Here is a 57,671-nt window from a genome sequence, read left to right as displayed (position 1 = left end):
GTCGTATGCCGCGAGGACGGACAGGACGACGCGGAACGGCTCATCGACGTCGGGGGCGCGGAGCACATCCTCCACCAGGGCTGCGCGCAGGCCGTCGGCCTGGCTGAACAGCACCTCGCGCTTGTCGGCGAAGTACCGGAAGAAAGTGCGCGTGGTGACACCGGCGCGCTTGGAGATCTCGACCGCGCTGGTGTTCTCATACCCCTGCTCGGCGAACAGCTGCAGGGCGATGCGCTGCAGCCGCTCCTTGCTCCCCGCTTCCCACCGTGGCATGCCGTCCAGTATATCCCGGTTGACGTCACACCGTGACAACATGGAGGGGTTGTCCGTCAGACCGCCCTGTCGGCCGCAATCGTCTCGACCGGCAGGATGCCCTCGTCGTAGCGGGCACGCAGCAGCTTCTTGTCGAATTTGCCGACACTGGTCTTCGGCACCTCCGCGATGAACGTCCAGCGCTCCGGCACCTGCCATCGCGCGACCGACTCCGAGACGAACCGGTGGAGGTCGGCCGCGGATGCTGACTGATCCGGCCGCAGGACGACCGACGCGAGCGGACGCTCGTCCCAGCGCGAATCGGGAACACCCACGACGGCGACCTCCGCCACGGCCGGGTGCGAGGCGATGAGATTCTCCAGGTTGATCGACGAGATCCACTCGCCACCTGACTTGATGACGTCTTTCGAGCGATCGAGGATCGTCAGGTAGCCATCGGGGGAGATGTGCCCGACGTCGCCGGTCCGCAGCCATCCGTCGTGGAAGGCGTCGGCGTTGTCGTCGGTGCCGGAGGGGGAGTAGTAGCCGGCGGTGATCCAGGGGCCGCGCACTTCCAGCTCGCCGGGCGAGTGCCCGTCGTTCGGCACCACCGCGCCGTCGTCACCGATGAGCCGCGCTTGGACCCCGGCGGAGAAGCGCCCCTGGGTGACCCGGTACGGCCAGGCGTCGTCGCCGCTCACACCCGCGGGCGGATTCGCGACAGTGCCCAGGGGAGAGGTCTCGGTCATGCCCCACGCATGCACGATGTCCACGCCGTGGCGCTCTTCGAAGGCCCGGATCATCGCGGGAGGCACCGCCGATCCGCCGATGATCACCTTGCGCAGGTGACTGATGTCCTGCGGAGCGCTTGCGAGCTGCGTGAGCACCCCGTTCCACACCGTCGGGACGGCGGCTGCGAACGTGGGCCGAAGGGTGGCCATGATCTCCAGGAGCGGCGCGGGCTGCAGGAAGCGATCCGGCATGACGAGAGAGGTGCCGGCCATCAGCGCCGCGTACGGCAGGCCCCACGCGTTCGCGTGGAACATCGGCACGATCGCGAGAATCGAGTCGTCTCCCTCGATGCGCATGCCCAGCGGACTCAGCACCTGCATCGCGTGCAGCCAGTTCGATCGGTGCGAATAGACGACGCCCTTCGGGTCACCCGTCGTGCCGGAGGTGTAACACATCGCCGCCGCCGAACGCTCGTCGAGCACAGGGAAGTCGTACGTGGTCGGCTGTGCCGCGAGAAACTCGTCCCAGGCATGCACGGACACTCCCGCGGGCACCTCGAGCGCCGAGGCGTCGCCGTTGGCGACGATCACGTGGCGGACCGTCGGCATCCGCGGCAGGTACTGCTGCACGAGCGGGAGAAGTGATCCGTCGACGATGAGCACCCGGTCTTCGGCGTGCGTCGCCACGTAGGTCACCTGGTCGATGGGGAGGCGGATGTTGAGGGCGTGGAGCACTGCGCCCATCGCCGGCACGCCGATGTAGGCGATCTGGTGCTCGGTGTTGTTCCACATGAAGGTCGCGACCCGGTCGCCCTCGACGACGCCGAGCGACGACAGCGCGTTCGCCAGACGGGCGGCCTGCGTACCCATCTCCGCGAAGGTGGTCGTGCGCGCTCCGTCGCCTTCCCAGGTGGTCACTGTCGCGTCTGCGTGAAAGCTCGACGCGTATCGCAGCAGTGTCGCCAGCGAGAGCGGCTCGTCTTGCATGGTGCTCAACATCGGTTCTTCCTCCCTATCGGATGCGTGCTGGTGAGCCGGATGCGGCGGGCTCGCTCAGGCCCCGGCGACGTGCTGCTGTAGGAACAGCGCGGCTCGGTCGAGGGCAGCATCCGCCTCGTCGAGCCGGCCTGCGAAGGCCTGGAAGACGTGCGGCACGTCGGCCGTGACGTCGAGCACGACGTCGACACCGGCCGCGACGGCTCGCGCGGCCATGCGCGCGGAGTCGTCGAGCAAGACTTCGTTGCCCCCGACCTGGAGCAGCATCGGGGGGACTCCCGTCAGGTCTGCGAAGAGGGCGGGGCTGAGCAGCGGGTCGCGCGCATCCGCGCTGCCGACGTACATCCGCATAGCAGGCGTGAGCGACTCCCGCGTGAAGATCGGATCGATGCCGCTCTTGGCATCCATGCTCTCGCCGCTGAAGGTGAGGTCGAGCGCGGGGGAGAAGGCGGTGACGGCGGCGGGGAGGGGCAATCCGGCATCGCGGGCCTTCAGAAGCGTGGTGAGGGCGAGGCTCCCGCCCGCCGAGTCGCCGGCGAGGACGATGTGCGCGGGATCCACGTTCTCGTCGAGCAGCGCACGGTAGGCGGTGAGGCCGTCCTCGATCGCGGCAGGGAAGGGGTTCTCCGGAGCCAGCTGGTACTCGACCGACAGGGCGCTTATGCCCGATCGAGCGACGAGGTTGCCCGTTACGGCGAGCGACGTCTCGGGCGCGCCGAGAGACCAGGCGCCGCCGTGGAAGTAGAGGATCGTCCCCGGGCGCCTCGGGCCGGCGGGCTCGACCAGAAGCGCCCGGAGCCCGCCCAGCGACGTCTCCGTGGTGACGATCGTGTCGGGAACGATGTTCATCCCCTGCCCGGCGGCGAACCCCGCTCGCATCTCCGAGATGTTCTGCGGGGTGGGGCGGGGCGCGCGCAGTGCGGCGTCGATCCGCGTTCGTTGTTCCGTACTCACTCTCGGCTCCTTCGTCGGATGAGGGATCTATGTCATGGCGTGACATGGACGCTAGCAGCTATGTCGCGGCGTGACAACAAGCGAGTGCTGGCTGTTGTCACGCCGTGACATGACTGCTAGCGTGACGTCACTTCGTGACAACAAGAACGCAGTCAAAGGAGATGGCACGCATGAGCGACATCACGGACCAGAGTTCGCCCCGGGTGATCGACCCCGCCGAGCTGCGCCGGAAATACCGCGAGGAGCGCGACAAGCGCATCCGACCCGACGGACGGATGCAGTACATCGACGTCAGCGGCACATATGAGGGCTTCGCCTCCGACCCGTATCTGGCACAGAGTCCGGGCGGACAGCCGCGCGAGCCGCGCACCGTCGACGTCGACACCGTGGTGCTGGGCGGCGGGTGGGCGGGTCTGCAGATGGCCGTGCGGCTCGATGAGGCCGGCGCGGACGACTTCCTCATCATCGACGAGGCGGGCGACTTCGGCGGCGTCTGGTACTGGAACCGGTATCCCGGCGTGCGCTGCGACATCGAGTCGTACATCTACATGCCGCTCCTGGAGGAGGTCGGCACCATCCCGTCGGAGAAGTACGCCGGGGGACCGGAGATGCTCGAGCACGCCCGTGCGCTCGGACGTCACTACGACCTGTACTCGCGCGCGCTGCTGGGCACGAAGGTGACGCGCGTGGAGTGGAACGAATCCCGCTCGCGCTGGGCCGTCCGCACGAACCGCGGGGACGTCATCGACGCCCGCTTCCTCGTGATCGGAACGGGCCCGCTGAATCGGCCGAAGCTCCCCGGCATCCCGGGCATCGAGACGTTCCAGGGCCAGGCCTTCCATTCGAGTCGCTGGGACTACGACATCACGGGAGGCGATTGGTCGGGCAACCTCGACAAGCTCGCCGGCAAGCGGGTCGCTCTCATCGGCACCGGTGCCACCAGCATCCAGATCCTGCCGCCCGTCGCCGAGAGCGCAGAGCATGTGTACGTCTTCCAGCGCACCCCGGGCGCGGTGTTCCCCCGCAACAACCGGCCGACCGATCCGGAGTGGTTCCGGGGCCTCGAGCCCGGATGGCAGCGCAAGCGCATGGACAACTTCGTCGAGGTCATGGCGGGCCTCCCCGTCGAGAACCTCGTCAATGATGTGGGGACCAACAATCGGCAGCGTTTCGCGAAGGCGATGAGCGGGCCCGGCGGACCGAACCCGGCCGCCATGCAGGCGATGGACTTCGAGGTCATGGAAGAGGCGCGCCAGTGGGTGCGTGACAACGTCGAAGACGCGGCGACGGCTGCGGCGCTCATGCCCTGGTACGACTACCTGTGCAAGCGCCCGCTCTACAGCGACGACTACTATCCGACGTTCAACCGCGGCAACGTGACGCTGATCGACACCGACGGCAAGGGGGTCGAGCGCATCACCGAACGGGGTGTCGTCGTCGCCGGGGCCGAGTTCGACGTCGACGTGATCATCTACAGCACCGGCTTCCAGGCGCAGGCGTACACCTACGACGCGGGTGGGTACGAGCTGCGGGGTCGCGACGGCGTGTCTCTCGCCGATCACTGGCGAAACGGGATGCACAGCCTGCACGGAATGATGACGACAGCGTTCCCCAACCTCTTCCTCATCGGCGGCGTCGAGCAGGCGGCGATCTCGATCAACCTCCCGCACGTGGCTTCCCGCCAGGCGGTGCACATCGCAGCGCTGGTCTCGCGCTTCGTGGGCGATGGCGTGGTGGTCGCCGAGGCGACACCGGATGCAGAGCAGCGGTGGGCCGACGAGCTGGCTCGTGTGCACGTGGACATGTCGCGGTACGAGGCGGAGTGCACGCCCAGCTACTGGAACAACGAGGGCAAGGCCGACGACATCCGTCCGACGACGCAGGGCGGCCAATACGGCCGGGGCCCGATCGGATACCTCGCCGTTCTCGAGCAGTGGCGCGCCGCGGAGGTGGATCGCGACCTGACGCTGCGGACAGCCGTTGAGGCGAGCCTCGCGCTGGCCGAGACGAGGGCACCGTGATCGTCGCGCTGTGGGTCCTGAACGCCGTCCTTGCGCTCTTCTTCCTTTACTCGGGCGCCACCAAGATCTTCCGTTCGAAGACCGCTCTGGCGGCCAGTGGGCTGCACTGGGTCGACGACTTCTCCGCCGTGTCGGTGCGGCTGATCGGCGTCGTGGAAGTGCTCGGGGCGGCAGGACTGATTCTGCCGATCCTGGTCAACGTTGTGCCCATCCTTGCCCCGGTCGCCGCGATCGGACTCACTATCGTGATGATCGGTGGCACGATCGTCCACGTCCGGCGGCATGAACGCCCGCTTCCCGCCGCGCCCGTGGCCGTCTTGACTACCGCGAGCGCGATCGTGGGCTTCCTCGCTCTAGCGTGATCTACGCGTAGATCGTGGACGCGCTAGCGGAAGACAGCCTCACGCGCCAGGCCCCGTCGATCGGCGTTTCGATCCGTACCGTGGAGGGATATTCCGCGAAACACGATCGGAAGGAGCACCACACCATGGGACTCGACGACAAGATCAAGAACGCCGCTGAAGACGTCTCCGGCAAGGCGAAAGAGGCGGTCGGCAAGCACACCGACAACGAGAACCTCGAAGCCGAGGGGCAGGCCGACCAGACGAAGGCCAACCTCAAGAAGGCCGGCGAGAACGTCAAGGACGCGTTCAAGTAAGAGTGAGAGCGACGCCCGGTGGTCCTGCGGCTGCCGGGCGTCGCCCGTTTCCGGGCTCAGGTCGGGGCAGCAATGACGTAGAGACCCCTGGAGGGACTCGAACACGTTTTGAGCATTTTGCATGGCGACATGAATCGACAACTTCCGCGGAATTACGCGGATTTTCGAGGGTCGAGCGACATCGAGCGACGTCCGAAAACAGCCAGTCGCAAATGGAATGCGGGCAAAATGCGGGCAAAAATCGGCCGCCGATGGGCGTGATTCCGGCCGACGCGGCGAACATCCTCGCGCAGGCCTCCTTTGATCACTATCCGGATGTGCTCATTTTGGGCACTCTGCTCAAAGCATCGATCATCATTTAGCAACATGTTGAAGCAGCGCCCCGCGGCGCGTTAACGGCACCGTGCGAACGGACGGCGTCTCCACCGCGTCTCTCAGCGGCCGATCGAAGGCCCTCCGGGCTGGGACGGCCCGTGGTGGGGCGCAGTGGGGTCGTAGGACTCGCCCGGGTTGTAGGGGTCGACCGCCGGCGCGCGCCGCGGCTCCTGAATGCGGACTTCGGGGGCCAGACCAGAGTCGCGTGCGCGACTCATGAGGCGGGTCGCGGTGCTCTGGCTGATCTGGAGAGTGTCGGCGACGAGCTTGAGCGGGGGATAGCTGATCGCTGTCGCGACGCGATAGACGGCTATCGCGGCGTGGAGGGACTCCATGGGTTCCCGGCCTTCTTGCGCGCGCACGAAACTGAGATACTCGCGCACCGATACTCGGTCGCGCTCGCCGCCATCCTCAGCGTCGACGTCGACTGTGACGACATCCAGAGCTGACCTCGTCATGATCCAGTGCGTCCGCACCTCGCGGAGCACCTGACTCGTGATGTCGACGCCCTTCGCTTGGCGTTCGAGGGCAGCGAAGGCGACGGCCGTGCGGCCGAGCGCGTCATCCCACTCCACGCGCACGGTGATCGTGCCGGGTACGTCCTGCTCGCCCGACACACGCGCGCGCCAGGACCTCGGCAGCGTCACCCCGCTGCCGAGATCAATGCGTTCATCGCTGAAGTCATACGCTTCGACGTCTGCCATTTAGTCCACTATTCCAGGTCCCCGCCAATTCGCGAAGAAGACTGTCGATCTTGGCTCACGTGTGTGCTACCTTCCGACGAAAGGAGACTGACACTGCTGGCTCACAGAAAGGTAGAACCATGACCCGGACACAGGATTCCCTGGCGCTGACGATGAAGGACGCCGCGAAGCTGGTCGGCGTCGACTACCGCACGATCAAGCTCGGCATCGAGAGCGGGACCATCCCCACGGTCCAACTAGGCCAGCGCCGGATGATCCCTCGCATCCCGTTGCTGCGCGCCTTCGGCGTCGACGCCTGAACGCCAGCGGTCGATCGTAGGAATCTGGACGCCAGTTCAAGATCGCTCGCCGGGCACCATTGCTCGCTGAGCCACGGTTGGACGTAGCCGCCCTGCCCGGTGCCTGGCCGAACCCGCAGCCTCGGCACATCTGGGTCGCCGTTTCGGCTGAGCGCGCCGAGGGGTTGACGACGACCTGGAAGGCCTCCCTCGGGAAGCGGGGATCCCACGTCCCAGCCCGACTATGCCGAAGTCGAACGAGGTTTCTATGTCCAGGATTTCTGGACACGCCTGGTAGGCTCGGCCCATGGCAAACGCCGAAGACGTCTTAAGTGCCACGCTCAGCGAGAACGAGTTCGCCTCACTTGAGGTCCTTTCGCGAAGCAGTGCGCCGCTGTCAGGTCGCAAGGTTGCGGCCGCACTGGGGGTGTCCCCGACCACGGCCAACGACGCACTCGCCACGCTCCGTAACGCCGGTTTCGCGGAGTCTCGCGCAGTGGGACGGGCGATCATGTGGACGCTTACGACTGAGAATCCCATGATTAGCGCATGGCTCGCCGAGATCGCGGCCCGTTTGAACCGGGAGAGCGCGGGCTCGAGCCCCTACTCGACAGGCGGTGGAGGGGTACGGCTTGAGCACGCATACGCGGCCAGCCTGATCGCCAGGTTCCTGGCAGGTGAACCGATCGGGGAGTTCAGCGACAGCATGGTGCCCGACACCGTCAGACTGCAGGCGAGCGATGTGAGCCCCGTCGATGACATCGTTCTCGAGGGCGTGGACGAAGGCGGCACCACCCATCGCACATCGATCTCGGTACGCAGGGCGCCGGCCCTGGCTGCGAGCGACACGTCGTCTGTGCCCTTGTTCCGCAGCTTCCTCCGCGTTGTAACCGATCATTGGGCGGAAGCTTCGGTCGGCATTTGGCGCCTGACGCTGGCCGTGTCGAGCAATGCGAACGCGATCACACAACTTCAGGAGCTGTGCAACCTCGCGGCATCCCTGCCGAGCGGAGCCGAGCTGGAGAGGCGACTTGCTCAGGCGGGACGCACAAATCAATATGTGCGCGACCGGTATGGAAACATCAAGAAGCTGGTCCGGCAGGCATCACTCGACCTGGAACCGAACAGGGAAATCGGTGACGTCGAGTTGACATGGCGGCTACTGTCGAGCCTTTCTGTTCGTCAGCTGCGCTTCGAGCGCACCGACCGCGCCGACCGCACACAGGCGGTGACAGCGTTGCAGCGCGCGATATCTGAGGGGACACCAGCGGCAGCAGACGCGCTGTTCTCACGACTTGAGGAGCTCGTTGGCGAGTGGGCGTCTCAGGGTGCAGTGTTGACTCAAGCAGTCGTCCGGCGCTCGCTCGGTGATACACGCCTGTCCCGCTCTGCCAGGTTCGCCGCAGCATGGCCTGTCTTCGACCGACTCGGAGTTCGGCTCCGTGAGTCGGTGCGACCGGAACTCCGCGTGGGCCCTGTAGCGCTCGAGTTCGAGAGGTCTACCGAGCGGGAGCGCCTCAAGGATGTTCTCAGATCGGCGGGCTCTTCTGCAGGCATCGTTGTCGTGACCGGCGACCCGGATCTCGGAAAGTCCGCGCTCGCGCTGCGCGCCGTGGAGCAACTTGCCATCGAGGGAGCCTCGGTGACCTGCCTGTCCCTAGGGGATCTTCCCCGCAGAGTCACGGAGTTTGAATCGGAGCTGGGCGGCGGGGTTGATGACATCCTTGCTGCTAGCGAAACTCGACCCACACGGCTCCTGCTGATTGATGGGGCCGAAGCTGTACTCCATGACAAAGCGCAGGTCTTTAGGTCGCTCGCGAATGCCGCCCTCAAAGCGGGTATCGGCGTCGTCGCTGTAACTCGCACCGACGGAGCGAAACAAGTTCGCCAGGAACTGATGAGGGCCTCCGAGCTTTCAGGGACCACGGGATCACTCGTCGACCACGGTGTCGCGCCCCTTTCGCAGGATGAGATCGCTGCCCTACCGATGCGTTTTTCGGCGCTCGCCCGTTTGAGTGGCGATGCGAAATCCCGGTGGCTCCTTGGCAGAATTGGGCTGGTCGATGCCGTCCTGCGCACGGGTCGCGATTTTGCAGCCGGCGAGCTGCTCTGCGAAGCCGACGTCTATGAGGCGGTGTGGAATAGCTTGGTTCGCCGGAATGAGGGCCAGCCGTCGGGCGCGGCGTCACCGGACGACCGCGAACACGCCGCCCTCGAAGTTGCTCGTAGAGTGCTTGGGCTGCGAACCGGCAATGCGACCGGCACCTCCCTCGGCGAACTCCGTTCGGACGGACTTCTTGTCGCTCCTCGCAGCCCGGCCGCATCGAACGGCGATCAGTTCGCTTCGGACCTATTCCGAGATTTTGCGTTGTGTCGCCAGTTCACGGTCGATGGATGGCAATCGCTCTTCGAGGTGGGCGCCCCCCGCTGGGCCATCCGATCGGCTCGATTGGCCGCGCAGGTTTCGCTAATGGGGACCGAGCGTGCGGCGGCCTGGGTGCGTCTGACCGAGACCTTCGATGCAATAGCCGCGACGTTCGGCGAGCGGTGGCGCGAAGTCCCGCTCGAAGCGCTCCTGACACGGGGCGACGCGGAGGCCGCCCTGCGTGAACTATGGCCGCAGCTCGCATCGGGAAACGGAAGAGCGCTAACCATGCTCATCGGCCTGGCTGAAACCCGGTACATCCGCAGCTCTGTCGGAGATCCGTTCGCGCTGGCACCGATCACCCAGGTCGTATTCTGCGAGGCACGCTCAACGCCACCTGGCATGGTTCGCGGACACCGGCGGGGAGGCGAGATTGTCCGCGACCTGGTTCTGGCGTGGCTCCGTGGCGCCGCAACCAAGATCCCCGACCCGAACGCACTGCGCCAGGCCGTCAGGGACACCATCCTTGCCAACGATCCGGCGTTGCACGACGAGTTCGCTGTCGAGGCCCTTGCACTACTGGGTCCAGATCTCAACGAGGCAAGCGAAGCCTGGCTCCGCCAAGTGGCGGCACAGAGACCATCACACCTCAGCCGAGCCGTCGAGTCGGCCGCCGTCGCCGTGAGCATGTCGCTCGCCAAGCCGCAACTGCTCCTGCAAATCGCAGAAGCCTACTACATCGAGCAACCGAATCCAGAGGCCGGGTGGTACGGGTACGACCCGATGGACGACGGAATCCGCGACTTCCAGCACGGGTCAGGCTTCGGCTTCGGGTCCCCCGGCGCTGCCTGGTACTACGGACCGTTCTTCAGACTGCTGAACACTATCCCAGCTGATGCGATGGCATTCATCAATCGAATGCTCGATCATGCGGCAAACGTTCGGGTCCGGAAGCCCGAGCGGTACGCCGATAATGAAGCGCGCAACGATAAGCCTCAAGGAGTCGACCTTGATCTACTTGGATTGGGTGAGCGGCATTATGTCGGAGACTCGCACGTCTGGTCTTGGTACCGAGGTTCCACTGTCGGTCCGTACGCATGCATGAGCGCGCTTTTGGCTCTCGAGCGCTTCAGCGACCATCTTCTTGAGGGATTGCATCTGCCAATACGAGCGATCGCTGAAGCTCTGCTGCGCACTGCAAACAACCTTTCTGTGCCCGGACTGGTGTACGGATTCCTCGTCCGACATACAGAACAGGCGGGCGGCCTGCTCGACTCGTTCTTGGAGCACCCCGACGTTTGGCAACTCGAAACCGGCCGCGTTGCGTCTGAGCACTTCTCTGTTCGGGATCCGGACGCCGATCTCCTCACGGGGAAGGACCGCCGGTCTCTTACGCCTCATCAGACGGTCGCGGAGATGGTCATCCAGGCGCGTTTGCGTAACGACGATGCGCGACTCACCAGGCTCTCAGACGTCGGAGCGAAACTCCTAGAGAGGGCTCGTACGCAGGCCGCGGGTGGAGATCCGGACGGCGAATGGATTGCAGTCGTCGAAGGGTGGGCTTCACAATTTCGCTTCGACAACTACAGCGCAACGGCGACTGAGGACGGCCTCCTGATCCAGTTCGAGCGGCCGCCCGAGATCGAAAGAGTGCTTGCTCCCGGGAATCGCGAACTTCAGTCGGTCCAGGCGATGTACCGCCTCCAACATCTGTACGCAATACACAACGACTCCCCACAGGAATGGCCCATCAACACCCTGGTGGAGGACTTGGCGGTTGCCCGCGAGCTGCAAGTGGGTGACGCCGTCCCGCCTGACCACTACGGCCACGAGAACGCTCTGGCGGCGGTCGCAGGGGCGGCCGTGCGGGCGCACGCCATGGGAGCGGCGGCGTTCGACGCAGACGACCTCGCATGGGCCATCGACGCAATCTTGTCCGCGGCGCTCAAGCCACCGGACGACGGGTTCGGAAACTACAGCGGGTCGATGTTCGTTATGGGCGCCGATCGTGCTGCCGCCGCCTCAGTTCCCCTACTCCTGCTGAAGCCATTCGATAGCCTCGTCGATCGCCGTTTGGTGCATGATGCGCTACAAGCCCTCGCCCGGAGCGGAACCGACGAAGTCCGAGCAATCCTGGTCACCGGGCTCGAGCCCGTATGGCACGTGACTTGCGAGATTAGCGCGGACACCGACTTGTGCTTCCGACACTGGCCTGCGTGGGACGCAGCCATGGCAGGCCTCTCTGCCGCTCGACTGGGGCAATGGAGTTCCGAGCACGGGCGTCGTCTCATCGACCCCCTGCAGCCTCCATATCACGCGACCCTCCCGACGGTTTCCGAAGACGAGATCCTCGTCGAGTATTTGCGGCCGCCACTGGAGGTGATGGTGGATGTGCGCCAGGTACCCTGCTTGGCACAACCGGTCGCTCGAATGTGGTCTCCGCTCTGGGACACCTATCGTCGAGGGCTGCTCCACTCTTGGTCCGGAGGCTACGACCGGCATGCACATCGCACCCACGAGCCGATCGCCGGCCGGATGATCGCGACCTGGTCCGAAGGGGACAGGGACATCCTTGCGGCCTACATTCGCACTTTCGCCCAGAACGCCAATGCTCTCCAGTTGCTCTTCGACGGATTTTCGAGAGCGTTCACCTACGACGCGAGCCTTCGCCCGCACCTTCCCACCTTCTGGCCATGGGCCCTCCGTATCGCGCTCGACGCACTAGGCGACGGGCGCCAACTACGCGCCGAAGATCGTTGGTTTGACTACATGGTTGCCGCCCTGCTCCCGACACCGACTGCCCGCCCCAGCGAGTCCGACATCGATAGTTTGTTCCAGCGCGCTCGGCGGACGTGGCTCCAGCCCGAAGCGCTCGATGCGCTCGCTGATCGCTGGATCGCACTTTCGCGCGGCGAGCCGAAAGCGGTCGACGCAGTGGTCAAGTTCGCCCGGAGCGCGTCATACGCGTGGCAATCAAGCGGCGCACTGAATTGGATAGAACAGCTCATCGACGATCGGTTCGACCGAGTCGCGAACCAGCTGTGGTACTTGGAAGAGTGGATCACGGAGCTACGGAAGACCGGGCTGCTGGCGGGTTCCACACGCGCTCAGTATCACCGCATCGTCGACGGGCTCGCGGCGGCCGGGGACCGCGCCGCGGTGCGCCTTCAGGAGTTGGACGAGTGACGGAGGGCTCAACTGGGGTGGTTGCGCAGCCGCTTCACGACTCAACCGCGCGGCTCTACGGTTCACGTTCTCTTCTGGGTCGCCGCGCCGGGCGGCGACGATCGCGATCGCGGTCGGCAGGTGCGTTCTCCCGGTTCCGGGATGGGCCAAGGAGGGCCGCGATCTGCCCTTCGACAGGAACCTGCCCGAGGCTAGATGTGCGACCCGCCACTGGTACTGGGTTGCGCCTCCGAGCCGAAGCCCTCGAGCGTCTTGCGTGCCGGGAAACCGCGGCTTTGATGACGAGGGCTGTTGTCGCGATATGCTCCGAAATTGCATGTAAGCAGGTATCGGAGGCGTAGATGGCAACTGCTGGTGAGCTGGAGACCGAGTACCTCGCGGCGCAACGAGCAGCCGTGCTTGAGATCGCAGATCAGGGTCTCGTGTCGCTGTCCCAACTGGTCCAATCGGGCGCGATTGACGTCTCTCCGAAGTTTCAGCGGCGAGATCGGTGGACCCCAGACAAGCAGTCCTCGTTGATTGAGTCTTTCCTCGTGAACATCCCTGTTCCCCCTGTTTACCTAGCCGAAGACGAAGGGAGGATCGGTCGATATGCGGTAATCGATGGGAAACAGCGATTGACCGCTATAGAGGCGTTTTTCTCTGACCGCCTGGTACTCCGGAACCTCTCGCGGCTTGAGTCGTTGAACGGGCTCCGCTACTCCACCATGCCGGAGGGAGTGCGCAACTCACTCGGGATGAAGAACCTGCGCGTCACAACGTTGTTACGGCAGTCTGACGAGGGCCTCAAGCACGAGGTCTTTCTCCGCCTCAATACCGGCGGGGAAGTTCTCAACGCTCAGGAGATCAGAAACGTTGCCTACCGGGGTCCCTTGAACGACTTGGTGTACGAACTTGCCGAGAACGCATTCCTCCGCGCGCAATTCAAAGTGGTGCCGCCCTCGAGCCCCGCATACAGGAAGATGACCGACGCAGAGTTTGTGCTGCGATTCTTCGCCCTCGCCAACCGATGGAAGAGGTTCAGCGGGGACATCCGGCTGACCCTAGATGCGTATATGGCGGACAATCGGAGCCCGAGCGATGCGGAGCTTCAGCGGCTGAAGAACACATTTGACAACTCGATCACTGTGTCAGAGGCGATTTGGGGACCTGCGGCCTACAAGTGGCCGGGACGGGACCAGGCGCTCGCGGGACTCTTTGATGCCCAGATGATCGCGATCGCCGAAATCGGCAGCGGACGACAGCGCGAGATGGTCGCCGCTGCTCACGGGATTCGGGCGAGAACTGACGGGTTGTTCGCCGAGGATGAGTTCGAGGAGGCTGTCCGTCAGGCCACCAACACGCCGACTCGACTTCGGTACCGAGTTGAACAGCTTCGCGATGCGATCGCACGGGAAATCGGCGAACGGGCGTGACCTCTCCGGCACGCGCTGCTCTAACCCAAGGCGTCGAGGGGCTACGCACCGCGTCGCTTGCCACGGCCGTCCGCGCTGCCGATCCGGCCGGCGAGATTCTCCGCCGGGGGGTTGCGGTGACCGCGTTCAACCTTCTCGAAACGTTCATCGAGGGTCGGCTGCTCGAGGTCACTACCCACATCAACCAGGGCCACCTTCACTTCGCCGACCTGCCAGAGCGAGTCCAAAGGCAAGCGACGCGAAATCTCCTGGATGTGGCGAGCGCGAGAGTTCGCCGCATGCCTGTGGGTGACGTTCGGGCGTTTGCGCAAGGTGTTGGAGATAGCCTGTCCGCTGTCAGCGGTGCGGTAAACCTGTCCTCGCTCATGTGGATGTGGTCGGGTAGCAACATGAGTGCCGCCGACTACTCAGCGGTACTCAAATCTTTCCACGTGGAGCAGCCGTGGATCGCTGTGGCTGCCTTGAGCACGCGGGTTGGAATAGCGGCTGGCGATCCGCAGACCGACCTTTCCGAGCTTGCGCAGGAACGGCACCGCGCTGCGCACCACTCTACTCACCAGGTTTCGAATCTATGGATACCGCTTGCGATCGACCACGTAGTGAAGTTCGCTGTCGCGCTTGACGCGTTCGTCTCCGTCGGAGGCGCCGCGCTTAGGCGTGGTGATCCGGCATTCCTCGCGGATACGAACTGGACTGGATCTGTGATCGGGATCCGACGTGTCAGGGAGCGCGCACGAGACTGGGCCGAGTTCACCGAGTCCGGTAAGAACGCGTTCCGACGTGGCACCGACCAGCACGCCGTCACTATGGAGGCGGCGGGGCGCTGCTCCAACACCGACCTGCTAGTCATAACGGACGCTGGCGGACAGATCGTCGATTGGTCTGTTCCGTCGGTTGGCTAAGGCGTCCCCCTCGACGGGGTACTTCTGCGGGCTGCTCCTGCACGTGCCCGGCGGCCTTCGGAGGCGCTGCTCGTAGACCGGTCGTCCAGCGCGCTGCTCTTGCGCTGAAGGGCGAATTCGCATCTATCTCTCGGCGCGGCCGATGGACAGTCCATCCAGGTGACGCCCGCGCGGCGCGGACGGCAGCGGCCCGACGATCATCGCGTCGCTCGCTCCCAACCGCTGACCGCCTCAATCTGGAGGGACTCGTCTTTTCCAGTCGTCAACATCACCTCCGAGCCGGGTGTCAGTTTGAGCGACAGGAGATCTGTATCTACAGTGACGGTCGCGCGGGTGATCCTGACCCGATGGTCGAACTCATAGACGAGACCCCCGACGGCTACCTCTGGCTTCTCCTCCGTCACCAGAGGGCCCCCGGCCGCGATCTGAGCGATGAACGTGTCTACGTCCGCCGGGACCTCAACTCGCGATGTCTCCCAACTGCCTTCTCTAAAAGCGCCGTCGAGCACCGACAAGAGACTGCTCAGCGCCGCGACTTCTTCGGGCTGAACTTTCCAGATGTCAGGCATAGTGAACGAGCCGTTGGAGTGTTGCTCGGCTCGCAGGAGGAGTGATGCAAGCTCCTCAATCCAGTCAAACATCTCGCGAGGGACCGCGTAGCCAGTGCCAGTGACGTGTACTCCGTGGCCACCGACGAATGCAAAGGTGTTCGCTGATTCGAGCTCGGACAGTTCGTCCATTTCGTCTCGTACCTGCGTCGGCAGCTGACCGCTGAGGTCACCGATGCGGAGCTCCCACCTCATGTCCTGCAGCGAGTCAGCGAGACGAAGTTCCGCATGAAGCACCCGCGCCGGAGTCGCGAGAACCAGCCTCGACCACCCCGTGTCGGGACCCATGGTCAGATCGAGGCAGTCGACGGGCACGCGCATCAAGACGTTGTCGGCGGAGTCGAACGCTAGCAACTCGAAACTTGGAAAGCTTCCCATCTGCTGGACAGCGATCGACACATTGGCCCGCTCATGGCGCTCGCCGTCGTGTGGGCCACCGAGCGTCGTCGTCGTCGCAACGATGTCTGTCAATGGCGTGCCCCAACGCTTCCATTCCTCCACCTGGTGCGCCTCGGGACTACCGGGTTCGTGATGGAACTGGATTCCGAGCCGAATCGGGTCCAGCGCCTCGGAGTCAGCAGTACGAGGGACGATCGCTTCGTATTCGAATCTGCCTTCACCGATCTCTGCGTAACGCCAGTAGATCGCCGGGCTGCTGCTGTCTGGCGACGGAACAACATCATCGCCCGACACGGTGGTGGTGCCGACATCGATGTAGTAGTGGTCACTCGTCAGGTCCCGCAGCGCTCTCAGAGCCTGCTGACGGACGTCGACCGCGGCGAGATACTTGAGCGACTCCGCCGATTCCAGCGGGCTCGCTGCCAGAACAGCCTTCGCGTTGATCTGCCTTTCGAGCGCACCCGGTCCGTAGACAAATCGTTCGTACGTTTCTGGGAACTCGGCGGCCAGTCCATCGAGGAACGCCGATGCGTCCCACTGCACTGGAAAGGCCGCGGCTGCGGTGAGTTCAGCGAAGTCTTCCAAACGGTTCTCGTTGGGCGTCCATGGCGTCACCAGGTAATAGGCGGCGACCACGTCATCCGCTTCCAGGCCGCGATTGAACCGCCGCCAGGACTTCTCCACCTGGCGCCATTGAGAGGCATTGAGCGCGGCGACGAACTTCTTCACTTGCCAGATGACCACGCCGTCAGCTGTGTTGCGAATGATGTCGATACCTTTGTCGCCCTGTGCGGTACCCCGCTGTAAAGCGTCGGGATACTTCCTGCGAAGCAACGTGGCGATAAGGTCCTCAACTGGCTGACCACCCCGACCGGCAAGGTAGGCCCAATCATCAACTGGCAACAAGTTCCCCAATGCATGCTGAGCGCAACGATCTCTATCGACGCCAATGCTTGCACAAGGCAGCGGTACAGAGCGCGGCACGTGGTGGCCGGTCGAGCTCCTATGACGCCGTTTTCGGCGCAGAACGGCACGCGCCGCGAGTCCTCGTCGGGGTGTCGGGTATCGGTGCGAACACTCTTGTGCGAACGGCGGTCAGACATCGTAGGTGAGACCGGTCGTTAGCGGACCAGGCGAGGAGTGCGCGAGGGGGCGCGATGCAGGCTCCTGCAATGCCCGAATGACTCGGGCGCACACCGGGCCGCTGAGCGCCCGAGAACCGGGCGGCGTTACATTCCCATCCCGCGCCCCGCACTCGGCGCCCCAACCACCGGTCCCGTGGCCATCGCCGTCTCCCGGTTCCGCGCCGCGCGCCGCATCTCGGCCTGGGCCGCGCGCACAGCATCCTGAATCGTCAACTCCGGCGTGCCGCGCTGCATCGACTCAGCGATGCACTCCCGAGCCGCGACATCCGTCCGCGCGACGACGATCGCGACGTTGTGCACCCGGCCGCGCGTGAGGCCCACGTAGAGTCCCGCGGCATCCACATCTGGCCCGACTACCGACGCATCGGCGGTGTCGCCCTGCACGCCGTGCACGGTGGTCGCGTAGGCGAGCTGCAGGTGCTCGCGCGCGTACTCGGTGGACACACGCGCCACCTCGCCGCTGTCGCTCACGGAGACAAGAGACAGGTACTCGTCGCGGATAGCGCGCACGATCCACTGCGCGCGATTCTCTACTCCCGTGAGCCGGTCGTTGCGACGGGTTTGGACAGTGTCGCCGACGAGGATGCGCTGCTGCCCGATTCCCCACGCAACGACGCGGACGTCGAGCTCGCCCTGATCCAGTCGCCGCTGCTGGATGGCGTCGTTGATCGCATCCGCCTCAGCATTCGTGCCCGATACCAGCGTCACCCGCTTGCCGCGTGCGTGCCAGTCGAAGTACGCGTCGACCATCCGCGCACGCGCGGCGTCGTGATGTTCGACCCGGTCGACGTGACCGTGTTCGGCAAGCTCGCCCGCGACCACCAGCGCGCTCTCGCGATCACCCGCATCCCGGAGCCGCAGCGTCAGAGCCGCGTAGTCGGGGTCACGGAACCTGTGCACCGTGTCGAGTTCGACCGCCGCGTTCGCGTGCCGGATCGCAGAGCCCATCGCGCCCGCATGCCCGACCGGCAACGCCTGATGCGTGTCACCCACGAAGGCCAGCCCGATACCCTGTTCGATCGCGAGCTCGACGAGGACGTTTGCCGTCTGCAGATCGACCATGCCGGCTTCGTCCACGACGATCCGATCGCGAGAACGCAACACGTACTGGGTTGGTCCGCCGTATTCGGTGCCCGTGCTGGAATCGACTTCTCCCGTTATAAGCCTGGTCCACACCTGCGCGCCCGCCTCGTCGGTGCCCCATCGGTAGCCGTGGTCCAAAAGCAGCGCATGAACACTGGATGCCGCGGCCCCGACCTCGCGGGACGCCACCGATGCCGCCTTTCGAGTGGGAGCAACAACGAGCATCCGTCGCCGTTGCGACGCGAGCGCCGCGAACGCAGCGCGCAGCATCGTCGTCTTGCCCGTGCCGGCGGGGCCGGTCACCGTCACGAGTCCGTCCGTGCCGGCGATGGCGCAGGCGGCAGCGCCTTGCGATGCATCCAGTGCCGACAGCTCCTCGTTCGGCGCGAACCGGTGCAACTCGCCCGGCAGCAGGGAGCGCCCGGGTCGGGCGAGCACGTCCAAGCGGCCGGCGAGACGCACCTTTGCGCGTACGGTCTCGGTCGCCATGAACGCCTTCACGTGGGCCGGCGGCTCATCGGCGACGAGCCGGAAGACGGCATCCGTGGCACGCTCCGCGATCTCGGCGATTAGGCCGTCGAGCTGGTCGCGCTCCGCAACGACGCCCGTGCGCGAGAGCGCGCGTATTGCACCCGCGCGGATGTCGAAGCTGCTGAACCTCCCGCCGCTCGATGTGGACCGTTCGTCCGAGTCGACGACCGCCTGTGCAGCGAGCAGATCCAGGTCGACGGCATCCGGATCGGTTGCGGTGACGGGAATGGGTGCGCGCGGGGTGGTCAGACTCTCATCGATTGCTGTGATCTCGTCGCGGACGCGGGCCTCCCAAGCCGCCTCATCGAGATCGGCCGGCTTGTTCGGGCGCGACACCGCCCATGCGCGCCGATCGATCTGCTGCAGCACCTCCGCACTCGGCGCAGATCCTCCGTGCGCCGCCGACCACTCCGCGATCAGGCGTGCGCGGTTGGCTTCGATTTGCGCCGACCGACGCGAGACGGGGCGGACGGCGCCGGCGAGTTCGGCGATCTCGCCCGTGTCTTCGAGCGTGTATCCGTGCCGGGAGAGTGCGGCAATCCAGGCGGGATCGGTGCGAGCGGCGAGCTCGCCCTCGGCATTGACGACGGTGTGCAGTTTCATTGCGACGCGCGAGTCGAGGTTCGACCACTTGCCGTCCGCGCCGAGCACCTTGATGTTCAGCCAGAGGTGACGGTGGATGTGCGGGTCGAGCGCGCGCGAGCGCCGATGCTGCAGCTCGACGACCTCGATGCGGGTGAGCTCTTCGCGGATGAGCCCTCCGTGCCCGCGCCGCGCGTTGAGCTCCGTCTGCCACGTGAGCAGGATGCGTTCACGCAGCCGGTCTTGGAGAGCCTCGAACTCGGTGGCGAGTTCGGTATGGAGCAGCGCGGCGATGCTGTATGACTTCGGGTGGTTGAGCGATCCGTCGAGCAGCAGGTCGGCGTCGGGGCTCAGCCGCTGATGGCCGCGCTCTTCTCCGGTGTCCGGGTCGTGGCCGGTGAGCCAGACACGAAGGCCGCCGGCGGTGAGTTCGTCAGAGGTGATGACGCCGTTCGCGACGATGAACCGTGAGACGGTCGAACCCGATGCGGCACTGTACGCTTCGAGCGCGTCAACGCCGGGGGAGTGCTGCCGGTGAGCATCGCAGGTGCCCTTGAGCGCGTAGCCGATCGCCTGTCGAACCCCTCCGGATTCGACACCTCGCTTCCATCGTTCGAGGCCTCCGCGCATGCGCTCAGGATAGGGTGCGTTTTGCCTGTTATCCAGGGATTTTTGTGGTGTGCAGGTATGTGTAGGGGAGTGCTTCCAAAGGGTGTCCGTCACCCGTGGTGCCTGCGTGCATTGACTATTCGTTAGGTGAGTTGAGATACGCGTTGACCTCGTCCAGCACGACCCGTGTCGGCTCCGCGAGCTCCGGATCGCGCAGGCGTCTTGCGTTCTTGTCGAGGAGCCCAGCTTTCTCCTCTCGCGCAGATTCCGCCCGCTTGGTGCGAACATCAGCAGCTGGAATCGTCGTGACAAGGTAGCCCGGGAAGGCACGCCGCACCCGCTCCACCTTTTCCGGGACATTGTTATCAAAAACGGCTGCAACGCGCGCGAAATCCAGAGACTTCAACAGTGCGAGCACCTTCTCGATGTTGCCTTCGCCCCCGGCACCCCACCCATAGACGGAACCGCCGAGCTCAACCCCGACCAATTCCGCTACGCGGGGCAGAAGGGCGGCGTCGTCCTGACCCTCCAGGACGATCAGGCCGTCCTCCAAGAACAGCGTCTCTTTTGCGTCCAAACCGATCACATGCGGGTTGTTCCAGCTCCCGCGCAGCTTGCTGATTTCGGCGAGAACGGCCCTGTCAGCTTGGGCTATCGCAGAGTCATGGCCCCGCTTATAAACTCGTGCGACTTCCGCGCCGTTTGCGATCGCATCCCACGAGACCAGTGCGGGCGAGTGCGTGAAGATCGTGATCTGGCGATCTGACGCGAATCGGGCCAGAACAACTCCAAGACGTCGGACCGCCTGCGGGTGCAGCGATAGCTCGGGTTCGTCGATCACCACGACCGTTTCTGGGGTGGCGTCGTACAGAGCGTTCAAGATGAAGAGGAGGCTGATGATGCCCTCCCCTAATCCTTCGCTTGAGTAGTAGGTGTCGGCGCCGGCAGCGACCTTGAGGTAGTAGGAGCCGCCGTGGTCGCCGTCGGCGAGATCGATAGACCACTCGAGACGTGTCCCGAGCACTTCAGTCAGCAACTTGTCGAAGGAACGCTTCTTTGCCTCGTCCGCGTGGAGGTCGAAGAGTCTCGAGCTAAAGCCATCTCGCATCTGGTATCGGGAGAACTCGCCAGATGCCGTCATCCAGGTGGGCGACGATTGACCTCCGCGACCAAACCGCGCCTGAAACTGCCGTCGCGACGGCACAACCACAAAGGTGGGCGGAGTTGGGGGCTCGGAACCATCAGTTTCCCAGCCCGACCGAGTTTCGCTGGTGTCTGGCCCCATACTCTCGATTGCGCACTCCGCGCCGCCGGTGAAAGTCGCCGCGATCCTCACGCCATTCGGTGCGCGCCGGTTGCGCTTTCCCTCCGAGAACGAGACATCGGACGTAGGCCACCTCTCTGCGTTGAGCCGGCGCGCAATGGCATCGAACGATTCCCAGAGCGTTGACTTCCCGACGTTGTTCGCGCCGACGATTATCGTGAGCCCGCTTCCCGGCGTCCCGTTGGGCATCGCGAGTCGCAACTCTGCGGTTTCGCGGAAGCCCCGAAAACCGCGGACGGACAGCCCCACAAGGCGCGGTCGCTGAGAGCCAACTTCCATCTGTTGCTTCCTCCAAAACCAGCGAGACCGGGTCCGTTCGCGGGCGCGACGAACTCGGGAACCGGGTGCCAAAAGGGTGGGATGCGCAAGAGAGATATCACCGGGAAACGCGCTGGCGATGATTGCCGCCGACCGACCCCAGAACAGGTTCGGGCGTTTGCCACTCCTACGGTCTCGAGCCGTCCAGATCACAAGCAGCGTGCCGTCGACTGCTGCGTTGCCATCGACCACCGACCACTCGACCTTGATCATGACGGTCTCGTCTAGACCCATCCGGACAACGCGTGGATCCGCCGACGCAAACACCGCGGAAGCTTCGTGTGGGCCTAATAGGAATACCAAGATTGGATACTCCGACCGCAAGACGAGTCTTGAGTCAACGCCGTCACCCAGCTGCGGGCGCAACAAGGCGTCGAAGTGCTCGCGCGACACACGAACATCACCCACTGTCACGCCAGCTCGGGCTCGAATAGCAAGGACGTCAGCAGAAAACAGGCCACTTCCAATCGCGACCACTACTGGACAGCGTGCCATCAACGCTCCACTAACCGTCTCAGATAGCTACTCACAAGCTGCTCATGTCCCGACAAGCTGGAGCAGAGAGTCGTAGTTGTCGACGACGTCGTACTTGACGTTGCCTCGCTCGCTCCGATCGTTGAGGGAGGCAAAGAACTTGCGGGCGCACTCGATCTTCGCGTCTTCGATCCCCTTGAGCTGGAGCGTCGACATAGAGCCCTTCGTTTCAGCGACGAAGTAGACGTGCTTGATTTGCGTGGCGTCGTCACGAAGTGCGATGGCCCAGTCGGGGTTGTAGTCGCCGACGGGTGTCGGGATGACGAACCCGCGCGGCAGCTTCGAGTAGACAACGACCTCGTCGGCGACGTCGAGCTTCTCGACGAACGATCGCTCAACCTTGGAGTCGGTGACGACGTACTCGTAGACGCTCTTTTTCAGCTTGTCGCCGGCCTTCGACAGGTCCTGTGCGGTCTGGTTCGCCGTGAAGATCGACGAGTCGTAGCGGTTGTCGAGTGGGTCGTAGCTGAGGTGCTCGACGATGGCGGTTGCCTTCTGCTCGTTGATGAGCCGGGCAGTCTCGGTGATGAAATGCTCGGGGTTCTGCTTGAACTTCGCGAACGTGCCGGGGTGGACGCCGGTGAGGATCGCCGCGCAGGTCCGGCGGGTGAGCTGCGTCTTCTCGGCGATCTCTCCCAACAGGTCGTACTTCACAGTTGAACCCGCTGATACGGCCGAATGCTCGACCTTCGTCTCGGAGACCTTGAAGCCCGTGCCGGCTTCCAGCTGTTCCACTTCGAGGCCGACGACTTGGTTGCCGCTCTCGACCAGGTACTGCATGACGGTGACGTTGAGAGAAGTGTCGAGTACGCGGACGCAGTTGTCGATCAGCTCTTTGGAGTCGAAGTCGACCTGGTAAACGGCCTTGTGGTTGATGCGTCCCCAGAGTTCCTGGAACTCGCGCTTGCTGAAGTTGGCTTCGTTGAGCGGTATCTTCTTCGGCTTCCGTCCGTCGGTTGGCTTCGGGACGTCGAGGTACAGAGCGTCGACGAGCGGCCAGACGAAGTCGATGACGGGTTTGAGTACCTCGGAGCTCGGCGTGGCGAGGGTTCCGTCGGCTCGCGCATCCTTGTACGCCTGCGTAATCAGGCCTGACTCGTCGATGTAGTCGTTCTTGATCAAGTGGAAGTAGAGCGCTTGCGCGACCGTTTTCCCGAGCGCGCTCGTAGATCCATCGCCAAGCGTGATCGGCTTGCCCACGAAGTAGTCGACACTCGCTTTGCGTGGCCGCGCCGACAGCGACTCGATGATCTCCTTCTGGAGCGCCGTCACGAAATCGGTGTAGGACTCATCGGTGACGACGGTCAGCTCGTTGATGTCATGGACGGTGACGGGATTATCCATCCGCTCGCCGTGGTGATCCACGGCGAGTCGCAGGCCACGGCCGATCTCTTGCCGCCGTGTCGTGGTGTTGTCGCTCTTCTTGAGCATGCCCATCACGAACACATTTGGGTTGTCCCAGCCCTCGCGGAGCGCGGAGTGAGACCAGATGAATCGGACGGGTTCCTCGAATGAGAGCAGCCTCTCCTTGTCCTTAAGGATCAGGTCATAAGCGTCAACGTCATCCGATTGACCTGCGAAGTCACCACGGGCTGCGATCCTGCCATCTACGAACTGCTTGGTCTTCCTGTCGATCGAGAAGTATCCCTCGTGGGTCGAGCGCACCGGGATCGCCTGGACGTGGTCCCGGTAGCGTTCAGCCGCTTCGTCCAGGTCGAGTTCGCCGAGGTAGTCGGCGAGCACAGCCGCGTACTCTTCCTCGAACGCTCGGGCATACTCGCCGAGGGTGTCGTCTCGCTCGTAGTCGCGGTACTTGGCGACTTCGTCGATGAAGAACAACGAGAGCGTCTTGATTCCCTGCGCGAACAGCTCGCGTTCCTTGGCGAGGTGGGCGCGGATGACCTCGCGGATCTGGATGCGCCGCTTCTGGTCTTCGGCGACGTCCTCTGTTACCTCGCCGGCACCGATGATGTCGCCGTTGCTCAGCTCGATGATGTCGCGGGTGGCGTCCACGTCGCGGATGAAGAGACCCTTATATGCCTCGATTCCGCCGGAGATGTCATGAAGGTTCATTCCCTGGCTGAGGCGCTTCACTTGCCGTTTGATGCCCTGGGCGGTCTGCACTTCGAGCTCGACTCGTGCCTTCGGGAAGTCCGCGCCCTTGCCGACCTCGAGGCCGTCCACGTACAGATAAGCGCTGCTGCCGGCCAGGTGTTTGACGGTGATTCCCCGCACAGCGATCTTCTTCACCAGCTTCTGGTTGTAGGCGTCGATGGCGTCGAGTCGGTGCACCTTTGTTCGTTCGATCCGGTGGGTCGCGGAGTATCGCAGCGCGAAGAGGGCATTGAACGACGTCAGGGCCTCCAGCGACTTCGAGGGCTTCTTCGCGTCGCCTTCGATCTTCTGCGGCTCATCGATGATCAGGATCGGCCTGTTCGCCGCGATCACGTCGATCGGCTTGCGGGACTGGAAGTCATCTAGCACTTCGTAGATGCGTCGAGCATCCTTGCCGGTGGCGTTGAAGGCCTGAACATTGATGATCATCACCTGCACGCCCGCGTCTGATGAGAACCGCTCGATCTCGTGCAATCGCGAGGAGTTGTAGATGAACGTGCGGGGTTTGGTGCCGTAGAGCTGCTGGAAGTGCTCGGCGGTGATGTCGAAAGACTTCTTCACGCCCTCGCGGATCGCGATCGACGGTACGACGACGATGTACTTCGACCACCCGTATCGCTTGTGCAGCTCCATGATCGTCTTGATGTAGACGTAAGTCTTGCCGGTGCCGGTCTCCATCTCGACATCGAGATTGATCGGGGCCGCGGACTTCTTGGCCGGGTCCTTCATGTCCGTCGAAAGCGTCAGCCCCCGGGCCCGCTGCACTGCGTGGATATTGGTTAGCAGTTGCGGTGGCGTTAGCGCGATCTCCACGTTGCGCAGACCGGCGTCCTCCAAGAGCGTCGCCGAGCCGCTCTTGCCGGGATCGATCCGGTATTTCACCCCATCGGCATAGGGCTGTCCTGCGAACACGTTGACCACTGCATCGACGGCCTCGGTCTGATACTGCTGGACCTTGAACTGGAGCTTCATCGGGTCAGATCGTCCTTAGCTCGGTCTCGGGTGACAGCTCACGGAAGATCTGCTCGGCGTTGATTCGCGCAGCGTCGGTTGCGAAGCCAGAGTCCTTGAAGACGGCGCGCAGCGGGCGCCGCTCTGCGATTGCCCGGACGACGTCGGCCGACACGTCGTCGGCAAAGCACGCGAACAGTGCGTCCTCGGCAACGGCCAGGATTCGATGACCCGAAGCCTCGTCGACCGTGATCGGTTCCGCAAGGTCGAGCCCCCATTCGAGTAGCACCTGAAAGAGCAGGTCCTCGTCAGTGCGGTCGGGCTTCACGCTGTCGACAGACTCTGTGAGTGCGATCTGCACGAGGTCATCCGCGGTCGCGAGCGTGTCCGTCATGTTCGTCGTCGCAACATGCAGCGAGCGGAACCCGGTGTCGAGTGCTGGCCCGTGATTCTCCATGCCTGTGTGCGTGCGCGCACCTCCACGACGCAGGCGCTCGCGGGAGACTTCGGATAGAACGTTGAACCCGAACCGAGCAGCACCCGAGTTGGTGGGCACCGGATCGGGGAGTTGCACGAGGATGTAGGACCTAGCTCCGCTATCGCGCGCATTCAAGCGGAGTACAGCCTCTGCAGTCGTTCCTGAGCCTGCGAAGAAGTCTAAGACTAAGGAGTCACGATCTGTCGCCACTTCGATAATGCGCTCGACCAACGCGGTCGGTTTGGGCGAGTCGAACACCTTCTCACCATCGAACAGATCGCGAAGTTCACGAGTTGCCTTCTTATTTCCCTCTAGATCTGTCCAGAGGTTTGAGGGTCGCTTATCGCGGCCCTCAAGGTAGAATTTCTGGAAAGGATGCCACGTTTCACCTTCCGGTCGTTGCACGCGCTTCCACTGGATCAGGCCATCGCGGGACATCTCATCAAAGCGCTCGCGACCGCATATCCAGCGGCTCTCGTACCCACCAGGTCCGACCGGATAGACGGAAGATCCGTCAGGTGCTTCCACGGGGAAATACATGGTCGGTCGGTCCTCGCGACGGTCCTCACCACCGGTACGACGCAGTGATCGCGTCAGGTACCTCCCGCGCGCATCCTGTTCGTTGTAGATAGCGGCGTCATTATCGCCAAACTCCAGCCCATTGATGGTCGCGCGGTCGCTTCTGCGATAAACGAGGACGTAATCAACCATATTGGTGAAGCCATCGAAGCCCCCGCCCGTAGGGGTTCCTGTGGCACGTGTAATGATTCCGACGAAATTCGACTGACCGAATACTTCGGAGCAGATGGTCCGCAGATTGTGGAGTTCGTGATCGTCGATTGAGATGAAAATCAGTCCATCATCTGCGAGCAGGTTCCGTGCAAGCTTGAGGCGCGGGTACATCATGCTCAGCCAGTCGGAGTGGAAGCGGCCGTTAGCCTCGGTGTTCGCGACGAGACGGTCGCCGGACTCCGTCTTCTGGCCCGAGCGCTCCAGGTACTCGGCGCTCGACTCGGCGAAGTCGTCTTCGTAGACGAAGTCATTGCCGGTGTTGTAGGGCGGGTCGATGTAGATCAGCTTGACCTTGCCGAGATACGACTCCTGCAGCAACTTCAGCGCCTCGAGGTTGTCGCCTTCGATGAAGAGGTTCCTCGTGGTGTCGAAGTCGACGGACTCTTCGCGCACGGGCCGCAGCGTCTTCGCGATCGGAGCGTTCGCGGCGAAGGCCGCCGCGCGCTTGCCCGGCCAGTCGAGCTGGTAGCGCTCCTGCGGTCCTTCGACGATGTGATCGGAGAGTTCCTGGCGGAGCAGGTCGAAATCGATCGCGCGAGTGGGAGTGCCGTCGGCGCCGAGCGATTCAGTAACAACGCTCGGGAAGAGATCGGCGAGCTTGTCAATGTTCGCCTGGGTGAGGTCGGGGGATGTCATGCGGAGCTTCTCTATGGTCACTTCTGGTCTTCCAGTTCTGCTTGCTTCGTCTTCAACACCCGCCGCAACTCCATCTTGCGATTGAGCTGCGGCTCGGATCGCAGTTTGCGCTCGAGCGCACCGATCTCCCGCTCCAAGCGGCGCACCGCTTCCAGTCTCTCGGCAACCTCAGTCACCTCTTCCCCCGGTCGCAGGTCGATCGGCGTGAGTGGGGCGAGGAGCTCCGCATATAGCGCCGGCAAGGAGATCGCCGCCGGCAACGCCGACCTTTCGGCATCGGCGGGCATCCATCGGGTCGAGTAATAGTCGTTCACCTTTGGCGGTCCGGCTCCGCGCGGTTTGTGGGCTGCGACCATGCGCACTTCACGGCGCCCGGACCGGTCGCGCGTGATCTCGAAGATGCTCGGGTTCGGCACGGCCTTATCGATGGAGGTCAGGACCGCATCGGCGACATCGTCGCGCTTACTGTCGAGCTCAAAGACCTCGATCTCGGGCACTGCTGGCGTGCTCGGCAGATTGATCGTCACTTCGGCAAGCTTGTGCGTCCACGTAATCCGTCGCACGTCAGAGACGAATTTCTCGCGCACAGCTGACGTGACCGAACCATGCTCGTAGAACTTCTCCTTTGGCACCCGTGCGCCGAATCGCGTCGCCGCCGGCCACTGGTACAGGATGTCGGTCATGCGAGACCCGCCGGGTCGACGACGGCGATGAACGCGATCAGCTCGAAGTCGTCGAGACCCGCGATCTGCTGTGTGAGAGCGGTGGTGTGCCCACCGCTGAACAGGCTGTCGATGTCACGTTCTTCAGTGACGTCGATCATCGAGTGGATGGCATCCGTCAGGAGCCCGGAGTACTTGCTCATGTCGGCGCCCTCGCGGGTGGCTTCATTGAAGACACGAGTGACGTCGACGACGGGTTCGTCGTGAGGGCGCGAGCCGGCGCGAACGAGGTCGAGTAGGCGCTTCGCCTCGGTGTGGTTAGCGATGACATTCCCCTCGTCATCGACGTAGACGAGGTAGTGCGGGTGTAGCCGGTTGCCCCGGTTCACGGCAGGGTCGGCGTTTACGTTCTTGAGGGCGAAGATCACACCCGGCAGGAGGCCTATGGCAGGGTCTGCGGTGATAACGGCGTGCAAGCCGCGCGGGGCAGTCGCAATGTCGCCGTACTCGTTCATGTACGCGAGCAGGTCCATGCGGAAGTCGTTGAGGCCGAGATCCGTGATCGAGACCCCGGCTCGAACGTCCTCGAGTTCGATGTTCTCGTTCTGCAGCCTGCGCAGCTGCTCCTTGCGGAAGGCGGCATCCGAATCCTCCGGGTTGAGCACGTTGTCATCGGCTGAACCGGCGAGGTCGGCGATCACCATCCGGCTCTCGACGCGCTCCTTCAGGTTGATGTACTCGTCGAGCGAGATGTCGGGCCAGAAGTTGACGAGCTGGATGACCTCGTTCGTCGAACCGATGCGGTCGATACGACCGAACCTCTGAATGATCCGCACCGGGTTCCAGTGGATGTCGTAGTTGACGAGGTAGTCGCAGTCCTGCAAGTTCTGGCCCTCGCTAATGACGTCGGTGCCGATCAGTACATCGATGTCGCGGGTCTCTGTGGGCATCGTCAGGTGGCGCTGCTTGGACCTGGGCGAGAACATCGACATGATCTGCTGGAAGTCGAAGCCCGTGCCGATCGTGGACTTCGCGCCGTGGCTGCCACCGGTGATCACCGCGCTCTCCAGCCCCGCCTGCTGGAGCGGCGGTGCGAGCTCGCGGTAGAGGTAGTTCGCGGTGTCGGCGAAAGCAGAGAAGATCAGCACCTTGCGGTTCTCGGGGTTTAGCGGGTGCTCTGCCTTCTCCTGGACCAGGTGCCGGAGCTTGCGCAACTTGAGGTCGTGCGGCGGGGTCACCTTGCGCATCTCGTCGAGGAGCTCGCGCAGTGTCTCGCGGTCATGCCAGAGGTCTCGCTGCCACGATTCGACGTCGATGTCGTCGATGTCGATGCGGATCTTCTCGCCAAACGACAGCGCCTCGACGTTGGCATCGTCCTCATCGTCGAGGTCGAAGTCGAGATCGTCTATCTCGCGGATCTCCGGGAGCGAGCCGGAGTGGTTGCTGAGTCGCGTGAGCGTACTGTCAACGGCAGACTCGATCTTCGCCAGCGTCAAGCGGAACGCCTCCACCGAACTCTCGAGGCGCTTGAGCAAATTGACGGTCATGAGCTTCCTCAGACCCTCTTCGCGACCTTGCTGGCCGAGATTTGAACGGGCGCTGCCAGTCGTGACGTTGTAGAGGTCCTCGTACTTGCTGATACGGCTCGGGAACACGTAGGCGAGTGGCGTGTAGACGCCCAGCGTCAGCACTTGCAGCTGCTCAAAGATCTCGTTGAAGGAGGGGACATCCGGGAGGTCGGTGAGCGGTTCGCGAACGGAGGCCGGCGGCAGCCGTTGCGGGAAAACGCCGATCTCGCTCGTGTCGTAGAACGCCTGAATGTGCTTGCGAGATCGTGCGATGGTGACCGCGTCGAGCAGTTCGAAGAAGTCGAAGTCGAGCATTTGCAGGATGCGGTTGGCGGTGCGCTCCTCAGCGGGAAGCTTCGACCACTCGTTGAACACCGTCTGAGCGTCGCGAAACACCCGCTCAACCGATGTCGAGAGCGTGAGCTTCGCGGCGAGGGTGTCACTCTCACCCTCGTACGCCAGCTGCAGTTGATTCTTGAGGTCGTTGAACCGGTTGTTCACCGGTGTCGCCGACAGCATCAGCACCTTGGTCTTCACGCCCTCGCGGATGACCTGCCTCATGAGTCGCTGGTAACGCGACTCCTTCTCTTCGGCGTAGTCGGCGTTGCGGAAGTTGTGCGACTCGTCGATGACGACGAGGTCGTAGTTGCCCCAGTTAATACGATCCAACCGGAGGCCGAGCGACTCGCCCCGGGTTCGCGAGAGGTCGGTGTGCGCGAGGACGTCGTAATTGAACCGATCGCTCGCGAAGATGTTCGTCGTCAGGTTTGCGTTGTAGTTCGTCCAGTTCTCGGCGAGCTTCTTCGGAGCCAGAACTAGGACGGACTTGTTGCGGAGCTCGTAGTACTTGATGACGGCCAGCGCGGTGAATGTCTTTCCGAGACCGACGCTGTCGGCGAGGATGCAGCCGTTGTAGGTCTCTAGTTTGTTGATGATGCCGGTCGCGGCATCTCGCTGGAAGTTGTACAGGCCCTGCCAGACCATAGTGTCCTGATAGCCGGTGCGGTCGTTGGGGAGCACGTCCTCATTGATGTCGTCGAGGAACTCGGAGAAGAGGTTGTAGAGGATGAGGAAGTAAATGCGCGCCGGGGAGTTCTCGGCGTACACGCTCGCGATGTAGTCGTGCACGGCTTGGGTGACATCGTTCAGCTGGCCGGGGCTTGCCCAGATCTGGTCGAACAGGTTCAGAAAGCTGCTCGTCTCGGGAGCACCTTCGAACTTCGTGACCATGTTGGAAACTGCGTTGCCGCGCTCGTATCCAAGGTCGGCAGTGGTGAACCCCTGGAGCGGCATGTATGCGGCACCGTCGTCGACAACGGCGAACTGTTGCATCTGGTGGCCGCTGGCGTTCGAGCGGAAGGTGACTTTCTCACGCACCCAGGCAGCGCACTCGCGGGCGATCGCGCGCTGAGTCAGCTTGTTGCGGAGACGAATCTCGAACTCCGAGCCGTAGAGCGACGACTCGGCGTGCGGAATGAAGAACTCGCGACGGTCCTTCCGCAGCTTGTCGGTGGCCTGACCGTTGCTGAACGACGGCGACGTGAAGATGAACTCGAGTTCCTCGACATGCTCGAGTTCCTTGCGCAGTGCTTCGAACGCGAAGATCGAGAAGGTCGACGCGGCGATGCGCACTTTCGATCCGCGGCTGATCTCAGATTTGAGGTCGTCGCCGAGGAGGTCGGAGACGTTGTCGATGATCCGCATGTTCTACGCAGCACCCCCGGCGCTGCTGCCACCGCTTCGCACCCAGGCATCAACCTCGCTCGCCTGGAACTTCCACAGACGCCCGACCTTGTGCGCTGGCATGCCCTTGTCTGCGATCCACGCATACACGGTATCTTTCGTCACCCCGAGATGCATGGCGACATCGTCGGCCGAGAGCCACGGTTCGCTCATCACGCCCCCAAGCGGATTGAACCGGAAGTATCCGGGTATGCCCGAGCGTATAACCGATTTGCTCTACCACTGAGCATCTAAGGCAGGATTGGCCTCGGCGTCTCAACACGCGAGACCGGCATTGGAGCACACTCGCGGAGGCCACCTGGGGATCACCGGAGGGACATCTTGTCGAAGTACACAGTTCAGCAGCACTCTGTCGAAACGCTCCTCACTTGGGTGAGGACCGGGCAGGTCGCGATCCCCGAAATGCAGCGCCCATTCGTGTGGGACTCGACCAAGGTGCGCGACCTGCTCGACTCTCTGTACAACGGCTTCCCGATCGGGTACCTCATCACATGGCAGAGCGCTGACGTGGGGCTGAAGGACGGGTCGAAGTCCTCCTTCCGGCAGATCCTCATCGATGGTCAGCAGCGGATCACCGCGATGACTGCAGCCCTCGTCGGCCAGTTCGTCGTCGACAAGAGCTACAAGCGGAAGCGCATCAAGATCGCGTTCAACCCCACGACCGAGCAGTTCGCGACGCTCACTCCCGTCATTGACAAGGACAGCGCGTGGATCTCGGACGTGGCTGACTTCGTCAACGCGGCCTCGACCTTCTCCGCGACGAAGGCGTACATGGATGCCAACCCGGACGTGGATGTCGCGCATGTTGAGCAGGCTCTTCAGCGGTTGTCAGCGATCAAGCAGGCTCAGGTCGGCATCATCACCCTTGCCGAGGATCTCGACATCGAGACGGTGACCGAGATCTTCATCCGAATCAACTCCAAGGGCGTCCCTCTCAGCAGCGCCGACTTCGCGATGAGCAAGATCTCCAGCCATGGTCACCTCGGGAGCAACCTTCGGAAGCTGATCGACTACTTCTGTCACCTCTCGGTCGCTCCCCACGTCTTCTCGGACATCGCTGAGAATGACACGAGCTTCGCGGCGTCCGGGTACCTCCCCGCCATCTCATGGCTGAAGCATGACAACTCCGACCTCTACGACCCGACCTACACCGACGTCATCCGCGTCGCGGGGATCAAGGAGTTCTCGCGCGGCAAGGTGGCCGCGCTGGTCAGCGTTCTCTCCGGTCGTGACTTCGAGACCCGCACCTTCAGCGAGGAGCTCGCCGTCGAGTCATTTGACCGCCTCGAGAGCGTGCTTCTCGAGATCGTGAACCAGTACAACTTCCAGCAGTTCACGCTGACGATCAAGTCCGCTGGGTTCGTCGCCCCGCGCCTAATCAGCTCGAAGAACGCGTTGAACTTCGCCTACGCCCTGTACCTCAAGCTCCGAACCGAGAAGAACCTCAATGAAGGCGAGATCAAGTACGTCGTACGCCGATGGTTCGTGATGTCCCTGCTGACCGGCCGGTATACGGGGAGCTTCGAGACCGCGTTCGAAGCCGACATCCGGCGGATCAACGAAGTCGGCGCACTTCAAGTGCTCCGTGACATCGAATCTTCGCAGCTCGCAGACACATTCTGGAACGTCGCTCTGCCGATGGAGATGGAGAGCTCTAGCGTCCGCAGCCCGTACTTCCTCGCCTTCCTGGTCGCGCAGATTCATGGGGGATCTCGCGGATTCCTCTCAAAGAACGTGACCGTCGGCAGCATGATCGAAGAGGTGGGCGACATCCACCATGTCGTGCCGAAGAACTACCTGATCAAGCAGGGCCTGAATGACCGCAGCGACTACAACCAGATCGCAAACTTCGCGCTCACCGAGACCCCGATCAACATCGCGATCAAGGACAAGGCGCCCGGCGACTACATGTTCTTGATCGACGCGCAGATCGCTGATGGCGTCCTCCGACTGGGCGAGATCACGACCGATCTTGACCTCGAGACAAACCTGCGCGTGAACGCCATCCCGGCGAGCGTGCGCACGACGACCGCCGAGTCGTACCATGCGTTCCTCAAGGAGCGGCGGTTCTTGATGGCTCAGGTCATCAAGAACTACTACCTTGCGCTCTAGGGTCGAGCAACGGCGATCTCGGTGCGTAACGTACTGTGGTCCGGCTGCCGGCGGCTCCGAAAGGCGGATGGTGCGTATGCAGATCTACGTGGTCGGTGCCGTGATCGTGCGCGACGGCGAGGTTGTGCGAAGCGCGGTCCGTCGGGCAGTTTTGCCGGGCGCTGGGAGTTTCCGGGTGGCAAGATTGAGCCAGGCGAGACCGCACAGGCTGCTCTCGAGCGCGAGATAGCTGAAGAACTCGCCTGCAGCGTGCATGTCGGTGCCGAGCTGACAACGACGACGCACGACTATGACTTCGGCGTCGTCACGCTCACGACCTTCTGGTGTGAGCTGATCGAGGGCACGCCTCAGTTGATGGAGCACGCCGAGGTTCGATGGTGCACACCACGTGAGCTCGAAGACCTCGACTGGGCACCTGCTGATGTCCCCGCGGTGCGATTGATCGTCGCCGGCGCCAGCGCTTGATCGCTACGGGCGCATCAGCTCGAATGAGTCTCCGTCGCGGGAGGCAAGCGTGATTCCGAGGTCGGCCGTCAGCTCCTGCAGGTCTGACTCTGCACGACCAGGCAGCAAGATCATCGGGGTCACCTGGGTATCGAGCGCGCGGGCGTTGTGGGTGTAGTCAAGCACCTGCCCGATCGCCATTCGGACATACTCGCGACCGGTCGATTTCTTCGCCTCAATCACCCATCCCTCAGCCTCCACGTACATGTCTGGCTCGATGATCGCTCCGGCGACGGGGAGCCGCAGTCGGCTGGGCGGTGTGCCCCGATCGGTGAGCCACTGTCCGAAGTCTGCCTGAAGTTGAAACTCCTGGCGCGAGACGACGCGATCCCCTGGCGGGAGTCGCGTGGCGTCGACGATGACGTTGATGTCTGAGGCGTCGGGCGGGTCCCAGTGACCCACCTGCGGCTTGAGCAGCCGAAGCTGGCCCGGATTCGGAGAGAGCAGCGTGGGGTTGGCGTCCAGCGGTACGAGGTTGAAAACGATCGCGCGCCGTAGATTGCCGTCCGCGCCCGGAATCTCATGGAAGGAGCACAGGGGATCACCTGTCGTGAACGCCCCCACATAAGTTGCATAGGGCGGCTGAGCGTTGAACACACGAATCGTGCGTGCTTCGTCCGCAGCATTAAAGGAGCGCCTTGTTCCCGCGCGTAAACTCCTGATCCCCTGACTGGCCCTCGCCGGTATACGCAAAGCTTCCGTCGGGCTGCAGGCCTTCGTGGACGTCGTACCCATACCGTGACCCGCGCGCGGGGTTGGTGAAGATGAAGATGTCGGAAGTGCGGCTGGAGGAAGAGATCCCGCCTTGCTGCCCCCCGCCATACTGCCGGTGGAGCTGCCGCCGCCGAACGGTATCTCCGACTTCGAGGACCCAATCGCGCGGCGCACCGTCTCCGGCAGGAAGTCTCGACCGCACCTCCTCCGCCTGAAGATCGTCGAGCACCCATCGAGTTGTGTCCTCAGGCAGAGTCCCGTAGAGGTCGCGGAGAATCTCGCGGACCCGCTTCTGGCTAACGCCGGCTTCCAGCGCGAGCAGCGCGGGAGTCGTCGGGTCCATAGCCGGCAGCGTATCGGTCCTCGCGCGTCAGCTGGTGAACACCGATCAAGTCGCGCGATCACCTGAACGCTCAGTCCTGTCCGATCCGACAATCAGCCGCCCCAGCGATCGGGCGCGCTGCAGTGCTCGTCGTCGAACGGCTGCTAAGCGACGCGCGCCAGCGCGGAGTCTGCAAGGAGTGAGCGGCGAGAACGGAGACGCGACCGAGCGCTACGCTCTCGGCGTCGGGGGGAGGCACCCCTCCAACCCACCGCCAGTTGAGGACATCCTCCGACATATGGCCACATCCGTGATCGGCCGCGTTGACGGCGCTCGTCCAGTGTCCGACACTGGCCCGATACTGACCGTCGAGCCAGCATGAGCGGAGGCCGAGAGATGGGCACGATCACCCCGTACGAAACGGCGAAGGGCCGCCGCTACCGCGTGCGCTACCGCAAGCCTGATAGCACCGAAACGCAGAAGCGCGGCTTCACGACGATGCGCGAGGCGAAGCTCTACCTGTCCATGGTCACCGTGTCCAAATCGAAGGGCGAGTACATCGATCCCATGGCATCGCGGGTCCCGGTCCGGATGTTCGCCGACAGCTGGCTCCGGTCGAAGCAGCCCCCTATGTCGAAGCCTTCGTACTACATGACGCTCGAGCGGGCGTGGAAGAACCACGTCGCTCCAGTCTGGGCAGACAGGGAGATCTGGTCGATCCGGCGGTCTGAAGTTCAGGACTGGGTGTCAGAGCTCGCGACGCAGAAGTCGCGCACGGTCGTGCTTCGCGCGCTGGGAGTCCTCGCCGGCATCCTCGATGTCGCCATCGATGATCGTCGCCTTGCGAACAATCCGGCGCGACACATTCGCAATCTCCCTCGGAGTGGACCAGGCAAGCGCCGCGTCTATCTCTCGCACGACCAGGTGGCGACGTTGGCGGCGTGCTCGGCGCATCCGACGATGGTCCTGACCTTGGCCTATACCGGCCTGCGCTGGGGTGAGGCGACGGGGCTGCGCGTGCGGAGTGTGAATCGACTGCGTCGACGCTTCGTGATCGAGGAGAACGCGGTGATGATCGCGTACGAGATCCACGTCGGCACGCCAAAGACGCACGAGAAGCGCTCGGTGCCTTACCCCGCGCGGCTCGCTCCGATGATCGAGCAGGCATGCGCCGGAAAGGGACCGGAAGGATTGCTGTTCGGCGACGGCATCAACCACATGCGCAACTCAGGCGCACAGGGATGGTTTGCGAACGCGGTCCGCCGTGCGCAGGCTGTGGACCCATCGATCCCGAGACTGACGCCTCACGACCTCCGCCACACCGCCGCATCGCTCGCGATCAGCTCAGGCGCAAACGTGAGGGCCGTGCAGCGGATGCTCGGCCACGCGTCGGCCGCGATGACGCTGGACACCTACGCCGACCTCTTCGACGACGATCTGGATGCCGTCGCATCCCGCCTCAACGACGCGATGCCGCTCGTGGCGCTGCCGTCAGGTCCGCAGACCCGCTACGCCCGACCGACATAACGCCGGAGAGCAGACTGCTCAACTTTTCGACGAGGCTCAAGACGCCCGAGATGCTCGATTTCGTCGATCTCAGGCGTCGAACGACGCTCCGTGAAGGGCGTCGAATCTGCCTCGTTTTCGGCTCACACGTTTCTCAAATGCGGCCAAAAAGCGGCCAAAAACGCATTCCGAGTGGTCTGACCATAGAAGAAATACCTGGTCAGAGGCAAAAAAGGTCTGTGCCCCTGGAGGGACTCGAACCCCCAACCCTCTCCTTAGGACGGAGCTGCTCTTCCATTGAGCTACAGAGGCCGGCGCGTCCGATTCTACTGAGGTGACCGCCTACTCTTTGCCGACGCGACCCCGCTGGGCCTCGGAGCGCTTCCGCGCCCACCGGGCGGCGAAGTACAGCACCGCGCCTCCCGCGAGCAGGCACGCGGCGAAGAGCCAGACGATCGGACGCTGCTGGGTCATCAGCAGGATGCACGACCCGACCCCGAGCACGGGGACGAAGGACCAGACGCGGAAGTGCGGGTGATCCACGGTGTCACGGCGCAGCACGAGCACCGAGACATTGGCGCTCAGGAACACGATCAGGAGGAGGAGCACGACAGTTTCGGCGAGCGTGGCGAGATCACCGATCAGGGTCAGCAGCATCGCGACCACCGTCGTGGCGACGATCGCGACCCACGGGGTGCGGCGCCGGGGGAGCACCCGGGAGAGGATGCGGGGGAGGAGCCCCTGCTCGGCCATCCCGTAGGCGAGCCTGCTGGACATGATCATGGTCAGCAGGGCACCGTTGGCCACCGCGATGAGGGCGATGAGGCTGAACAACCACGACGGGATGGGTGCGCCGGAGGCCTCGACGACGTCCAGGAGCGGTCCGCTGGAGTCGGCGAGATCGTCGGCGGGGAGCGCGATGGCGCTGGCCAAACCGACGAGGACGTAGACGACGCCGGCGGTCAGCAGCGCGGCGAAGAGGGCACGGGGGTAGGTCCGCGACGGCTCCTTGACCTCTTCGATGACGTTCGCGGAGGTCTCGAACCCGACGAACGAGTAGTAGGCGATGATCGCCCCCGCCAGCACCGCGGGGATCACGGCGGTGTCCTGCGGCAGTTCGGTGATGCGCGAGACGTCGCCGCCGCCTCCGCCGAGCAGCATCCCCGCCGCGACGACGGCGAGCACGAGTCCGCTGACCTCGATGACGGTCATCACGACGTTCGCTCCCATCGACTCGCGGATGCCGCGGGCGTTCAGTGCGGCGACGAGCGCGAGGAAGGCGATGGCCACCGGGATGACGGGAAGGTCGACGAAGGTGCGGAAATACTCGCCCGCGAACGCGATCGACAGCCCGGCGGCGCTGGTCACGCCGGCCGCGAGCATGCTGAACCCGACGAGGAACGACACGAGGCTGCTCTTGAACGCGCGCTCGGCGAACACCGCGGCGCCACCCGCCCGCGGATACTTCGTCACGAGCTCGGCGTACGATCCCGCGGTCAGAAGGGCGAGCAGCAGCGCGACGACCAAGGGTGCCCACAGCATTCCGCCCACGCGGCCGGCCAGCACGCCCATGAGCGCGTAGATGCCGGCGCCGAGCACGTCGCCGAGGATGAAGGCGAAAAGGAGGGGGCCGGTGATGCCGCGCCGCAGTTGCGTGGGCGCTTCGCTCTCGACGGTCATCGGATCACCGTAGGCGAGGGCGGTGCTCCTTACCGGGCCGTTGACAGCAGGCCTGGAGTCTGTCGGATCACCAGCTCGCCCAGAGGGTCTCCACGCCGTCGATCGGCTGCGGCGCGGCGCTGAGGGAGTGCTCCGCCGACAGCGGGTCGTCGCCGTCGCGCCACCACACGAGCGGGCCGTACTCGTCGGACTGCACCCATCCGCCGGCGTCGAGAGCCGCCCCGAGCGTGGAGAGCACGCCCTGCGGGTCGGTCGCCCAGAACGCGGCATAGCGGGGTGCGCCGTCATAATCGTCCACGACGTAGCAGTCCGGGGTGAGGTCGAAAGCTGTCTCCGGGATCTCGAGGGTCGCCGGGTCGACCGGCTCCGCGTTCGGATACCCCTTGTCGCTGATGTAGGTGAGGATGCCGTCGGTGCATCCGAACAGATCCCCGGAGGCGGTCGCACCGTCGTCGGCGGGTGCGGTCGTCTCGTCCGTGGTCGTCGCGGCGTCGTCGTCGGTGGACGCCCCGGCCGAGCAGGCGGCGAGCGGCAGGAGAAGGAGAGCAAGCATGGCGGCGGCCGCGGTGGCGCGCGAGGCTCGGGTCGTCATGGGGATCAGTGTGGAGGCCAGGGCGGCCCGGGAGCAAGAGCTGCGCAACAAGACGACGCCCCGGGCACAGGCCCGGGGCGTCGTGGAAAACGGGTCTCAGCCCTGGGAGGTGACGGCGAACTGCACGCCGCCCTGTCCGTCGGGCTGGGCGTCGAGAACGCGGTCGTCGAGCACGACGGCTGCCTCGGTGTCGAGGTAGACGCGCGCGCCGTCGTTCTCCACGACGGCGTCGGCCGGCTCGGGGCCCGGGACGACGGTGAGCTGGAACTGCGACTCCGGGGAGCCGGAGCCCTGGATGCGGACGCCGCCGTCGGCCACCTCGGGGAACTGCGCGGTGATGGTCTTGACAGCAGACGTCGCCTGCTCGGTGAGCGTGAGCATATGTGCTCTCCTTCCGGGAGGGGATCGGAGTCAGCCACGATTCCGAGAATCCGGGCACACCTCAAGCGCTGGCGGTCATTGCCAGGCGATTCCCACCGAGCTTTGTGCGGGGAGTCAGTGGGCCGCGTCGTACGCTTCCAGCACCGCCGCCGGCACGCGCCCGCGCTCCGAGACCGTGTATCCGTTGTCCTTGGCCCACGCCCGGATCTCGGTGTAATCCTGCTGGTTGCTGCGGCGGCGCTTGCGTCCGTTCGACGGTGCCGACGCGGTGCGCGACACCGATCGGCCCGCGTCGATATAGGGGGCGAGCGCGGCCCGGAGGCTCGCCGCGTTGCTCTCGGTCAGATCGATCTCGTACGCGACGCCGTCGAGGGAGAAGAGCACGGTCTCACCGGAGCCGATCTCCAAGACGCTGCCGTCCAGGTCGTCGACGAGCTGATGCACGATTCTGCGGGCCATGCACACACCTTAGCGAGGGCGCACCCGCAGATCAGGGAAGGATGCCGAGGCGACGCGCGCGCGTGACCGCGGCGTGACGCGTCGACGAGTCGAGCTTTCCCATCGCGGCGGCCAGGTATGACTTGACGGTCGTCTCGCGAAGGTTCAACTGCTGCGCGATCTCGGCGTTGGTGGCGCCCAGCGCGGCGCAGGCGAGCACGTCGAGCTCGCGGGGGGAGAGCCGGACGTCGGTGACGGCGGGGGCGGGCTCGGCGGAGAGAGCGGCGAGGCGACGCTCGATCGTCTCCAGCCGACTCCTCAGCTCGTCGTCTCGGACCGTGGCCGCGATGCTCCGCAGCTGCGCGTAGGTCTCGCGCAGTTCCTCCTGCGCGGCAGCGGGCATCGGTCCGGGCGCCTCGGCGCGCGGTGCCGGAAGCAGCGAGAGCCGCCGGTCCACCTCATCCCGCACGCGCAGTTCGCTCGCGAGCTCCTGCGCGACGGAGAACGCCGGCCGGGCGACGACATCGCCGACGGATGACTGCGTCCACGAGCCGCAGTAGAGGACGCCGCGTGCCGAGCCGGTGACGACGACCGGCACGGCGAACAGCGTCGAGATCCCCTCGCCGAGGATCGCGCGATCGTAGTCGTGCGTGATGGCGCGGGAGGTGCGGTAGTCCATCGCCAGCCGCGGGCGGCGTTCGACGAACGCCCTGCCGCCGAGGCCGCGGTTCTCCTGGACGACCAGCCCGTCGATGCTGCGCGTTCGCGTCCCCACGATCGACGTGATGTGGATGGCGCCGTCCTTCTCCAAGCCGCCGAAGGCGACCGGAAAGCGCGTGCGCCGGGCGAGCTCTCCCACGGCATGCGAAACGAGGTCCGCTACCGCCGTGCTGCCGCTGGCTGGTCCCACGAACTACCTACTTCCGGGGGTGGACGGCCGCCTCGCCGCCTTCGTAGCGTCGACCCTATCACCGGGCCGACGCGTCGGCGCCGGACCCCCGCAACACCGGAGCACCCCCCCCGCTTCGGACCCCGCAGTGCCGAAGCGCATCCCCGGCTTCGGACGTTCATGAGGCAAGGAGGCCACATGTCGGATTCGCGTACCGACGCCGCTCCGGGCGGCATCGATTACGTGGCGGTCGAGGAATCGCCACCGTTCCAGGAGCTCAAGCGTCGGCAACGCAGCTTCATCTTCCCGCTCGCCGTCGCGTTCCTGCTCTGGTACTTCGTCTACGTACTCCTGTCGTCGTTCGCGCCCGCGTTCATGGGACAGCGCCTGTGGGGCGACATCACCGTCGGCCTGGTGTTCGGGCTCGGGCAGTTCGTGACCACGTTCGTCATCACGATGACCTACGTCTGGTACGCCAATCGCAAGCTCGACCCCCGCGCGGAGGCCCTGCGCGATGACCTGGAGCGCCAGTCCGAGGGGGGCCGCGCATGAACGAGGTCTTCGCCGCCGTCTCCGCCGCGGTCGAGACGGTGGAGAACAACCCGGTCTTGAACATCTCGATCTTCGGGGCGTTCGTGGCCGTGACGCTGTTCATCGTCATCCGCGCCAGCCGCAACAACAAGACCGCCGCCGACTACTACGCGGCAGGGCGCTCGTTCACCGGCCCGCAGAACGGGTTCGCCATCTCGGGCGACTACCTCTCGGCGGCATCCTTCCTCGGGATCTGCGGCGCGATCGCGATCAACGGCTACGACGGCTTCCTCTACTCCATCGGATTCCTCGTCGCCTGGCTCGTCGCGCTCCTGCTCGTCGCCGAGCTCATGCGCAACACCGGCAAGTTCACGATGGCCGACGTGCTGTCGTTCCGACTCAAGGAGCGGCCGGTGCGGATGGCAGCGGCCATCACCACGCTCGCCGTCTGCTTCTTCTACCTCCTGGCCCAGATGGCCGGTGCGGGCGGCCTCGTCGCCCTGCTCCTGGGCATCAACGACACGCTCGGACAGTCGATCGTCGTCGCCGTCGTCGGCGTCCTGATGATCGTCTACGTGCTCGTCGGCGGGATGAAGGGCACGACCTGGGTGCAGATCGTCAAGGCGTTCCTCCTCATCGGCGGCGCCATCGTCATGACGATCTGGGTGCTCGCGATCAACGGGTTCAACCTCAACACCCTGCTCGAAAGCGCGGTGGCCGCCTCGCCCAAGGGTGACGCGATCCTCGGCCCGGGCCTGCAGTACGGCGCCAACCCGTGGGACTTCGTGTCGCTCGCGCTGGCTCTCGTCCTCGGCACCGCCGGTCTCCCGCACGTGCTCATGCGCTTCTACACGGTTCCCACCGCGAAGGAGGCCCGCCGCTCGGTGGTCTGGGCGATCTGGCTGATCGGGCTGTTCTACCTGCTGACCCTCGTGCTGGGATACGGCGCCGGGGCGCTCGTCGGCCCCGAGACCATCGCCGCAGCGCCCGGCGGCGTCAACTCCGCCGCGCCGCTGCTGGCGCTGGAACTGGGCGGACCGATCCTGCTCGGGTTCATCTCGGCGGTGGCGTTCGCCACGATCCTCGCCGTCGTCGCCGGTCTTACCATCACGGCAGCGGCATCGTTCGCCCATGACATCTATGCGAACGTCGTGAAGAAGGGGAACGTGCCGCCGGACGGCGAGGTGAAGGTCGCCCGTCGCACCGTCATCGTCATCGGCGTACTGGCGATCATCGGCGGCATCGGCGTGCAGGGGCAGAACGTCGCGTTCCTCGTCGCGCTGGCCTTCGCGGTGGCGGCGTCGGCGAACCTGCCGACGATCCTCTATTCGCTCTTCTGGCGCCGGTTCACCACGCGCGGGGCGGTGTGGAGCATGTACGGGGGTCTCGCTGCCGCCGTCATCCTCATCGTCTTGTCGCCGGTGTTCTGGGGCACCGAGACGAGCGTGTTCAAGAACACCGGTGCGGCCATCTGGCCGTTCAACAACCCGGGGATCGTCTCCATCCCGCTCGGGTTCTTCCTCGGATGGCTGGGCTCGATCACCTCCCGCAAGGGAGGAGAGGACCGCACGAAGGCCGCCGAGATGGACGTACGGTCGCTGACCGGGTTCGGCGCGGAGAAGGCCACGCCGCACTAACGTCGCGCGGACGACCGCTGAGGCCCCGGACCGTTGCGTTCGGGGCCTCAGCGGCGCCGGGGCGGCCTACGCGCCCGGCGTTCGTTCGAGGTCGAGGAGGAACCTCTTGACCTCGGGATGACCGCCGTACTCGCCCGGCGATCCGTCGGCGCGGACTACCCGGTGGACGGGGACGACGAGGGAGAACGGCGTCGTCGCGCAGGCGGTCCCCACCGCCCGCGCCGCGCGGGGCGAGCCGGCCATGGCGGCCACCTCGCCGTAGCCGGCGGTCTCGCCGTAGGGGATCTCCCGCACCGCCTCGAGGGCCGCGCGGGTGAAACCGCGGACGAGGCTCCAGTCGAGCTCTACATCGAACTCGCGGCGCGACCCCGCGAAGTACTCGTCGAGTTGCGCGGCCACCTGCTGCGCGCCCGACGGATCGGTCTCGGGGGCGACGCCGAGCCGACGGGCGAGGTCTTCGTGAGCGGCAGTGGCGTCGCCGTGCAGGACGCGCAGAGAGACCAAGCGCTCGTCGGCCATCGTGAGCAGCACGTCGCCGACGGGCGTGGCATGCACGGTGTGGGTGTATCGGGTCATGTCCTCATCCTGACCGGCGTCGGTGACGCTCACCGCCCGCGGGCCCGCATCTGCGCAATCCGTCCGCGGCGAACTGCCTGGGGAGGAAAGCCGATCCGACGGCGTGTCGCCCAATCGCACGAAAACCCGCGCGGGATGCGACGGCCTTCCGACATGCCGACCTAGTCTTTCCGGTGTGTGGCGAGCAGATGGCAGCGCCGTGGCCGGCGACGAAGAGATGGCTGCCGCATCCGTGAATCCCGGTGACCTGGGCGTCGCCGAGCCGGGTGTGAGCATCCGGCACGTCGCCGACCCCGAACGCGATCGGCTGCGGGCGGAATCTGCCGTCCTGGGCGGTCGCTCGACCCTGCTGCGCTTCGACGACGCCGTCGACGCCGGCATCGACATCACGAAGGCTCATCCCGGCAGCCTGCCCCAGTTCATCACCGGCCGCTCGACGCTGCTGTCGAACCTGTTCCGCGATGAGGTGGCGCTGCGCTCGGCGCGTCTGGCCGCCGAGCGGATCACCGCCAAAAACGTGGAGCTCCGGACCGCGCGCGGCATCGAGCCCGTGCATCTGTCGGTCGGTGTGGCCGAGTGGAAGATCGGGGGAGTGACCTGGTCTTCGCCGGTGCTGCTGCGCCCCCTCGCCATCCGGCGTCACCACGGCGATTTCGAGTTGAAGCTCCACGGGTCATTCTTCGTGAACCCCGAGCTGGCCCGCGCGTTCCTCGGCCACTTCGGAATCCCGCTCGACAGCACCGCGCTCGCGGGCCTCGCCTACGACAAGGGCGTCTTCAAGCCGCAGCCGGTCGTGGACCACCTCCGTGCGCTGACCCGCCACATCCCGACGTTCGTCGTGCATCCGCGCCTGGTGATCTCGTCGTTCGCCGACGTGGGTTCCGCCATGGCGCGCGACACCGCCGATCTCGACCATCCCGTCCTCAACGCGCTCGGCGGTCATCCCGACGACCGCGCGCGGATGTCGGCGCGACGCGCCGACCCCGAGATCACCAGCCCCGACGACCGCTCGCCGGCCTCCGACACGCTCCTCCTCGACGCCGACGCCGAACAGGAGCGCGTGCTCGCGCGGATCGCCGCCGGCCACTCCCTCGCGGTGCACACGCTCCCCGGCACCGGTGGCACCCAGACCGTCATCAACGCCGTGGGCCAGCTCGTGCAGGGCGGCAAGCGCGTGCTCGTCGTCAGCGCCCGGCGCTCGACTCTGGAAGGCATCCGTCACCGCCTCGCCGGCATCGGGCTGCCGGGTCTCGCCGTCTCACCGACGCACCTGCGGCGCGACCTCATCCGCGCGATCGGTCGCAACGAGAAGGCGGAGCATCCGAAGGTCGCGGAGGTCGACGACGCGCTGGTGCGGTTGCGGAGCGTGCTTCGCGACTACCGCTCGGCCGTCACGAGCGAGCACCCCTCGCTCGGGGTGTCGGTTCTGCAGACCCTTCGCGCGCTCACCAAGCTCGCCGGGGAGGCGCCGGCACCGAGCACATCCGCCCGCTTCGACCTCGCCACGCTCGAGCGGCTCGCCGGTCGCCGCAAGGAGGCCGCTCAGGCGCTCGCGGCCGCGGCGCGGCTGGGGGAATTCCGCTTCGGCCCCGACGATTCGCCGTGGTACGGCGTGTCGTTCACGCGCACCGAGGATGCCCGCGCCGCGCACGCGCTCGCCGGCAAGCTCCACCGGCGCGACGTGTCGAGCCTTCTCGAGCGCGGATTCGAGCTCATCGCGCAGACGCGGATGCGGCCGTTCCACACCATCTCCGAACTCGGCGCGTACCTGCGGCTGCTCCAGGGCATCCGCGACTCGCTCGACCGGTTCAGCCCCACGGTGTTCGAGCGTCCGCTGCTCGAACTGATCCAGGCGCACGCGCCGCGGCGCGACGCCCCCGACATGAGCGGCCCCAACCGGCGGCGGCTCAAGCGCCTGTCGCGGGAGTACGTGCGACCCGGCGTGCACGTCCCCGACATGTACGAGGCCCTCGTGCGCATTCAGGAGCAGCGCACGGAGTGGCAGCGTCTCGTCGAGGCCGGCGTCACGCCGGAGGTGCCGCTGGGGCTCGCCGACGTGCACGTGCTCTGGCAGCGCGTGGACGCCGAGCTCGGCGAGCTCGACGCGATCCTGGGCCGGGAGGGCTCTGATCGCCTGGCGTCGCTGCCCGTCCAGCGTCTCGTCCGCACGCTCGCCGGCCTCGCCGCCGAGTCGGAGTTCTTCGACAACCTCGTCGAACGGGCCTCGTTGCGCTCGGAGCTCGCCGCGCTGGGGCTGGAGACCCTGCTGGTGGAGCTGTCGGTGCGGCACGTCCCCGAAGACCGCGTGGGCACCGAACTCGAGTTCGCGTGGTGGCAGTCGGCGCTGGAGCACTTCCTCCGCACCGACCGCGCTCTGCTCGGCGCCAACACGAGCGTCGTCGATCGCCTCGAGCGCGACTTCCGGCTCGTCGACGAGGCCCATGCCGCCGCATCCGGCCCGCTTCTGGCAGCCCGTCTCGCCCAGCAGTGGCGCATCGGTCTCGTGGACGAGGCGAGCGAGGCCACCGCTCTGAAGAACGCGCTCAAGCGGGGTGTCGACACGCCGTCGGAGATCGCCGCGGCGGCGCCGCGCCTGCTCGACACGCTCGCTCCGGTGTGGCTCGCCTCGCCCTACGAGGTGCCCGACATCCCCGACGACAAGCCGTTCGACGTCGTCATCATCGCGGATGCGGCGGCGCTGTGCCTGGCGGAGGCGGTTCCGGCGATCCGCCGCAGCCGCCAGCTCGTCGTGTTCGGCGACCCGGTGACGCAGAAGCCCACACCCTTCCGCGTGAACGCGACCCTGGTGCCGGCGGAGGACGAGCCGGAGGTGCCCTTCGACGATGTGTCGGTGTTCGAGCGTCTGTCGGAGCTGTTCCCGGTCGCGACGCTGACGCGCAGCTACCGCGCCGGCGGAGAAGACCTCGCAGAGCTCGTGAACGACGCGTTCTACGGCGGCGAGATCGTCTCGTTGCCGTGGGCCGGGTCGTATCTCGGACGCGGCAGTCTGAGCGTCGACTACGTCGAAGGCGGCACGGGCACCCCCGACCCCATCACCGGCGCGGTCGAGAGCCCCGACGCGGAGGTCGCACGCGTCGTGACCCTCGTCGTCGAGCATGCCGTCAACCGCGGCACCGAGTCGCTGATGGTCGTGACCGCCTCCGCCCGCCACGCCGAACGCGTGCGGGCCGCGGTGGAGGCGGCGTTCGCGGGAAGGTCGGATGTCGCCGACTTCGTCTCGCGCGACACCGCCGAACCTTTCGCGGTGCTCACGCTCGAGCAATCCGTCGCGGAGAGCCGCGATCGTGTCATCTTCTCTCTCGGCTTCGGCCTGACCAAGCACGGCCGGGTCCTCAGCGACTTCGGCGACCTGTCCACCCCGGACGGCGAGCGGCTGCTGACCGTCGGCATGACCCGCGCGCGGCGATCGATGGTGATCGTGTCGTCGATCCGCCCTTCGGCGTTCGACGACGGCCGGCTCGAGCACGGTGCCGCGACCCTCATGAACATCCTCGGCGGTCTCGCCGCACGCGCGCGCGACGCACGCCTGGAAGACCTCGCCGACCCGCTCACGCTGGCCCTCGCGCGTGAGCTGCGGCGCCTCGGCCTCGCCGTCGACGTGCACTACCGCGGTCTCCTTCCGCTGGTCGCCCAGCACGGCGGCAAGGCCGTGGTCGCGGAGAGCGACCCGGAGACGGCGGGGGAGTCGCTGCGCGAGACGCTGCGCCTGCGCCCGCAGACCCTCCGGCGCCTCGGATGGCACTACGTGCGCGTGCACGCGTTCGATCTGTACAGCGACCCGGCGTCGGTCGCCGGCCGTATCGCGGCGCTGCTGGGTGTGAAGCCGGACGGTCCGACCGCCGACACCGCCACGCAGCCGATCGATGTCGTCGAATAAGCGCCAGCGGATCGAACGGGTCCCCGGGTCACGCCGGGCCAAGCTCACTCCCGCTCCCGGCACCGGCGCCGAGCCCGTGCCCGGCGACGACGCGGACGCCGCGCAGGACGCGGCATCCGGCGCAGCATCCGGCTCCGGCCCCGATCAGGGCCCGAACGATGAGCGGATGCGGCGCGACGTGCCGCCCCACTACTGACCCGCCGGTCACCGGGGGAGTGCATCTCACGGCGGGAGTGTCGGATGCGGCGGATGCGCACTCCGCTCGTGAGACGCACTCCGCTCGTGGCAGCGGGCCGCGTCGGAGTGTCAGGCGCGCGAGGCGGGGCCGTTCTGCTTGTCGAGGAGGTCGCGGATCTGCACGAGCAGCTCCTGCTCGGTGGGCAGCCGCGGCTCCTCGGTGGCCTCGGAGACACCCGCGCGGGCCGCGGCGCGCTCCTTGATGCGGTTCATCGGGTACACGAAGACGAAGTACACGACGAGGGCGACGGCCAGGAACGCGATGATCGCGTTGAGGAGGTCGCTGATGGGGAACGTCACGTCGCCCCAGAATCCGGGAACGGTGATGCCGATCTGACCGTTCGCGTCGGGCTTCCAGAAGATCGCGATGAGCGGGTTGATGATGCTCGACACGATCGCGTTCACGACGGCCGTGAAAGCCGCGCCGATGACCACGGCGACGGCGAGGTCGATGACGTTTCCGCGGAGGATGAACTCCTTGAACCCCTGGATCATGGGATGCTCCTGACCGCGCGAGTTCCCGGACGGGTCAGGAACCCGAGGGGGCCGGGGTGGGCGCGCTGCTCGTGCTCGATGATGCCGAAGAGCCCGACGATCCGCCGGAGGACGCGCTGTCCGACGAAGACCCGGCATCCGAGCTCTTCGCTGCGCCGCTCTTGTCGCCGGCCCGCGAGTCTGTGCGGTAGAAGCCCGACCCGTTGAACGTCACACCGATCGAGCCGTACTCCTTGCGCAGCGCGCCTCCGCATTCGGGGCAGACCGACAGCGCGGGCTCCGAGAACGACTGCACCGCGTCGAAGCGGTGACCGCACTGCTTGCAGGCATAGGCGTAGGTGGGCATGAGGCTCCTTGGGAAGATCAGCGGGTCGCCGGAGTGAAGGTGAGGGTGCGCGTGGGCGTGACGATGCCGGAGACCGGCTGATCGTGCACGTCGCGCGGAACATCGTCGAGCAGCTCGGAGTCGTACACGACCGCGTAGACGGGAGGGCAGTTCTCCATCGAGCCGATCGTCTTGTCGAAGTAACCGCGTCCCCATCCCAGGCGCATGCCCGTGCGGTCGACGGCTGCGGCGGGCACGATGAGCACGTCGACGTCGTTGACGGCGATCGGGCCGAGCACCTCGCCCACGGGCTCGGGCATCCCGAGAAGGCCCTCGGTGATCGCCCCGTCCGGCTCGGCCACCGCCCAGTCCAGAAGACCGTCCGCGCGGGTGATGGGAAGGAGCACCCGGATGCCGCGGCCGACGGCCGCGTCGACGAACTCGCGCGTGCCGGGCTCGGTGGTCGTGGAGAGGAAACACGAGATGGATCGGGCGCCAAGGCGATCGATCAGCGCGTCAAGCTGGGCGCGTACACCCTCGGCGGCCTGTGCGCGCGCGGCATCCGACATGATCTGGCGTCGCTCCCGCAGGTCGGCGCGCAGCGCGCGCTTGGCCTGCTCGATGGGATCGGACACGGATTGATTGTACGGTCCCGGCCGTGCGGCCCGGCGAGAACGAGCGTGAGGCGGCGCGGGACGGCGTACCGCTAGCCTGTCCTCTATGTCGCACAAGCCCTTCAAGGCCGTCATCCCTGCCGCAGGACTCGGCACGCGCTTCCTTCCCGCCACCAAGGCGATGCCGAAGGAGATGCTGCCGGTCGTCGACAAGCCCGCCATCCAGTACGTGGTGGAAGAGGCCGTCGGCGCGGGAATCGAAGACGTGCTCATCATTCTGGGTCGGAACAAGAACAACATCGCCAACCACTTCGACGCCATGCCGGAGCTGGAGGAGAAGCTGCGCGCCAAGGGCGACATGGACAAGCTGGCGAAGGTGGAGAGGGCCTCCGACCTCGCCGACATCCACATGGTGCGGCAGGGAGAGCCCAAGGGCCTCGGGCACGCGGTGCTGCGCGCTCAGGCCCACGTGGGCGACCATCCGTTCGCGGTGCTCCTCGGCGACGACCTCATCGACGAGCGTGATCCGCTGCTGACGAAGATGCTCGAGGAGTACGGCCGCCGCGGCGCGACGGTCATCGCGCTCATGGAGGTGGATCCCGCCTCCATCCACCTCTACGGCGTCGCCGCCGTGGAGGCGACCGACGAGGACGACGTCGTGAAGGTGACGCAGCTCGTCGAGAAGCCGAAGGCCGAGGATGCACCGTCGAACCTCGCGATCATCGGACGCTACGTGCTCGGCCCCGACGTCTTCAGCATCCTGGAGCGGACAGAGCCGGGCAAGGGCGGCGAGATCCAGCTGACCGACGCGCTGCAGGAACTCGCGCAGGGGGCGGGTGACGGGGGAGGCGTGTACGGCGTGGTCTTCCGCGGTCGCCGCTACGACACCGGCGATAAGGTGGACTACATCAAGGCCATCGTGCAGCTGGCCGCCGACCGCGACGATCTCGGTCCGGAGCTGCGTCCCTGGTTCAAGGAATTCGCGGCGGGTCTCTGACGCCGCACGAGCGAGGGGGTGGCGTGGACCTGTCGATTCCGCGACGGCACGGGCCGATCTCCATCCGCCTGGTTCGCACGCGCGACGCGCGCGTGCTGCAGAACGAGCTTCTGAGCAATCGGTCGTGGCTGCGGCCGTGGGAGGCCACGAGCCCCGACGGGCCGGTGTCGTTCGACATGCGCCTGGGCGTTCGGCGACTGCTGCAGCAGCACCGCGACGGGCTGGGCGTGCCGTTCGTGATGGAGTACGACGGCGAGGTCGCCGGGCAGCTGAACGTCTGGGGCATCGCTCGCGGCTCGCTGGCCTCCGCGACCATCGGCTACTGGGTCAGCGAGCGCTTCGCCGGCAAGGGCATCACCCCGACCTCTGTCGCCCTGGCGACAGACGTGTGCTTCGACGAGCTGCGTCTTCACCGCATGGAGATCTGCATCCGCCCGGAGAACGTCGCGAGCCTGCGGGTGGTCGAGAAGCTCGGCTTCCGCTACGAGGGGTTGCGGCGCCGGTACATCCACATCGACGGCGATTGGCGGGACCACTACGCGTTCGCCCTCGTCCGCGAAGAGGTGCCCGAGGGAGTGCTGCCCCGCTGGGCGAGCGGCCACGCACCCTCCGAGGCCGCGACGATCCCGCCGGCCGACCGCCTCCCGGCCTGAGCGGGTCGAATTTCCGCGCTTCCGCCCGACCCGGTCGAAAGCCCCTCTAGCCTGACGGTATGCAGGCTGGTCTCCACTTCTGGAACTACTCCGTTCCCGGCGCCCCCGAGGCGCTCCCATCGATCCTCGCCGAGACGGCGCGCGTCGCCGAGGACGGGGGGTTCACCCAGTTCACGGTCATGGACCACTGGTTCCAGATGGAGCGCGTCGCCCCGGCGACGGAGCCCATGCTCGAGGCGTTCACGACGCTGGGGTTCCTCGCCGCCCACACCTCGCGCATGCGCATCGGACCGTTGGTCGTCGGTGTCACCTACCGATACCCCGGGCTCCTGGCCAAGACTGTCACGACCCTCGACGTCCTCAGCTCGGGGCGGGCGATGCTCGGGATCGGCGCGGCCTGGTACGACCGCGAGCACCACGCCCTGGGCGTGCCGTACCCGCCGATCGGCGAGCGGTTCGAGCGCCTGGAAGAGGCGCTGCAGATCGCGCTGCAGATGTGGAGCGACGACGACGGACCCTACGCCGGGACGCACTACCAGCTGGAGGAGACGCTCAACAGTCCGCGGAGCATCCAGCGCCCGCATCCGCCGATCATGATCGGCGGGAAGGGCGAGCGCAAGACGCTCCGCCTCGCCGCGCAGTATGCGCAGATCGTGAACCTCACGACGAACGATCCCGACGAGGTCGCGCACCTCCTCGACGTGCTGCGCCGACACTGCGAGACCGTCGGCACCGACTACGACGCCATCGAGAAGACGGTCATCGGCTCGGCGCTCGATCCGTTCGCCGACACGTTCCTTCCGCACATGGAGCGCCTCGCCGCGCTCGGGATCACGCAGGTCGCGCTCGGTGCGCGCCCCGCCGACACCGTCGGGCAGGTCGAGCGCGTCGCCGCCGAGGTCCTCCCTCGTCTCGCGGAGCTCTGAAGACTGCTCCGCGACACGCGCGCCCGCTGCCGCAGCGGCGCGCCCCGGTCGCATACCGTTAGCGGCATGGGTGGGCAGGTGCTGGGCGGCGGGGTGATCGTCGCTGTCGCCGTCGTGCTGTGGCTCGTCTATCTCCTCCCGTCGTGGCACAGCCGCTATCAGTACACCTCCGCCGAGCGGAACGCCGTGCGCCTCAACCAGGCCCTGCGGGTGCTCGCGGAGACGAGCGAGACGCCCAGGGAGGTGCAGCTCGAGCTGAACGCGCGGACCGCGCTCGCCCAGCAGCGCCTCGCGCGTCGCGCGCAGGCCGAACGCGAGCAGGCCGAGCTCGAGATCGCCCGCGCAGAACTCGAGATCGCCAAGGAACAGAGCGCCGCCGACCGCGAGCTCGCCCGTGCCCACCGCGCCGAGACCATCGCCGCCGCTCGTGCCCAGCGCGAGGCCGCCCGTCGGGCCCCCGAAGCGCGTCGCGCCCGCGCGCGCCGGCGGATGCGGCTGACCACCACCGTCGTCGCCGTCGCGGCGCTCGCCGCGGTCGGAGTGGGCGCGTGGCAGATGGTCCTCGGCGCATCCGCCGTTCTCATCTGGGCGGGCGCGATCGCGTTCGTCGCGTGCGTCGTGACGCTGCACCGCATGTCGCGTGTCGCTGCCCGCGCCGTCGTCCGCGCGCCCGTCGAGGCCGTCGCGCCGGCGGCCGTTCCTCTCCCCGACGTGGTTCTGGAGCGCCCCCGGGCAGCGGGCTGGACGCCGCGCGAACTGCCGCGCCCCCTCGCCTCGTCAGCGGGGTCGCGCGCGGCGGCGGTGCTCGACGAACGGGACGCTCGCGAGGCCCTGCGCGTCGCGGCGCGCGAGGAGGCGCTGCGGGGGCTCGCAGCGCAGAATGCGCCGCCGTCGATCGACACCGCGCGCACGGCGCGGGCTTCGGAGTTCAGCCGGATGGGCTATGTCGACGACGCCGAGATCGAGGCCCACGTCCGCCAGCTCCTGGCCCGTCGAGCCGTCGGCGAGTAGCCCCTCCGCCGCGCGGGGCGGGGTGCCCGGCGTGATAATGTAGCGGAGGTTCACGGGCCTGTGGCGCAGTTGGTAGCGCGCTTCGTTCGCAATGAAGAGGTCAGGGGTTCGAATCCCCTCAGGTCCACCGATCCAGAAGCGCTCACCCTCCCGGGTGGGCGCTTCGTCGTTTCCGGTGCCTCACCGCGAGACTCCATCTGCGCCACGAGACAGCGTGCGGCGGACGCAGTCTCGTGGCGCGCGTGCAGTCTCGCGGGGTGGGCGGTTCCCTACAGCAAGGTGTCGCGCTAGACTGTTCGTAGACAGAACATGCGTGCGCAGAGCGAACAGACGGAGCTACCGTGATCGACAAGACCGTTCCCGACGTGGTGAGTGCCGTCGCCGGGATCCCGAACGGCGCGACAGTCCTGATCGGCGGGTTCGGGCGCGCCGGACAGCCGGTGGAACTCATCGACGCCCTCATCGCCTCCGGCGCCGACGACCTGACGATCGTCAACAACAACGCAGGAAACGGCGACGTCGGTCTGGCGGCGCTCCTGGCGACGGGGCGTGTCCGCAAGATCGTGTGTTCGTTTCCCCGTCAGCACGACTCGTGGGTGTTCGACGATCTCTACCGCAGCGGGCGCATCGAGCTCGAGCTCGTCCCGCAGGGGAATCTCGCCGAGCGCATCCGTGCCGCCGGCGCCGGCATCGGCGCCTTCTTCTCCCCGACGGGGGTGGGCACGGTCCTTGCGGAGGGGCGGGAGCACCGCGTGATCGACGGCCGCGAATACGTGCTGGAGTACCCGATCCGCGCCGACGTCGCCCTCATCAGCGCGCTGCGCGCCGACCGGTGGGGGAACCTCGTCTACCGCGAGACCGCCCGCAACTTCGGCCCGATCATGGCGACGGCCGCGCGCACGACGATCGTTCAGGTCGACGAGGTCGTTCCGCTCGGGCAGATCGACCCCGAGACGATCGCGACCCCCGGCATCTTCGTCGACCGCGTCGTCGCCGTCGGCGCGCGGCCGTGGGTGAAAGACGGGACTTTCGTCGGCGGGGTGGATCTCGAAGGCCGCCCCCTGCATGCGGAGGAGACTCGATGAGCAGCCGGATCACCCGCGACGAGCTCGCCGCGCGCATCGCCGCCGACATCCCCGAAGGGGCAGTGGTGAACCTCGGCATCGGAGCGCCCACCCTCGTGGCCAACTTCCTGCCGTCCGACCTCGAGATCGTGCTGCACACCGAGAACGGGATGCTGGGAATGGGCCCCGCCCCCGCGCCCGACGCGATCGACCCCGACCTCATCAACGCGGGGAAGCAGCCGGTCACGGCGCTGGCCGGGGCCGCGTACTTCCACCACGCTGACTCGTTCGCGATGATGCGCGGCGGTCACCTCGACGTCTGCGTGCTGGGCGCCTTCCAGGTCTCGGAACGCGGTGACCTGGCGAACTGGTCCACCGGCGAGCCGGGTGCGATCCCCGCCGTCGGCGGCGCGATGGACCTCGCGATCGGCGCGAAGGCGGTCTACGTCATGACCGACCTGCTCACCAAGCGCGGCGAGTCCAAGCTCGTCCGCGAGTGCGCCTACCCCCTCACCGGCGTGGGCTGCGTGACACGCATCTACACCGACCACGCGGTGTTCGATGTGACTGCCGGCGGCCTCCGCGTGCGCGAGGCGTTCGGGGAGAACACCGTGGCCTCGCTCGAGGCGCTGACCGGCCTCGACCTCGGCGGCTCCGCCGCATCCGCAGAAGGGAACTGACATGTCCGCGAGCTTCGTGTACGACGCCGTCCGCACGCCGTTCGGCCGCGCCGGAGGCGCCCTGTCGGGCGTGCGTCCCGACGACCTCGCCGCCGTGGTCATGAAGGCCGCGGTCGAACGCGCCGACCTCGACCCGGCGCGCATCGACGACGTGATCTTCGGCGACGCCAACCAGGCCGGCGAAGACAACCGCAACGTCGCGCGCTTCGGTGCGCTCCTGGCCGGCTTCCCGACGTCGGTGACCGGCGTCACCGTGAACCGGCTGTGCGCATCGTCGGTGGAGGCGGTGATCCAGGGATCCCGCGCGATCGAGGCCGGCGATGCCGACATCGTGCTCGCCGGGGGCGTGGAGTCGATGAGCCGTGCGCCGTTCGTGGTGGAGAAGTCGCCGCGAGCGTGGCCGAGCGTCGGGAACCAGACGATGTGGAACACCTCGATCGGCTGGCGCATGACGAACAAGGCGCTGCCGACGCACTGGACGATCTCGAACGGTGAGTCCGCAGAGAAGATCGCGGGGGAGTGGAACCTCTCCCGCGACGCGCAGGACGCCTTCGCTGTGCGCTCGCACCGGCTCGCTGCGCAGGCGTGGGCCTCGGGGCTCTACGACGGCGAGGTCGTTCAGGTGCCCGGCGCCGAACTGGTCCGCGACGAGGGCATCCGCGACGATACGTCGGTCGAGAAGCTTGCGGGCTTGAAGGCCCTGTTCGGCCGGGGGGAGAGCGGCACCGTGACGGCCGGCAATTCCTCGCCCATCAACGACGGCGCATCCGCGGTGCTGCTCGCCGGCGAAGGCGTGCTTCCCGGCGATCCCCTCGCGCGCATCATCGGTCGCGCCGCGCACGGGGTCGATCCCGACCAGTTCCCCATCGCGCCAATCGAGGCAGCGAACAAGGCTCTCGCCCGCGCGGGAAAGACGTGGGCGGATGTCGACATCGTCGAGCTCAACGAGGCGTTCGCGTCGCAGTCCCTGGCCTGCATCGCGGGCTGGCCCGATCTCGACCCGGAGAAGGTCAACATCCACGGCGGCGCGCTGGCGATCGGGCACCCCCTCGGGGCATCCGGCGGGCGCATCATCGGCCACGCCGCGCACGAGCTGAAGCGCCGCGGCGGCGGGGTCGCGGTCGCCGCGATCTGCATCGGCGTCGGGCAGGGCCTCGCCGTCGTGCTCGAGCGGTGAGCTCCGAGGGATTGCGCCGTCCGGCGGTAGGGTGAGGCGGTGACCGACGAGACCGTGTCCGCAGCCGAGGGCTCCGGCGATTTCGTCCAGTCACTGGCCCGCGGCCTGGCGATCATCCGGACGTTCGACGGCGAGCACCCCGCCCTGACGCTGAGCGATGTCGCGCGGCGAGCGGACGTGCCCCGCGCCGCCGCGCGACGGTTCCTCCATACGCTGGAGGCCCTCGGATACGTGCGCGCCGACGGGCGGTCCTTCTCGCTCACTCCGCGCGTCCTCGAGCTCGGCTTCTCGTACCTGTCGTCGATGTCGCTGCCGGAGATCGTGCAGCCGCATCTGGAGCGGCTCTCCCACCAGGTCGGCGAGAGCGTGTCGGCGGCCGTGCTCGACGGCGCCGACATCATCTACGTCGCGCGCGTCCCGACCCGCCGCATCATGAGCGTGCGCATCACGATCGGCACGCGCTTTCCGGCGTACGCGACGAGCATGGGCCGCGTCCTCCTGGCCGCGCTGGCCCCGGATGACGCGCAGGCCGTGCTGACGAGCGCCCCCCTCGAGCCTCTGACGCCACGTACGCGCACGGATGCGGCCGAGCTGCGCGCGGAGCTCGACGTCGTCCGCGAGCGTGGCTGGGCGCTCATCGACGGTGAACTCGAGCCCGGTGTGCGCTCCGTGGCCGCGCCCGTGCACGGCCGAGACGGGGAAGTCGTCGCCGCCGTCAACATCTCCACGAGCGCCACGCGCGACAGCGTGGAGCGCATCGAGGACGTGTACGTGCCGATCCTGCTGGCCACGACGTCGGCGATCGACGGCGATATGCGGCTCGTCTAGCGAAACCGGCCCGTTGTCGCCCTCGTCAGCGGGCAGGGGAGATCCGCTGCCCGATGAACACGGCCGTCGCCGCCACGAGCACGTGCATCAGCATGAGCGCCGCGACTCCGATGCCCGTCGTGCCCGGCAGGAACCCGGTGAGAAGCAGCACCACGTCGGGGACGAGTGTGAGCAGCACGAGGACCGGGACGAGCACACGGAGAACGCGCGCCGATCGCCGCGCGAACCGCACGACGAGGACCCACCCCGCGAGACCGACGAGGAACCCGGCGATGCCGAAGGTCAGGTACGGGCCCGGCTGAAGCGGGATGAACGCCGCGTCGGCGCCGAGCGCGAGGGCCGCGAAAGCCAGCGCCGAGGTGAAGATCGCGGATGCGACCACGCCGGAGAACACGAAGAGCACGACGGCGGTCGTGCGGGGGCGGACAACGGAAGTGGACATGACGCTCCGATCGCTGGGGATGATCGGAACGCTAGGGTTTCGGCGCCCTCGCCACGAGGCCTCCGGGGAGTATCCTGCGTACTCCTCTGGGAGTAGCGGACGCTCAGCGCGTCGGGCGCGATACGGTCGGGTCGTGACCACGCTCTCGACAGGATCCGTGACCCAGTACGCCGTGCTCGATGCCCTGCTCGCGGGGGCGTATGGCACCGGGATCCCCGCCCCCGAGGTGCGCGGCCTCGGAGACTTCGGCATCGGATGCTGCGAGGGCCTCGGGGGTGAGGTGATCCTCGTCGACGGGCACCTCGTCGAGTGCACGGTCGACGGCCCGCCGCGCACGATGACCGAGAGCGAAACACTCCCGTTCTTCGAGGTGTGCACCTTTCCCGCGGTCGCGCCGTCGACGGTTCGCGAGGCCGGGCACGAGGAGCTCCTCTCCCGCATCGAGGAGCACGTGCTCAGCCGCAACCTCTTCCACGCCGTCCGCCTGGATGGACTGTTCCGCTCCGTCACGGTGCGCGTCCCGCCGCGTGCATCCGGGTTCCCCGTCCCGCTCGCGGAGATCGCGCAACGGCAGATCGAGACGCGGGTCTCCGACGCGCGGGGCACGCTCGTCGGGTTCTGGGTTCCCGAGATCTACCAGGGCATCGCCGTCGCCGGCGCGCACCTGCACTTCCTCTCCGACGACCACCAGCTGGGCGGCCACGTTCTGGATGTCGGCGTCGAGGATGCAGAGCTGCGGATCGCCGCCTTCGCGCGCTTCGACCTGCGGCTGCCGACCGACGAGGTGTTCCTCTCCACGCCGCTGACCCACGACGACGACCACCGGATCATCGCGGTGGAGAGCGCCTCGCCTCGGTGAGACGGGATCGACCGCCCGGGCGCCCCGGACGGTCGATCGCCAAGCCTCCTCGTCAGCCGACGAGCTGCGCGGAGCGGGCTCCCGCGGTGAGCCGCTCGGCAGCCAGCCCCTCCGCGGCGGCGAGCGGCGTCACCCCGCGTGATTCCGCCTCGTCGAAGACGCGCCGGACGGTGTCGCCGATCGCGGCCACGCGGGCCATGATCTGCGCGCGGTCCCCGAGACCCTTGTCCTCGGCGTCCAGGTAGATCACGCCGCCGGCATTGGCGACGAAGTCCGGGGCGTAGAGGATTCCGCGCGCCGCCAGCCGGTCGGCGCCGGAGTGGTCCGCGAGCGGGTTGTTCGCCGGCCCGCACACCGCACGGGCGTCGAGGGCTTCGATGACCTCGTCGGTGAGGACGCCGCCGATCCCCGCCGGGACGAAGACGTCGGCCGGGATCAGGTGCTCCTCTCCCGCCGCCACCCAGGTCGCGCCGAGGTCGGCCGCGAGGGTGCGCTTGGCGGGGTTCACGTCGGTCACATGCAAGATCGCGCCCTCGGATGCCAGGCGAGCGGCCAGGCGGCTGCCGACCTGACCGAGACCGGAGATCGTCACTCGTCGGCCGGCGACGTCCGCCGATCCGCAGACGCGCTCGAGGGTGGCCCGAAGAGCCTCGTAGACGCCGACGCTC

48 protein-coding genes and 2 tRNA genes (2 of these 50 running past the window's edge) are annotated in these 57,671 nt (G+C 66.1%); 24 read left to right on the top strand and 26 right to left on the bottom strand.

The window, feature by feature from the left end; genetic code table 11:
- The 3 genes in view from ACTU3I_RS16650 to ACTU3I_RS16640 are tightly spaced (at most 56 nt apart) and all read right to left on the bottom strand, a layout consistent with a single transcriptional unit that may run on beyond the window.
- On the bottom strand, positions 1–273 hold the 5' end (the start) of the coding sequence (locus ACTU3I_RS16650) for a TetR family transcriptional regulator (protein ID WP_442926822.1). Its footprint begins 306 nt before the window's first position; 273 of the gene's 579 nt are visible here — the first part of the coding sequence; its start codon is at positions 271–273; its stop codon lies off the left edge, out of view.
- A 56-nt stretch (positions 274–329) separates the two neighbouring features.
- A complete protein-coding gene (locus tag ACTU3I_RS16645) occupies positions 330–1,982 on the bottom strand; it encodes a long-chain fatty acid--CoA ligase (RefSeq protein WP_442926821.1) in 1,653 nt (550 codons plus the stop codon).
- 54 nt (positions 1,983–2,036) lie between these two features.
- Entirely contained in the window at positions 2,037–2,933 is an 897-nt protein-coding gene (locus ACTU3I_RS16640; RefSeq protein ID WP_442926820.1) for an alpha/beta hydrolase, read from the bottom strand.
- A 170-nt stretch (positions 2,934–3,103) separates the two neighbouring features.
- Here ACTU3I_RS16640 and ACTU3I_RS16635 point away from each other — a divergent pair, with 170 nt between their 5' ends.
- From ACTU3I_RS16635 to ACTU3I_RS16625, 3 genes are all read left to right on the top strand, one after another.
- Positions 3,104–4,954 carry a flavin-containing monooxygenase gene (locus ACTU3I_RS16635; protein ID WP_442926819.1) on the top strand — a complete coding sequence of 617 codons (1,851 nt, stop codon included), beginning with the start codon at positions 3,104–3,106 and terminating at the stop codon, positions 4,952–4,954.
- Positions 4,951–5,316 carry a DoxX family protein gene (locus ACTU3I_RS16630; protein WP_442926818.1) on the top strand — a complete coding sequence of 122 codons (366 nt, stop codon included), beginning with the start codon at positions 4,951–4,953 and terminating at the stop codon, positions 5,314–5,316. Before ACTU3I_RS16635 ends, ACTU3I_RS16630 begins: the two co-directional genes overlap by 4 nt.
- A 125-nt stretch (positions 5,317–5,441) precedes the next feature.
- Positions 5,442–5,612, top strand: coding sequence for a CsbD family protein (locus ACTU3I_RS16625; protein WP_442926817.1), 171 nt, complete (start codon positions 5,442–5,444; stop codon positions 5,610–5,612).
- A gap of 434 nt (positions 5,613–6,046) precedes the next feature.
- On the opposite strand, the gene ACTU3I_RS16620 is transcribed toward ACTU3I_RS16625, so the two are convergent.
- Complete coding sequence (locus tag ACTU3I_RS16620) at positions 6,047–6,691, bottom strand: hypothetical protein (protein ID WP_442926816.1); 645 nt, start codon at positions 6,689–6,691, stop codon at positions 6,047–6,049.
- Positions 6,692–6,810: 119 nt separating this feature from the next.
- Between ACTU3I_RS16620 and ACTU3I_RS16615 the strand changes: the two genes are divergently transcribed.
- The 4 genes from ACTU3I_RS16615 to ACTU3I_RS16600 all read left to right on the top strand — a co-directional run bounded on the left by ACTU3I_RS16615 (position 6,811) and on the right by ACTU3I_RS16600 (position 14,837).
- Positions 6,811–6,990 (top strand): helix-turn-helix domain-containing protein, encoded by a 180-nt coding sequence (locus tag ACTU3I_RS16615; RefSeq protein ID WP_442926815.1) that lies wholly within the window; start codon positions 6,811–6,813, stop codon positions 6,988–6,990.
- Between the two features lie 286 nt (positions 6,991–7,276).
- Entirely contained in the window at positions 7,277–12,520 is a 5,244-nt protein-coding gene (locus ACTU3I_RS16610) for a hypothetical protein (RefSeq protein ID WP_442926846.1), read from the top strand.
- 341 nt (positions 12,521–12,861) lie between these two features.
- Positions 12,862–13,935 (top strand): DUF262 domain-containing protein, encoded by a 1,074-nt coding sequence (locus tag ACTU3I_RS16605; RefSeq protein WP_442926814.1) that lies wholly within the window; start codon positions 12,862–12,864, stop codon positions 13,933–13,935.
- Positions 13,932–14,837, top strand: coding sequence for a hypothetical protein (locus tag ACTU3I_RS16600; protein ID WP_442926813.1), 906 nt, complete (start codon positions 13,932–13,934; stop codon positions 14,835–14,837). Before ACTU3I_RS16605 ends, ACTU3I_RS16600 begins: the two co-directional genes overlap by 4 nt.
- Positions 14,838–15,034: 197 nt before the next feature.
- Here the strand turns inward: ACTU3I_RS16600 and ACTU3I_RS16595 are convergent, their stop codons facing one another.
- The 8 genes from ACTU3I_RS16595 to ACTU3I_RS16560 all read right to left on the bottom strand — a co-directional run bounded on the left by ACTU3I_RS16595 (position 15,035) and on the right by ACTU3I_RS16560 (position 31,068).
- The gene (locus ACTU3I_RS16595) at positions 15,035–16,747 is read right to left on the bottom strand and encodes a hypothetical protein (RefSeq protein WP_442926812.1); all 1,713 of its coding nucleotides are present in this window, start codon (positions 16,745–16,747) and stop codon (positions 15,035–15,037) included.
- 326 nt (positions 16,748–17,073) lie between these two features.
- Entirely contained in the window at positions 17,074–19,815 is a 2,742-nt protein-coding gene (locus tag ACTU3I_RS16590) for an AAA family ATPase (protein WP_442926845.1), read from the bottom strand.
- Positions 19,816–19,930: 115 nt separating this feature from the next.
- Complete coding sequence (locus ACTU3I_RS16585) at positions 19,931–21,649, bottom strand: ATP-dependent nuclease (RefSeq protein ID WP_442926811.1); 1,719 nt, start codon at positions 21,647–21,649, stop codon at positions 19,931–19,933.
- 324 nt (positions 21,650–21,973) lie between these two features.
- Positions 21,974–25,057 (bottom strand): type III restriction-modification system endonuclease, encoded by a 3,084-nt coding sequence (locus tag ACTU3I_RS16580; protein ID WP_442926810.1) that lies wholly within the window; start codon positions 25,055–25,057, stop codon positions 21,974–21,976.
- A 4-nt stretch (positions 25,058–25,061) separates the two neighbouring features.
- Positions 25,062–26,942 carry a site-specific DNA-methyltransferase gene (locus ACTU3I_RS16575; RefSeq protein WP_442926809.1) on the bottom strand — a complete coding sequence of 627 codons (1,881 nt, stop codon included), beginning with the start codon at positions 26,940–26,942 and terminating at the stop codon, positions 25,062–25,064.
- Positions 26,943–26,959: 17 nt separating this feature from the next.
- On the bottom strand, positions 26,960–27,625 hold the full coding sequence (locus ACTU3I_RS16570) for a DUF4391 domain-containing protein (RefSeq protein WP_442926808.1): 666 nt from the start codon (positions 27,623–27,625) through the stop codon (positions 26,960–26,962).
- Entirely contained in the window at positions 27,622–30,876 is a 3,255-nt protein-coding gene (locus tag ACTU3I_RS16565; RefSeq protein WP_442926807.1) for a helicase-related protein, read from the bottom strand. The genes ACTU3I_RS16570 and ACTU3I_RS16565 overlap by 4 nt, the downstream gene beginning before the upstream one ends.
- A 3-nt stretch (positions 30,877–30,879) precedes the next feature.
- Positions 30,880–31,068: a helix-turn-helix domain-containing protein gene (locus ACTU3I_RS16560; protein ID WP_442926806.1), complete on the bottom strand. Its 189-nt coding sequence runs from the start codon at positions 31,066–31,068 to the stop codon at positions 30,880–30,882.
- Positions 31,069–31,287: 219 nt separating this feature from the next.
- Here ACTU3I_RS16560 and ACTU3I_RS16555 point away from each other — a divergent pair, with 219 nt between their 5' ends.
- Positions 31,288–33,027 (top strand): GmrSD restriction endonuclease domain-containing protein, encoded by a 1,740-nt coding sequence (locus ACTU3I_RS16555; protein WP_442926805.1) that lies wholly within the window; start codon positions 31,288–31,290, stop codon positions 33,025–33,027.
- A 21-nt stretch (positions 33,028–33,048) separates the two neighbouring features.
- Complete coding sequence (locus ACTU3I_RS16550; RefSeq protein WP_442926804.1) at positions 33,049–33,492, top strand: (deoxy)nucleoside triphosphate pyrophosphohydrolase; 444 nt, start codon at positions 33,049–33,051, stop codon at positions 33,490–33,492.
- Positions 33,493–33,495: 3 nt separating this feature from the next.
- On the opposite strand, the gene ACTU3I_RS16545 is transcribed toward ACTU3I_RS16550, so the two are convergent.
- Positions 33,496–34,095 (bottom strand): hypothetical protein, encoded by a 600-nt coding sequence (locus ACTU3I_RS16545; RefSeq protein WP_442926803.1) that lies wholly within the window; start codon positions 34,093–34,095, stop codon positions 33,496–33,498.
- A 61-nt stretch (positions 34,096–34,156) separates the two neighbouring features.
- On the bottom strand, positions 34,157–34,588 hold the full coding sequence (locus ACTU3I_RS16540; protein WP_442926802.1) for a hypothetical protein: 432 nt from the start codon (positions 34,586–34,588) through the stop codon (positions 34,157–34,159).
- 357 nt (positions 34,589–34,945) lie between these two features.
- On the opposite strand from ACTU3I_RS16540, the gene ACTU3I_RS16535 reads away from it, so the two are divergent.
- Positions 34,946–36,094, top strand: a complete 1,149-nt coding sequence (locus ACTU3I_RS16535) for a tyrosine-type recombinase/integrase (protein ID WP_442926801.1) — start codon at positions 34,946–34,948, stop codon at positions 36,092–36,094.
- A 219-nt stretch (positions 36,095–36,313) separates the two neighbouring features.
- Here the strand turns inward: ACTU3I_RS16535 and ACTU3I_RS16530 are convergent.
- From ACTU3I_RS16530 to ACTU3I_RS16505, 6 genes are all read right to left on the bottom strand, one after another.
- Positions 36,314–36,385, bottom strand: a tRNA-Arg gene (locus ACTU3I_RS16530).
- A gap of 30 nt (positions 36,386–36,415) precedes the next feature.
- On the bottom strand, positions 36,416–37,753 hold the full coding sequence (locus tag ACTU3I_RS16525) for an APC family permease (protein ID WP_442926800.1): 1,338 nt from the start codon (positions 37,751–37,753) through the stop codon (positions 36,416–36,418).
- A 67-nt stretch (positions 37,754–37,820) separates the two neighbouring features.
- Positions 37,821–38,345 (bottom strand): hypothetical protein, encoded by a 525-nt coding sequence (locus tag ACTU3I_RS16520; RefSeq protein WP_442926799.1) that lies wholly within the window; start codon positions 38,343–38,345, stop codon positions 37,821–37,823.
- 96 nt (positions 38,346–38,441) lie between these two features.
- Positions 38,442–38,726: an iron-sulfur cluster biosynthesis family protein gene (locus tag ACTU3I_RS16515; protein ID WP_442926798.1), complete on the bottom strand. Its 285-nt coding sequence runs from the start codon at positions 38,724–38,726 to the stop codon at positions 38,442–38,444.
- A 114-nt stretch (positions 38,727–38,840) separates the two neighbouring features.
- Positions 38,841–39,185, bottom strand: a complete 345-nt coding sequence (locus ACTU3I_RS16510) for a histone-like nucleoid-structuring protein Lsr2 (RefSeq protein WP_442926797.1) — start codon at positions 39,183–39,185, stop codon at positions 38,841–38,843.
- A 31-nt stretch (positions 39,186–39,216) separates the two neighbouring features.
- Entirely contained in the window at positions 39,217–40,023 is an 807-nt protein-coding gene (locus tag ACTU3I_RS16505) for a response regulator transcription factor (protein WP_442926796.1), read from the bottom strand.
- A gap of 228 nt (positions 40,024–40,251) precedes the next feature.
- Here ACTU3I_RS16505 and ACTU3I_RS16500 point away from each other — a divergent pair, with 228 nt between their 5' ends.
- On the top strand, positions 40,252–40,605 hold the full coding sequence (locus ACTU3I_RS16500; protein ID WP_442926795.1) for a DUF485 domain-containing protein: 354 nt from the start codon (positions 40,252–40,254) through the stop codon (positions 40,603–40,605).
- A complete protein-coding gene (locus ACTU3I_RS16495) occupies positions 40,602–42,221 on the top strand; it encodes a solute symporter family protein (RefSeq protein WP_442926794.1) in 1,620 nt (539 codons plus the stop codon). The genes ACTU3I_RS16500 and ACTU3I_RS16495 overlap by 4 nt, the downstream gene beginning before the upstream one ends.
- A gap of 66 nt (positions 42,222–42,287) precedes the next feature.
- Here the strand turns inward: ACTU3I_RS16495 and ACTU3I_RS16490 are convergent, their stop codons facing one another.
- Positions 42,288–42,797: a methylated-DNA--[protein]-cysteine S-methyltransferase gene (locus tag ACTU3I_RS16490; RefSeq protein ID WP_442926793.1), complete on the bottom strand. Its 510-nt coding sequence runs from the start codon at positions 42,795–42,797 to the stop codon at positions 42,288–42,290.
- Positions 42,798–43,014: 217 nt separating this feature from the next.
- Between ACTU3I_RS16490 and ACTU3I_RS16485 the strand changes: the two genes are divergently transcribed.
- Both ACTU3I_RS16485 and ACTU3I_RS16480 read left to right on the top strand, forming a co-directional pair.
- Complete coding sequence (locus tag ACTU3I_RS16485; protein ID WP_442926844.1) at positions 43,015–46,695, top strand: AAA family ATPase; 3,681 nt, start codon at positions 43,015–43,017, stop codon at positions 46,693–46,695.
- Complete coding sequence (locus ACTU3I_RS16480) at positions 46,682–46,891, top strand: hypothetical protein (protein WP_442926792.1); 210 nt, start codon at positions 46,682–46,684, stop codon at positions 46,889–46,891. The genes ACTU3I_RS16485 and ACTU3I_RS16480 overlap by 14 nt, the downstream gene beginning before the upstream one ends.
- Before the next feature lie 110 nt (positions 46,892–47,001).
- Here the strand turns inward: ACTU3I_RS16480 and mscL are convergent, their stop codons facing one another.
- From mscL to ACTU3I_RS16465, 3 genes are read right to left on the bottom strand one after another with little or no spacing between them, the layout of a single operon-like run.
- The gene (gene mscL / locus ACTU3I_RS16475; protein WP_442926791.1) at positions 47,002–47,427 is read right to left on the bottom strand and encodes a large conductance mechanosensitive channel protein MscL; all 426 of its coding nucleotides are present in this window, start codon (positions 47,425–47,427) and stop codon (positions 47,002–47,004) included.
- Positions 47,428–47,461: 34 nt separating this feature from the next.
- Positions 47,462–47,773 (bottom strand): FmdB family zinc ribbon protein, encoded by a 312-nt coding sequence (locus ACTU3I_RS16470; protein ID WP_442926790.1) that lies wholly within the window; start codon positions 47,771–47,773, stop codon positions 47,462–47,464.
- 17 nt (positions 47,774–47,790) lie between these two features.
- The gene (locus ACTU3I_RS16465) at positions 47,791–48,387 is read right to left on the bottom strand and encodes a 5-formyltetrahydrofolate cyclo-ligase (protein WP_442926789.1); all 597 of its coding nucleotides are present in this window, start codon (positions 48,385–48,387) and stop codon (positions 47,791–47,793) included.
- Positions 48,388–48,472: 85 nt separating this feature from the next.
- Between ACTU3I_RS16465 and galU the strand changes: the two genes are divergently transcribed.
- The 9 genes from galU (at position 48,473) to ACTU3I_RS16420 (ending at position 55,702) form a co-directional block, all read left to right on the top strand.
- Positions 48,473–49,363, top strand: a complete 891-nt coding sequence (gene galU / locus ACTU3I_RS16460; protein ID WP_442926788.1) for a UTP--glucose-1-phosphate uridylyltransferase GalU — start codon at positions 48,473–48,475, stop codon at positions 49,361–49,363.
- Between the two features lie 23 nt (positions 49,364–49,386).
- Positions 49,387–50,016 (top strand): GNAT family N-acetyltransferase, encoded by a 630-nt coding sequence (locus ACTU3I_RS16455; protein ID WP_442926787.1) that lies wholly within the window; start codon positions 49,387–49,389, stop codon positions 50,014–50,016.
- A gap of 59 nt (positions 50,017–50,075) precedes the next feature.
- Positions 50,076–50,942, top strand: a complete 867-nt coding sequence (locus ACTU3I_RS16450; RefSeq protein WP_442926786.1) for an LLM class F420-dependent oxidoreductase — start codon at positions 50,076–50,078, stop codon at positions 50,940–50,942.
- Positions 50,943–51,008: 66 nt separating this feature from the next.
- A complete protein-coding gene (locus tag ACTU3I_RS16445; protein WP_442926785.1) occupies positions 51,009–51,953 on the top strand; it encodes a large exoprotein in 945 nt (314 codons plus the stop codon).
- Between the two features lie 54 nt (positions 51,954–52,007).
- Positions 52,008–52,080: transfer RNA gene (locus ACTU3I_RS16440), tRNA-Ala, on the top strand.
- A 214-nt stretch (positions 52,081–52,294) separates the two neighbouring features.
- A complete protein-coding gene (locus ACTU3I_RS16435) occupies positions 52,295–53,038 on the top strand; it encodes a 3-oxoacid CoA-transferase subunit A (RefSeq protein ID WP_442926784.1) in 744 nt (247 codons plus the stop codon).
- Positions 53,035–53,697 (top strand): 3-oxoacid CoA-transferase subunit B, encoded by a 663-nt coding sequence (locus ACTU3I_RS16430; RefSeq protein ID WP_442926783.1) that lies wholly within the window; start codon positions 53,035–53,037, stop codon positions 53,695–53,697. Before ACTU3I_RS16435 ends, ACTU3I_RS16430 begins: the two co-directional genes overlap by 4 nt.
- Before the next feature lies 1 nt (position 53,698).
- A complete protein-coding gene (locus tag ACTU3I_RS16425; protein WP_442926782.1) occupies positions 53,699–54,874 on the top strand; it encodes a thiolase family protein in 1,176 nt (391 codons plus the stop codon).
- A 39-nt stretch (positions 54,875–54,913) separates the two neighbouring features.
- Positions 54,914–55,702, top strand: coding sequence for an IclR family transcriptional regulator domain-containing protein (locus tag ACTU3I_RS16420; protein WP_442926781.1), 789 nt, complete (start codon positions 54,914–54,916; stop codon positions 55,700–55,702).
- 25 nt (positions 55,703–55,727) lie between these two features.
- Here the strand turns inward: ACTU3I_RS16420 and ACTU3I_RS16415 are convergent, their stop codons facing one another.
- Complete coding sequence (locus ACTU3I_RS16415) at positions 55,728–56,144, bottom strand: DUF6069 family protein (RefSeq protein WP_442926780.1); 417 nt, start codon at positions 56,142–56,144, stop codon at positions 55,728–55,730.
- A 133-nt stretch (positions 56,145–56,277) separates the two neighbouring features.
- Here ACTU3I_RS16415 and ACTU3I_RS16410 point away from each other — a divergent pair, with 133 nt between their 5' ends.
- Positions 56,278–57,003: an acetolactate decarboxylase gene (locus ACTU3I_RS16410; RefSeq protein ID WP_442926779.1), complete on the top strand. Its 726-nt coding sequence runs from the start codon at positions 56,278–56,280 to the stop codon at positions 57,001–57,003.
- Between the two features lie 52 nt (positions 57,004–57,055).
- On the opposite strand, the gene ACTU3I_RS16405 is transcribed toward ACTU3I_RS16410, so the two are convergent.
- Positions 57,056–57,671: the 3' portion of a Glu/Leu/Phe/Val dehydrogenase dimerization domain-containing protein gene (locus ACTU3I_RS16405; RefSeq protein ID WP_442926778.1), read on the bottom strand. 461 nt of this gene lie beyond the right edge of the window; 616 of the gene's 1,077 nt are visible here — the last part of the coding sequence; its start codon lies off the right edge, out of view; it ends in the stop codon at positions 57,056–57,058.

It is taken from the genome of Microbacterium sp. RD1 (assembly GCF_052220165.1).
Classification (GTDB): domain Bacteria; phylum Actinomycetota; class Actinomycetes; order Actinomycetales; family Microbacteriaceae; genus Microbacterium.
Note: the sequence above shows the minus strand (reverse complement) of the source record. Positions and strands in the feature narration are given on the sequence as shown.

Excerpts from the sequence above, each read along its gene's own strand:
- ACTU3I_RS16615 (WP_442926815.1), top strand. The coding sequence starts at position 6,811 with ATGACCCGGACACAGGATTCCCTGGCGCTGACGATGAAGGACGCCGCG.
- ACTU3I_RS16635 (WP_442926819.1), top strand. The coding sequence starts at position 3,104 with ATGAGCGACATCACGGACCAGAGTTCGCCCCGGGTGATCGACCCCGCC.
- ACTU3I_RS16590 (WP_442926845.1), bottom strand. The coding sequence starts at position 19,815 with ATGCGCGGAGGCCTCGAACGATGGAAGCGAGGTGTCGAATCCGGAGGG.
- ACTU3I_RS16645 (WP_442926821.1), bottom strand. The coding sequence starts at position 1,982 with ATGTTGAGCACCATGCAAGACGAGCCGCTCTCGCTGGCGACACTGCTG.
- ACTU3I_RS16450 (WP_442926786.1), top strand. The coding sequence starts at position 50,076 with ATGCAGGCTGGTCTCCACTTCTGGAACTACTCCGTTCCCGGCGCCCCC.
- ACTU3I_RS16445 (WP_442926785.1), top strand. The coding sequence starts at position 51,009 with ATGGGTGGGCAGGTGCTGGGCGGCGGGGTGATCGTCGCTGTCGCCGTC.
- ACTU3I_RS16525 (WP_442926800.1), bottom strand. The coding sequence starts at position 37,753 with ATGACCGTCGAGAGCGAAGCGCCCACGCAACTGCGGCGCGGCATCACC.
- ACTU3I_RS16470 (WP_442926790.1), bottom strand. The coding sequence starts at position 47,773 with ATGCCCACCTACGCCTATGCCTGCAAGCAGTGCGGTCACCGCTTCGAC.
- ACTU3I_RS16540 (WP_442926802.1), bottom strand. The coding sequence starts at position 34,588 with ATGGACCCGACGACTCCCGCGCTGCTCGCGCTGGAAGCCGGCGTTAGC.
- ACTU3I_RS16620 (WP_442926816.1), bottom strand. The coding sequence starts at position 6,691 with ATGGCAGACGTCGAAGCGTATGACTTCAGCGATGAACGCATTGATCTC.
- ACTU3I_RS16535 (WP_442926801.1), top strand. The coding sequence starts at position 34,946 with ATGAGCGGAGGCCGAGAGATGGGCACGATCACCCCGTACGAAACGGCG.
- ACTU3I_RS16515 (WP_442926798.1), bottom strand. The coding sequence starts at position 38,726 with ATGCTCACGCTCACCGAGCAGGCGACGTCTGCTGTCAAGACCATCACC.
- ACTU3I_RS16580 (WP_442926810.1), bottom strand. The coding sequence starts at position 25,057 with ATGAAGCTCCAGTTCAAGGTCCAGCAGTATCAGACCGAGGCCGTCGAT.
- ACTU3I_RS16495 (WP_442926794.1), top strand. The coding sequence starts at position 40,602 with ATGAACGAGGTCTTCGCCGCCGTCTCCGCCGCGGTCGAGACGGTGGAG.
- ACTU3I_RS16565 (WP_442926807.1), bottom strand. The coding sequence starts at position 30,876 with ATGCGGATCATCGACAACGTCTCCGACCTCCTCGGCGACGACCTCAAA.
- ACTU3I_RS16415 (WP_442926780.1), bottom strand. The coding sequence starts at position 56,144 with ATGTCCACTTCCGTTGTCCGCCCCCGCACGACCGCCGTCGTGCTCTTC.
- mscL (WP_442926791.1), bottom strand. The coding sequence starts at position 47,427 with ATGATCCAGGGGTTCAAGGAGTTCATCCTCCGCGGAAACGTCATCGAC.
- ACTU3I_RS16510 (WP_442926797.1), bottom strand. The coding sequence starts at position 39,185 with ATGGCCCGCAGAATCGTGCATCAGCTCGTCGACGACCTGGACGGCAGC.
- galU (WP_442926788.1), top strand. The coding sequence starts at position 48,473 with ATGTCGCACAAGCCCTTCAAGGCCGTCATCCCTGCCGCAGGACTCGGC.
- ACTU3I_RS16560 (WP_442926806.1), bottom strand. The coding sequence starts at position 31,068 with ATGAGCGAACCGTGGCTCTCGGCCGACGATGTCGCCATGCATCTCGGG.
- ACTU3I_RS16425 (WP_442926782.1), top strand. The coding sequence starts at position 53,699 with ATGTCCGCGAGCTTCGTGTACGACGCCGTCCGCACGCCGTTCGGCCGC.
- ACTU3I_RS16585 (WP_442926811.1), bottom strand. The coding sequence starts at position 21,649 with ATGATCAAGGTCGAGTGGTCGGTGGTCGATGGCAACGCAGCAGTCGAC.
- ACTU3I_RS16485 (WP_442926844.1), top strand. The coding sequence starts at position 43,015 with ATGGCTGCCGCATCCGTGAATCCCGGTGACCTGGGCGTCGCCGAGCCG.
- ACTU3I_RS16605 (WP_442926814.1), top strand. The coding sequence starts at position 12,862 with ATGGCAACTGCTGGTGAGCTGGAGACCGAGTACCTCGCGGCGCAACGA.
- ACTU3I_RS16430 (WP_442926783.1), top strand. The coding sequence starts at position 53,035 with ATGAGCAGCCGGATCACCCGCGACGAGCTCGCCGCGCGCATCGCCGCC.
- ACTU3I_RS16480 (WP_442926792.1), top strand. The coding sequence starts at position 46,682 with ATGTCGTCGAATAAGCGCCAGCGGATCGAACGGGTCCCCGGGTCACGC.
- ACTU3I_RS16500 (WP_442926795.1), top strand. The coding sequence starts at position 40,252 with ATGTCGGATTCGCGTACCGACGCCGCTCCGGGCGGCATCGATTACGTG.
- ACTU3I_RS16575 (WP_442926809.1), bottom strand. The coding sequence starts at position 26,942 with ATGACATCCCCCGACCTCACCCAGGCGAACATTGACAAGCTCGCCGAT.
- ACTU3I_RS16610 (WP_442926846.1), top strand. The coding sequence starts at position 7,277 with ATGGCAAACGCCGAAGACGTCTTAAGTGCCACGCTCAGCGAGAACGAG.
- ACTU3I_RS16520 (WP_442926799.1), bottom strand. The coding sequence starts at position 38,345 with ATGACGACCCGAGCCTCGCGCGCCACCGCGGCCGCCGCCATGCTTGCT.
- ACTU3I_RS16625 (WP_442926817.1), top strand. The coding sequence starts at position 5,442 with ATGGGACTCGACGACAAGATCAAGAACGCCGCTGAAGACGTCTCCGGC.
- ACTU3I_RS16490 (WP_442926793.1), bottom strand. The coding sequence starts at position 42,797 with ATGACCCGATACACCCACACCGTGCATGCCACGCCCGTCGGCGACGTG.
- ACTU3I_RS16570 (WP_442926808.1), bottom strand. The coding sequence starts at position 27,625 with ATGACCGACATCCTGTACCAGTGGCCGGCGGCGACGCGATTCGGCGCA.